Raw genomic sequence first — 57,671 nt, 5'->3', positions numbered from 1 at the left:
CGCAGGCGAAGAACAGGCCATCGGGCCTTTCACCGCTCAGGAGTCTCTCCATCGCAGAACGCCCCTGCGCATCGCGCGTGCGGCCTTCGCCGGTGGCTGCGGGCAAAGCCGTCAAGCCATGTGCCTCCATGGCGCGCCGATAGCCTTCGTATCGCTCCTCGAACTGGCGCTGATGGCCTTCCGTCTCGCCGACGAAAGCGATCCGGCGATGGCCTGCCGCGACGAGGCGCTCCACGGCCAAATGCGCGCCTTCCAGATTGTCGGACCGGACCCACTCCTCGTCCTCCGCTCCGGCGCCCCAGAACGCCATGTTGGGCTGATCGGAGGCGAGGGCACGGAAGTGGTCCCATGCCGGACGGTTGGCAGTGGTGCCGATCACGATGACGGCATCGGCGCGGCGTTCTTCGACGAACCGCCCGAACAGATGGTCCGGCTCGCTCTGGAAGGTGACGAGCGCCTGATAGCCGCGGGCGGCCGCCGCGGCGCAGGTGCTGCCGAGCAGGGTATAGTGGAAAGGATTGACCGCCCGCGCATCGCCGCCCTCGCGCGCGATCACGACCACTGCGACAGTGCGGGTCTCTCCGCTGCGCAGGCGCGCCGCGCGGGAATCGACGAAATAGCCAAGTTCGCGCGCCGCCTCTTCCACGCGGCGGCGGGTGGCTTCGGTAATGGTTTCCAGGCCGGCCAGAGCGCGGCTGACGGTCGACTGGCTGACACCGGCACGCTCCGCCACGTCGAAGGAGGTTACCCGCCTGCGTTCCCCGCTCTCGCCACTTTCCCGATCGCTCTGCCGTGCCATGTCTGCTGGCTAGCGCGCCACATCGCAAGCGACAAGCGCGCTGCATTCGCTTGGAGCGGCTTCGCATCGCGGTTAGACCTGCCGACCATGCAGGATTGCCAGGCAGAAACCGTCCCCCCGCCGATGCAGGCGCGCCGCTATCTGCTGCTGTATGCTCTGGCCGTGGCGGGCGGATCGGCCGCCTACGCGCCTTTCCTGACCCTGTTCCTGCCACTGCGCGCATCTGTCGTGTGGGGCGATGAGGCGATCGTGGTCCTGTCCTATGCCGCCTTCGTCGGCGCGATCGCGGCGAGCCTTTCGAACATCGCATTCGGATGGCTGAGCGATATCACCCGGACGCGCCAGCCGTGGATTTTTGCCGGGACGATCCTCTCGGGCCTGCTGCTGACGGGTCTGTTCCGCATCGAGAGCGTGGGCCTGTTCCTGGTGGCGATTGCCGCATGGCAGATTGCGCTCAACATGATGCTGGGCCCTCTGATGGCCTGGGCGGGCGATTGCGTGCCGGATGGACAGAAGGGGACGCTGGGCGGCCTGATGGCGATCTCGCCTGCGGCAGGGGCGCTGGTCGGTATGCTGCTGACCCTGCCGGGATTGGCCGATGCCGAGACCCGGCTGGTGCTGAACGCTCTGGTGGTGGCGGCGATGGTTTTGCCGGTGCTGGTCTTCGGCAGGCCGCGCCCGATGCCGCATCTCGTCGAGGCAACGATCGACCGCGAGCGAGGTACCCCGAACGGGAACGACGATCCCGCCTTTCCCCGCCGCAGCGAGCCGGTCGTAAGGATGTGGCTGGCGCGCCTTCTGGTCCAGATCGCCGAAGCAGCGCTGTTCGCATTCCTGCTGCTCTGGCTGCGCTCGCTCGATCCGGCTGTGAGCGACAATCGCGCGGCCCGGCTCATCACTCTGATCGCGGTGGTCTGCATTCCTCTGGCGCTGCTGGCGGGGCGCTGGTCGGATCGGGCGCGACGCCCGCGTCTGCCGCTGACCCTGGCGGCGGGCGGCGCATCTTTAGGCCTCGCATTCATGGCGTTTTCGCAGGATCTACAAACGGGGACGGTCGGTTATATTCTGTTCGGCTTGATGGCGGGCGTGTTCCTCGCGCTCCATTCCAGCCAGACCCTGCGCGTGCTTCCGCGAACCCGCACAAGAGGGCGCGATCTCGGCATATTCAACCTGACCAATACCGTGCCGTCTCTCATCATGCCGTGGCTGGTGCTGCTGCTGATACCGCTGTTCGGTTTTTCCGCTTTTTTCGCCCTTCTTGCCGGTTTGGCCGCACTGGCATGTCTGTTGCTAGCGACCATGCGCGAAAGCTGAGAATTTCGCTGTTCTCAGACTTGGCGGTTCGGGCATTCGGCGATAGATCAAGCTGGTGGGTGGGTCGATAACGATCAGACAAGTGGCAAAGGCCGCCGGAGTTTCGGTGGCGACGGCTTCGCGTGCGCTGAACGGATTGAGCAGTGTGACGGCGAAGACCCGCGCCAAGATTGAAGCGGCGGCGGCCGAGCTGAATTACGTTCCCCACAGCGGCGCGCGCAGCCTGACCCGGCAGCGGACCGACACGATCGGCGTGATCCTTCCCGACCTGTTCGGTGAATTCTTCTCCGAAATCGTGCGCGGGATCGATCAGGCGGTCCAGGGGGCGGGCAAGAACCTGCTGCTCGGCAACATGCATGGCAGCGTGGAGGAAACGGGCCAAGCGATCCGGGCGATGCGCGGACGTGTCGATGGCTTGCTGGTGATGCCGCCCAATTCCAGCGCCGAGATGCTGGATCGGGCTTTGACACAAGGAATCCCGGCGGTTTTGCTGAACGCGCAGGCCGCCGATGGCTCAACGCCATTCGTGGCGGTCGACAATTACGCCGGGGCGCGGATGGTTACCGAACATCTGATCGATCGGGGCGCGAAGCGGATCGTCCACATCGCCGGGCCGACCAACAATCGCGATGCCAGCGAGCGTGAGCGGGGCTTTCGCGATGCGCTGAAAGACGGGCTCGGAATTGCCGATCCCCTGATCCTGCCCGGCGATTTCCGCGAGGATGCGGGGCGCGATGCCGCGCGACATCTGATCGCCAGCGGCACGCGCTTCGATGCCGTTTTCGCAGGGAACGACATGATGGCGGTGGATTGCATGGCCGAGCTGAGCGAAGCGGGATTTGCGATCGGCAGCGAAATTCTCGTCGCGGGGTTCGACGATATTCCGCTGGCGCGTTACGTCACGCCGCAGCTTACCACCGTGCATTCGGACATCACCCGGCTGGGTTCCGCGGCGGCGCAGATGCTCCTTCGCATGCTGGCGGGCGGCGAGCCAAGCGGGGAGGCTTCGCTTGTGATACCCCCGACCCTGGCCGTGCGCGGATCGACGACGGGCTGAACGAAGTCTCGCTTTCGTTAGATATGCAGGTGTGGCGACGGACGATGTAACCGTATACATTGCGGATGATTCCGGAGCCGAAGACTTCGGATCGGGAGAACCGCATCATGTCATTCGCCGTCACTCGCTCCTTGCGTCCGCTCGCCGCGCTTTTGCTGTTGTCGGGCTGCGCATCCATGGGGCCGCTCGAAGCGGCGCCTCCTTCGCAGGCGGGCCAGCACGCGCAGCCCGCGCTCATGGCGGGCGGCTACGAATATCAGCTCTTCGTCCCCCAGGGTGCGCCGATTGCGAGCCTTGAGAAAGACGGCGCGAAATTCCCGCTCCTGCTGTTCCTTCACGGATCGGGAGAGCGGGGCAGCGATGTCGCGCGGGTCAAGGCGCACGGTCCGCCGAAGATCGCCGATCGCGATCCCGACTTCCCCTTCATCCTGATTTCGCCATTGCTCCCGGAGGAAGAGGATTGGGACATCGACAAGCTCGACGCGATCCTCGACCATGCGATGGCCACGCTGCCGGTCGATCCGGCACGCGTCTATCTCACCGGGCTCAGCCGGGGTGGGCATGCCGCCTGGCGCTGGGCCGCGCAGGAGCCGACGCGATTTGCAGCCGTTGCGCCGGTGGCGGGGCGGGGCGATCCCGCGACGGCATGCGCGCTCAAGGACTTGCCCGTCTGGGCGCTTCACGGCGATCGCGACGATGTGGTGGTGCCGGAAGGCAGCTTCGCCATGGCGCGGGCGATCCGGGCATGCGGGGGGCGCAAGAGCCGCCTGACAATCTATCCCGATCTCGGCCACAATGCCTGGGACCCGGCCTATGCCGATCCGGCGCTGTATCTCTGGCTGCTGAGCCATCGCCGCGGGATCGAGGACTAAGCGCATGAGGTTCCGCTCCCTGATCGCAGGCCTTGGCCTTCTCGCCTTGCTTCCCGCTTGTGCCCATGTACCCACCCCGAAGACGGAGCCGTCGACCATGCGGGCGATGACATTCAATATCCGGCTCGACACGGCATCGGATGGGGAAAATGCCTGGCCGTATCGCAAGGATCTGGTGAGCCAGACGATCACCTATCTCGCGCCCGACGTGCTCGGTATGCAGGAGGTTTTGCTTGGCCAGAAACGCGATCTGGAAGCGGACCTCCCCGGTTATGCCTTTGCGGGCGTCGCGCGAGACGATGGGGCAAGCAAGGGGGAATTCTCGCCGCTGGCGTGGAAGCGTGCGCGCTGGACGGCCTTGGAAAGCGGTACGTTCTGGCTATCCCCCACGCCCGGAGTGCCGAGCAAGGGATGGGACGCCGCCCTGCCGCGCATCGCGACCTGGGCTCTCCTTCAGGATAGGGGCACCGGGGAATTGGTGCGCGTGCTCAACACCCATTTCGACCATGTGGGCGAGGAAGCGCGGCAAGAGAGCGCGGCGCAGATTGCCGCCTGGGCCGAGCGGCATCGCGGGGCGGGCGAGGCCGTCATCGTCATGGGCGATTTCAACGCCGCCCCGTCGAGCGCACCGATGCGGATCCTCGCCGATCGAAGACGCAGCGGGCTCGCCGATACGCGCACGATCGCACAGGCTCCCCCTTTCGGACCAACCGGAACCTTTACCGGGTTCGATATCGCCCGAAACGCCGCCGAACCGATCGACCACATCCTCGTCTCCGATCGCTTCGCGGTCCTGCGCCATGCGACGATCACGCAGCATTGGGGCGGGCGCCTGCCGTCCGATCATTATCCGGTGGTCGTGGACCTCAAATTGCGAGTGCGTTAGCGCGCGATCGGCCAGCGCGCTCGACGTTCACGGATCCGTGCGGTCGAGCCATCCCCCCGTGAAGCCCATCCGTTCGAGGCCGCGACGGATGTGCGGGTTCTTGCGCATGGTGCGCCAGACGAGGCCGCTGCGGTGGTTCTCCATCATCGCCAGGATCGGCCCCTGATCGATACCGAGATGATCGCGCGCGATCCAGCCGGTTTGCGCATCCACGGTGCCGCTGCGGCTGCCCGCATCGGTGAAGGTGTAGCTGGGATTGAACGCATCCTTGAATCCATAGCGGGTATAAAGCCTGTCTCCATAGGCATCGCGCATCGCCATGAGGGCGGGGATCGTGACTTCCGGCGCGAAGGCGACCGATCCGCCTGCCGCCGTGGGCACGATCGTGCCATCATCCACGACGCGTTCGGCGCTGACGCCGCGTGCGGAATAGGCCTGGAACTGTCGCGGTTCTCCGTTGACGAGGCGGCCATTGGCGGCGCCGGTCGGCCCGTCGGACGCGGTCCAGCCCCACAGATCGCCCGAATAACCGATCCAATCGTTCGGATTGTCGATGCCGTAGGCGCGCTGGCTCAAAGTCGCGCGGCGGCTGTTCTCGAAATAGTCGATCCCCTTGGACGCCATATAGGCATCCCGAATGTCGCGGAAATCGACCCAGACATGGCTGTATTGATGGCCGAAGAGCGGCTCGAACTGGAGGTGCTCGTAGCCGTAATACGTCCCCCAGTCCTTATCCAGATTGGCGGCCCAGCCAGTGTCCCATGCTTCCTTGGTGATCGCATGCGTCGGCGATCCCGCAGCGAGGATATAGACCAGCATTCCCTCGTTATAGCCGACCCAGTCATGCGTACCGAAATCGCCGCCATTGCCTCTTTCGGGATACCAGCCCATCGCGATGGCCTTGCCGCTGCCGCCATTGGCCGAAGGAATCGCGCTGTTTTCGCGCTGGGCGAAGGTCCAGTCGACGCGGGCATAGATCTTTTCCGCAAGATCGCGGATCGCGGCTTCGGTCGGATCCGCGCGATCGAAATAGCTCTGGGCGAACAGCACACCGCCGAGCAATAGCGCGGTGTCGACTGTCGAGAGTTCGGTATTGCCGAAGCGTGTCCCATCCTCGTTCTTCAGGAAATGGTAGAAGAAGCCCTTATGGCCCGACACGCCCGATACGGCGTGGCCTTGCGGCGCATTCCAGTAGAATTCGAGGCAGTCGCGCGTGCGCTGCGCTGCATCTTCACGGCTGACATAGCCGCGCTCCGCGCCGATGCCGTACGCAGTCAACGCGAAGCCGGTCGCCGCGATGGACGAGAAGGGATTGGACGGCCACCGATCGGGCGCAAGGCAGCGCTCGGTATCGGTGGTTTCCCAGAAATAGGCGAAGGTGCGTTTCGTCAGGTCTTCCGAGAAGGCGGCCTGAGCCGAAGCGGGCGGCGCCTCTGGCGCGGCCTGCGGCAAGGTGCCGGGGACGCTGGCGCATCCGGTGAGCATCAGGGCGGCTGAGGAGGCGAACGGGGCGGAGCGGAGTAGGATGGCAGTCACCTGCGGATAAAGGATGATCGCCGCCGCTTCCGGGAAGAAGCGACGGCGATAAAAGGATAGCTCAGAATTCGAACCCTGCGGAAACCTTCAGGGTCCGGGGCGGGCCGTCGGTACTGAAGGACCGCAGATTGCGCTCACCCGTCGTGCCGAGGAAGCTGTTGTAATTACGATCGTTCAGGGCGTTGATGATGTCGGCGCGCACATAGATGCGGCTGCGATCGCTCAGGAAACCGAGATCGATATTCTGCGTGATGGCAAGGTCGAGCTGGCGGAAGCCCCACCGATCGCCATTGCCCGCAGTCTTGATCGTATCGATAACCAGGGGCTCATCGCCGCCGATCGTGCGCACGAAATTGTTGAGATAGCGTGGGGAGGCGATCTGGAACTTGCCGGAGATCACCGTATTCGTCGGCAGATCGACCGATCCGGCCATCACCAGACGATGCTTGCGCAGGCCGCTGGAAGTCTTGACCGTGTAATCCTCAAGCGTCGGGAAATCGAACGAGAAATATTCGCCGAAAGCCCGGTTCTCGGTCGCATCGGTGTAGGTGTAGGTCGCGGTCAGGTTCCAGGGCGAGGCCTGGGTGTAGCGCTTCGCGATCTTGATGTGCGCCGCATCCTCGTTGGTCTTCAGGCCGTTCGTTCCGATGATGATCGAACCGAAGCCGCGAGGCGCAAAGCCGAACGGGGAACCCGGAACGGCAGGCGGAGGCGTGAAGAATGTCCCGTCGGGGCGACGGTTGCCGAGCAGATAGGCGAACCCGTCGCGGCTTTCGATATGGCGGAACCCGACTTCGACATTCAGCGTGCTGGTCAGGTCGCTACGCAGGCCAAGGCTGAACTGGTCGGAATAGGGCACCTTCAGATCGTTGTTGACCAGGCGGATACCCCGGCCACCGCCGAAACCGGCACCGGCGATCAATTGCTGGCGACCCTCTTCCGTCAGATAGATCGGATCGAAGCGCACGCAAGTCGGGCTCGGATTGCAGTCGTCGTTGTTCGGATCGCCAGTGAGGAAGTTGAAGGTCCGCGTGCTGTAGGCATTGATGCTGACTTCCTGGGCGATAAAATCGAACTGGTTGCGGTCATAGGACCGCCCGTAACCACCGAACAGCACCAGACGCCCGCGATCCAGGAACTGGTAGGTGAAACCGAGGCGAGGCTGGAAAGCGCCCTTGAACGCTTCGCGTTGCGTTCCGTCGGTGATGTAATCGTTGATGTCGTACTCGACGCCCGGCTTATAGATATTGGGATAGTTCGCTTCTGATACAGCACCGACGATTTCCGGTGGCGTGACGAAATCGAGATAGGACGGCGTCTCCTCGTAATCCCAGCGGATGCCGAGATTCAACGTCAGACGATCGTTCACGTCCCAATCGTCCTGGATATAGATGCCGAATTGCCAGTTCTTCGAAATGACAGTCGGAGTCCCCTGGCCTGTCGCGGCACCGAACTGGACACGATAGGGGATGGTGGTGTTGAAGCCGTTTGGCGTCAGATTGACGTTATACGAATATTGCGGATTGAAAAAATTCTGCTCGTCCCGCGTCAGCTTGACCCACTTCGATTTCACGCCTGCCTTGATCGTATGCCGTTCGAAGCCAATCCACGTGAAGTCGTTCTGGACGCTGTAGCCTTCCTGGCCCTTGTCCTGGAAGTTGGCGCTTCCGCCCAGCCGCAGGATCTGCGCATTGTCCAGAATATTGCCCGTGACGGGGCTTACGCCGCTATATGTGTAGAGCGCGCCGGGAACGAAGTTTTGCGGGCGGGGCGACCAGAAAGCTTCTTCATAAGTGAGCTTGAAATCGTTGATGAAATTATCGGCGCTGTGTTCCCAGCGAAGCAGACCGCGCTTTTCGTCCACATCCTGCGACGCGGCCGATTCCGCAGCGGTGCTGCCGCTGCTCAGGAAGATGCCGGTCTCTTTACGGTACTTGCCCGAAACCTCGATCAGGTCGCGGCTGGTCGGCTGAAAGCTCAGCTTGCCGAAATACAGGTCTTCGTTGAACTCGCGCTGCGTCGGCCCGAACAGGCCCTGAAGATCCGACGGGAAGAAGCTGACCGGGAAATTGGCGCCCGGCTCGATGGTGACGGGCAGGCGGCGGCGCTTACCTTCGTATGTCACGAAGAAATGCGCCACGTCCCTGACGATCGGCCCGCCGAGAGCGCCGCCGAACTGGATATCCTTGGTCTCCGCCTTTTCGCGCCCGCCGAACAGTTCCAGCGGGGTTTCCTGGCGCATGTCGGTATCGGTGTAATCGACGAAGGCGGTGCCGTGGAATTCATTGGTGCCCGACTTCGTGCCCGCGGTGATCGCGACCGAGCTGACCTGATCGAACTCCGCCTTGTAGTTGGAGCTGATGACGCGATATTCGCCGACTGCGAGCTGGGGGAAGGGGTTGCCTTCCGAGCTGTCCTGGCCGGTCACGCCGTTCTTGAGAACGTAGTCCTTCTGGCCGATCCCGTCGATATAGACGTTCACTGTGCGGCTGTTCTGCGCGCCGCCCTGAATGCGCGACTGGCCATCGGGATTTTCGAATACCACCCCCGGCGCCAGATCGGCGAAGGCGAGGAAGTTGCGATTGTTCTGGGGCAGCGTCTCGATCTCACGCTGCGAAATGTTCGCGCCGACCTCGCCGCCTTCGAGCGTGACGATCCGCCCGCCGGTCACGATGATGAGATTGTCTTCGGCTCCCGGCGTGGCGGAGGCATCCGCCACGGTCGGTTCCTGCGCGATGTCGTCGAAGTCCAGAACCGCGTCCTGCGCGATCTGGAGCGTAAATTCATCGGTACGGCGAACCGTGCCGTCCACGCCGGTGATTTCCAGATAATAGGTCGCCGGGCGAAGTTGCGGGAAATTGTAGCGACCGTCCTGCGTGACATCGATCGTGCGGCGGAAACCCGTCGCCACGTCGACGGCCGTGATCTGCGTCGCGCCGGTCACACTGCCGCGCAGGGACGCGTTCGATTCCTGCGCAAGAGCTGGCGCGGCGAGCGCGATGGCGAGGGCGCCGGTCGCGCTGGTGATGGCGAGGGCACCGGCCAGGCGGCCGGCAACGGACGTGCGCTTCGCATGCGAAAAGATCATGGCAATTCTCCTCCCCATTTTCCGCCCCTTTTCCAGAGGCTTGAATATCCGCCGCAGCATTCTCTGCAGATCGAATCATTGAATATGGAACGGGCTTGTAACCGGTTTCATTCCGGTTGTATAGAACCCCTGCACCGGACGAATCCGAAAAAATGATCAAGGACGGCAGAGACCCGCTAGGAAGGGTCAGCCGTCAGGGAGCGGGAGATTACGATGAAGGGCCCTGTAGCTCGCACAAGCACTTTGGCCGCCATGCTTCTGGCGACGACGGCCTGCGCCACCGCGCAGACCGCACCAGTGGAGCGGGCTCCTGCCGCCCAAGCCACGACTGCCACCGTCGGCACCGTGCCGATCCAGCCGGCGCAGCCCGAATGGGCGGCGCGCGATGCCGAGATGGATCGGTTTCTCGACGAGCTGATCGGCAAGATGACGCTGGAGGAAAAGGTCGGCCAGCTCACGCTGCTCACCAGCGACTGGGAATCCACCGGCCCCACCATGCGCGACAGCTATCAGGAGGATATTCGCGCGGGCAAGGTCGGCAATATCTTCAATGCCTATACGGCCGATTATACGCGCGAATTGCAGCGCCTCGCGGTCGAGAACACGCGGCTGAAAATCCCGCTGATGTTCGGATACGATGTGATCCACGGCCATCGAACGATCTTCCCGATCTCTCTGGGCGAGGCGGCGAGCTGGGACATGGATGCGGTGGAGAAATCCGCCCGCGTCTCCGCCGAGGAAGCGAGCGCGGAAGGGATCCACTGGACCTTTTCGCCCATGGTGGACATCGCCCGCGATGCGCGCTGGGGCCGCATATCGGAAGGGGCGGGCGAGGATGTCTATCTCGGCAGCCGCGTGGCGAAGGCTCGTGTAGAAGGCTATCAGGGCGACGATCTGGGGGCCACCGACACCGTGCTCGCTACGGTCAAGCATTTCGCCGGTTATGGCGCGGCGCAGGCCGGGCGGGACTATCACACGGTCGACATTTCGGAACGCACGCTACGCGACGTGTACCTGCCGCCCTTCAAGGCCGCCATCGATGCGGGCGTGGGCAGCATCATGACATCGTTCAACGAATATGACGGCGTGCCCGCCAGCGGCAGCAAATATCTCCTCACCGATGTGCTGCGCGATCAATGGGGCTTCGATGGTTTCGTCGTCACCGACTATACCTCGATCAACGAGATGGTGGCGCACGGCTATTCGAAGGATCTCGAACAGGCGGGCGAACAGGCGCTCGACGTTGGCGTCGATATGGACCTGCAGGGCGCGGTCTTCCTCGAAAACCTCGCCGGTTCGATCGCCGCGGGACGGGTAAGCATGGATCAGGTCGACACCGCCACGCGCCGTGTGCTCGAAATGAAATATCGCCTCGGCCTGTTCGAGGATCCCTATCGCTATGCCGATAACGCACGGCAGGAAGCCACGCTCTACAAGCCCGAATTCCTCGAAGCTGCGCGCGATGTCGCCCGCAAGTCCATGGTTCTGTTGAAGAACGAAGGTGACACCCTGCCGCTCGCCGCCGGGGCGCAGAGCATCGCGCTGATCGGTCCGCTCGCCGACAGCAAGCCCGACATGATCGGCAGCTGGGCCGCTGCGGGCGACCGCCAGACCCGCCCGGTCACCGTGCTCGAAGGTTTCAAGGCGCGTGCCGGACGCGGCGTGCGCGTCGAATACGCCAAGGGCGCAAGCTACGAATTCGACGCCGAAGGCAAAACCGACGGCTTCGCCGAAGCGCTCGCAGTGGCTGACCGATCCGACGTGATCGTGGCGGTCATGGGCGAGAAATGGGACATGACGGGCGAAGCGGCGAGCCGCACCTCGCTCGACCTGCCGGGCAACCAGCAGGCCCTCCTCGAACGGCTCGTCGCGACCGGCAAGCCGGTGGTGCTAGTGGTGATGAGCGGGCGGCCCAATTCCATCGGCTGGGCGGACGAAAACGTGCCCGCGATCCTCCACGCCTGGTATCCCGGAACGCAGGGCGGCCATGCGGTGGCCGATGTGGTGTTCGGCGATTACAATCCGTCGGGCAAACTGCCTGTCACTTTCCCGCGCAATGTCGGACAGGCGCCGATCCATTACGACATGAAGAACACCGGCCGCCCGATCGAACTGGGCGAGCCGGGGGCGAAATACGTCTCGCGTTATCTCAACACGCCCAATAGCCCGCTTTATCGGTTCGGTTACGGGCTGAGCTATACCGACTTCGCCTATTCGCCGGTCACGCTGAGTGCCCCGAGGATGGGGGCGGGCGGATCGATCACGACCAGCGCCACCATCACCAATGCCGGCAGCCGCGCGGGCGAAGAGGTGGTGCAGCTCTACGTTCGCGACCTCGTCGGATCGGTGACGCGGCCGGTTCAGGAACTGAAGGGTTTCGAGAAGGTGATGCTGCAGCCGGGCGAAAGCCGCACGGTGAGCTTCACTCTCGAACCGGAGGACCTGGCCTTCACGCGCGGCGACATGTCGCATGGCTGGGAGCCGGGCGAGTTCCGCCTCTGGATCGCGCCCAGCTCGGGTGCGGAAGCGAGCACGCCGGTCACTTTCACGCTGACGGAGTGAGCGGGATGACGGGACGCAGCGCTTTCGCGGCTCTTGCCCTGGCCTTCGTCCTGCCGGGCTGCGCCACAGTTCCCGCCGCAACCGAGAGTGCGGGGGCGGTGGCGCAGACGAAGCCCGCACACGTCGAACAACGCCGCCCGAACATCATATTCATCATGTCGGACGATCACGCCCAGACCGCGATCTCCGCGTACGGAACCGAGATCGGCCGCCTGGCACCGACCCCCAATATCGATCGGATAGCTGCGAACGGCGCTCTGTTCGAAAACAGCTACGTCACCAATTCGCTGTGCGGACCGGCCCGCGCAACCATGCTCACGGGCCAGTTCAGCCACATGCACGGCTTCACCAGGAACGGGCAGAAATTCGACAATTCCCAGTGGAATTGGGTGCGCGAACTGGGCGCGTCGGGATATGACACGGCCCTGTTCGGCAAATGGCATCTGAATTACTCGCCCGAAGGTGCGGGGATCGACGATTGGGCCGTGCTCGACGATCAGGGCAAATACTATAATCCCGATATCATCACGCCCGACGGGCGAGAAGTGGTGGAAGGCTATGCCACCGATCTCGTCACCGATCGCAGCCTTGCATGGCTCGATGCGCGCGCGGGCAGCGACAAGCCGTTCGCGTTGCTGATCCACCACAAAGCGCCGCATCGCAATTTCATGCCCGCGCTGCGCCATGTGCAGAAATATATCGGCACCGAGTTTCCCGTGCCCACCAATTATTTCGACCATTACGACGGTCGCCCTGCGGCAGAGGCGCAGGAAATGAACATCTACCGCGACATGTATGAGGGCCACGACCTCAAGATGACGGTGGAGGAGGGGAGCCGCGAACTGCGCTTCAATCCGTGGACCGACGATTTCGCGCGCATGACGCCTGAACAGCGCGAGGCTTATTTCGGGGCGCTGCAGCCCGGCAACGACGCGATGAACGCGGCCGCCATGACCGATCGCGAGATGGCGATCTGGAAATACCAGCGCTACATGCACGAATATCTCGGCACCGTGGCAGCGGTGGACGACAGCGTGGGCCGAGTGCTCGACTGGCTGGAGGCAAGCGGCGAGGCCGATAACACTATCCTCGTCTACACCTCCGATCAGGGCTTCTATCTCGGCGAGCATGGCTGGTTCGACAAACGCTTCATGTACGAAGAAAGCCTGCGCACCCCGCTGGTGATGCAGTATCCCGGCCATATCGCGCCCGGCACCAGGATCGCGGCCCCCGTGCAGAACGTCGATTACGCGCCGACCTTCCTCGACTATGCGGGACTGCCGGGGCGCGAGGCGATCCAGGGCCGTTCCCTGCGCGAGGTGGTCGATGGCACGCCGCCCGGCGACTGGCGCGATGCGGTCTATTACCATTATTACGAATATCCCGGCTTCCACGCGGTCCGCGCGCATTATGGGGTGAAGCAGGGTCGCTACAAACTGATGCGCTTCTACGGCGATATCGATGCGTGGGAGTTCTACGATCTCGAAACCGATCCGAACGAGATGCACAATCGCATCGATGACCCCAGGGTTCAGGACGAGGTCGCGCGATTGAAGGTCAAGCTGGAAGCGCTGCGCCGCCAATATCGCGACAGCGACGGTCCGGCGGTGGACGCGCCCCTTTCGGATGGTCGGGCGAGGGCCAAGGGACTGCGGGATGCGACGAGCGCGGCGGGGGCGGGGCACCACGCCCATCATTGAGGGATGAACGGCGACTTCTTTGCGTTTTAGAGGGGCCACTCCGCCGGTAAATCGATCCGGTTCTGCATAGGCCGGCACCACACGTGCCAAAGCTCTGGCGCGCGGGGCTTGCGCTGCTAAAAGCGCGCGCATGACCGCGAACGATGCAGGAAAACCCGCCTTCATCCTTACCCTGTCCTGCGAGGACCGGGTGGGCATCGTCGCCGCGGTCAGCAGCCATCTGGCCGCGATTGAGGGCTTCATCCTCGACAGCCAGCAATATGCCGATCTCGATGCAGGGCGCTTCTTTCTCAGGATCGAATTTCGTGCTGAGGGCGCATCCTTCCCCAAATCGGTGGACGATCTGCGGACGGGCTTCGCGCCCATCGCCAGCCGATACGCAATGGACTGGGATCTGCTGCCCGCCGATCACCGGCCCCGTCTCCTGATCGCGGTGTCGCGGGGCAGCCATTGCCTCAACGATCTGCTGCATCGCTGGCAGACCGGCAATCTGCCGGTGGAGATCGTCGGTGTGGTTTCCAACCATGAAGGCCTGCGCGACCTGACCGAATGGCACGGCGTTCCCTATCACTACCTTCCCGTCGATGCGGAGCGGCGGCACGAGCAGGAAGCGCGCATTCTTGGCGTGTTCGAAGAAACGCGTGCCGATACGCTGGTGCTGGCGCGCTACATGCAGGTGCTATCGTCCGACATGGCGCAGCGGCTCGCCGGGCGCTGCATCAATATCCATCACAGCTTTCTGCCCAGCTTCAAGGGCGCGCGCCCCTATGGCAAGGCGCATGAGCGCGGCGTCAAGCTGATTGGGGCGACCGCGCATTTCGTCACCGGCGATCTCGACGAAGGGCCGATCATCGAACAGGATATCGAGCGCGTGGACCACCGCGCGACCGAACAGGATCTGGTCCGCATCGGGCGCGATATCGAGGCGCGGGTGCTGGCCCGCGCTGTGCGCTGGACGGCCGAGCGGCGCGTTTTCCTGAACGGTATCCGCACCGTCGTCTTTCGCTGAAGCTTCGGATCAGCACCCCGCAACGCCCACGCACGCTGCCGGAATAGCGCCTTTCCCCGCAGGCTTGAGTGCGATAGGAGCCGGACCATGGCGAAATCGATTTCCCACGCCTTCGCCGTTTGCTGTCTGATGTGGGCGGCTGCCTGTGCCGAAGCGGAACCCGAACGTGAACGCGATCCCGTTCCTGTGGTTGCCGAGGACATTCGCGTCCTTCCCGAAACGCTCGAGGTCGAGGCGATCGGATCGGCGCGCGCGGCGACTTCAGCGGAAATCTATCCCGAAACCGCAGGCCGCGTGACGCGCGTGCTTTTCGAAGCGGGCGATTTCGTGCGCGATGGCGCCCCGCTGCTTCAGCTCGATGCGCGGGCCGAGCGGCTGGCGGTCGAAGCCGCGCGGGTCCAGGTGCGCGAGGCGGACCAGCTCCTTTCGCGCTATCGCCGGATCGAGGATACCGGCGCCCTGTCCGCCAGCCAGATCGAGGCGGGCGAAACCGCACTCGCCAGCGCGCGGGTGGCGCTGCAACAGGCACAGACCGATCTTGCCGACCGCACCGTGCGCGCGCCGTTCTCCGGCCATGTCGGCCTGACCGAGATCGATCCGGGGGATCGTGTCAACGATGCGACCCCGATCGCGCAGATCGACCAGCGCGGCACGCTCTATGTCGATTTTCCCGCGCCCGAAGCGGTCTTCAACGCTCTCAGCCCCGGACAGGTCGTGCAGGTGACGCCCTTTTCCGACGGATCGCGCACGATCGATGCGCGCGTCGTCACCACCGACAGCAGGATTTCGCAGGACAGCCGCGACTTCATCGTGCGCGCCGCCATTCCCAATGAGGGCGACCGCCTGCGTCCCGGCATGAGCTTTCGCGTCGTGTTCGAACGGCAGGGAGAGCCGCGACCGGTCGTGCCCGAACAGGCGATCGTCTGGGGCGGGGAGGGCTCGCACGTCTTCGTCGTCAGGGATCGCAAGGCGGTGCGCGTGCCCATTACCATCACCGCCCGGCGCGAAGGGCTGGTGTTCGTCGACGGCGCGATCCGGCGCGGCGATCGGGTGATCGTCGAAGGGGTTCAGAAGGTGCGCGACGGGCAGGACATCCGCCTCGTCAGCGGCGGCGGCGCGGGTAGCCGGACGGTCCAGGTCCGCCCAACCGGATCGGCCACGTCCGCTTCAGCCCCGGCGGAGCAGTGAAGGACCGCAACGATCTTCCCATGCTGGCGGTCAAACGGCCGCTGCTGATCGGCGTGCTCAACCTGCTGATCGTGATCGCCGGGATCGCCGCGCTGATGGGCGTGGAGGTGCGAGAACTCCCCAATGTCGATCGCCCGATCGTGTCCGTTACGGCAAGCCTCCCCGGTGCCGCGCCCGAAACGATGGATTCCGAAGTCACCAGCCGGCTCGAAAACGCGGTCGCACGGGTATCGGGCGTGCGCGAAATCCGATCTTCGAGCGAGGAGAACAATTCGCGGATCCGGGTGGAATTCAATCCCGGCGTGGATCTCGACACCGCCGCTTCCGACGTGCGCGAAGCGGTCAGCCGCACCTCGCGCGACCTTCCCGACCGGGTCGAGCAGGTCACCGTAGTCAAGGCCGATCAGGACGCACAGCCGATCATGACGCTGGCGGTCCAGTCGACGCGCTACGATCAGGCGGAGCTGACCCGGATCGTCGAAAACGACATCGTGCCCGAATTGCTCGCGGCGGAGGGCGTCGCCAGTATCGAGGAGTTTGGCACGCGCGCGCGCCAGATGCGGGTCTCGGTCGATCCGGCGCGCCTCAATCGCTTCGGCCTGACGCTCGCCGATGTGGCCGCAGCGCTCGAAAGCGCCCCATACGACGTGCCGGTCGGCTCGTTCCGGTCCAATGCGCAGGAACTGATCGTGCGCGCCGAGGCGAGCGCGACCGATCCCGCGCGTATCGAAAACGTCGTGATCTCGGGGACGACCCGGATCGGCGATGTCGCGCAGGCCGATTTCGCGCCAGCCAATGCGACCAATTTCGTCCGGCTCGACGGCCGACCGATCGTCGGCCTAGGGGTCGTGCGGCAGGCGAGTTCGAACACGATCGAGATTTCGGATTCGATCCGCAACGGGGTCGATCGCCTCAACGAGCGGTTCGACGATCTCAGCATCGAAATCGTGTCGGACGATGCGGAATTCATCCGAATATCGGTGCGCGAGGTCTTGATAACGCTCGGTTTCACAGTGCTTGTGGTGGTCGGCACGATGCTGCTGTTCTTCCGCGCCTGGCGACCCACGATCGTGCCCAGCGCGACGATCCCGGTGGCGCTGGTCGGCGTGGTCGCGGGCATCTGGATGATGGGCTTTTCCATCAATCTGTTGACCCTGCTGGCACTGGTGCTGGCGACGGGCCTGATCGTGGACGATGCGATCGTCGTGCTCGAAAACGCGCAGCGCTTGCAGAACAAGGGGCTGGGCCGCCGGGCCGCCGCCGTCATCGGCACGCGGCAGGTGTTCTTTGCGGTGGTCGCGACCACGGCCGTCCTCGTCAGCGTGTTCGTCCCGATCAGCTTTCTGCCGTCCGAGGTCGGACGCGTTTTCCGCGAATTCGGGTTCGTGCTCGCGGTGGCGGTGATCCTGTCGAGCTTCGTCGCGCTCTCGCTGGTGCCCGCGCTCGCCGCCCGCTTCGATCTTACGAGCGAGGAACAGTCACGCGGACGCCTCGCCCGGTGGGGCGGACAGGTGACCGAAGGGTACTCGAAGCTGCTGACCAAATGCCTCGATCGTCCCCGGCTTGCCGGGATCGTCTCGGTCCTGCTCGCCGTGGCCGCGGGGCTTCTCTATACGCAGCTCGACAACGAATTGGTGCCCGACGAGGATCGCGGCGTCGTCACCGTGGATGCGACCGGGCCCGACGGGGTGGGCATCGATTTCATGGATGGCGAGCTGGACGAGGTCGAACGGGTGCTCCAGCCCTATCTCGACAGCGGCGAGATCGAGAGCACCTTCTCCATCGTCGGTCGCTACGATCCCAACCGCGTGCGGGTGACCGCCCAGCTCGCCGACTGGGACGATCGCGACCGATCGCAGACCGAGATTGTGGAGGAACTGAACGAACCGCTGCAGGAAATTCCCGGCTCTCGTACCAATGCGCGTGGGCGCGGCACGCTGAGTTTCGGGGGCGGGGGCGACGGGCTCGAGGTGGCGCTGACGGGCCCCGAATATGCAATGATCTTCGAATCCGCGACCGCGCTGGCGACGGCGATCGACACCGGCTCGGACATCCTTTCGAACCCCGACATCTCCTATCAGCCGACCCAGCCGCAACTCTCGATCCGGATCGACCGGCAGCGTGCCGCCGATCTCGGCGTTGATCTGGACGATCTGGCGCAGACCCTGCGCGCAATGGTCGGCGGCGAGGATCTGGTCGATCTCAATGTCGGCGATCAGGCGGTCCCGATCTTCCTGACCGCACAGGCTGTCACCGTCACCAATCCGCAGGATCTGCGCAATCTCTACGTGAGGGGAACGGACGACACGCTGGTGCCGCTGTCGAGCGTGACCGAAATCGAGGAGCAGGGCATCGCCGCCGAGCTCGACCGCACTGAGCAGCGCCGCGCGATCGAGGTCAGCGCGGATATCGCCCCCGGAACGCCCCTGCGCGATGCGGTTCAGGAAATCGAGCGACTGGCCGACGAAGCCGTCGAACCGGGGATCGACATGATCCTTCAGGGCGAGGCGGAGAGCCTGGAGGAAACTTCGAACGATCTCTTGCTGACATACGCTTTCGCGCTGGTGATCGTCTTCCTCGTCCTTGTCGCGCAATTCGAGAGCCTGACGAGCGCGGCGGTGGTGATCCTGACGGTGCCCTTCGCGCTGGCGGCGGCGGTGTTCGCGCTGTTTCTGTCGGGCGTCTCGCTCAACATCTATTCGCAGATCGGCCTCGTCATGCTGATCGGGCTGATGGCGAAGAACGGGATCCTGATCGTCGAATTCGCGGACCAGTTGCGCCATCAGGGCCGCAGCGTGCGCGAAGCGGTGGAGGAAGCTGCCGCCATCCGCCTGCGCCCGATCGCGATGACATTGATCTCGACCGTGGTCGGCGCATTGCCGCTGATCCTGGCGAGCGGAGCCGGATCGGAAGCGCGCCAGTCTATCGGGTGGGTGATCTTCGGCGGGCTGGGTCTTGCCGGACTGTTCACTCTGTTCCTGACGCCGGTTATCTATCTCGGGGTCGCCAGGCTTGGAAAGCCGCGCAAGCTGGACCTCGAGCGTCTGCGTGAAGAGATCGACGAGACCGATGAGGATATGACGATGGCGCCGGCATGATGCAGGGGCGTTGCAGAGGCATTGCACTGGCAGGTGCCGCAATGCTGGCAGGGTGCGCCACAGGGCCTGAGCCCGAGCTGGTCGCGGTGGTCGTTCCGCCTCCTGTCTATGCCACCGATCTGCCACCCGCAGGCCTCGACGAGGCGTGGTGGCGAGGGTTCGGGGATCCGGCGCTGAACGATCTCGTCGCGCGCGGACTTGCGGCCAATCTCGATATCGACGCGGCAACGGACCGGCTCGATGCCGCCGCCGCACTGCTCGCCGCAGAACGGTCGGATCGGCTGCCCACGCTCGATGCGGCTGGCGAAGCGGGCGTCGATCTTGGCAGCGACAATCGCGTGCGGGCGAGTGCGGGCCTGTTCGGCCTGTTCGATCCCGATTTGAACGGAAGGCTCGCTGCCGAAATCCGTGCCGCCGCCGCCGACTACGCCGAGGCCGACTATATCCTCGCCGATCAACGCCGCCTCGTCGCCGCAGCGATCGCCAGCCAGTATATCGAATACCGCCGTACCGGCGCGCAGCTCGACCTGCTCCAACAGTCGACCGACTTGCAGGAACGCACGCTGCGCATCGTGACTCTGCGCTTCGAAGCGGGGCTGGCCGCCAATCTCGACGTCCGCCGCGCCGCCGCCGATCTGGCGCAGACGCGCGCCCGGCGCGGCCTCGTCGCAATCGCGCGCGCTTCGGCGGCCAATGCGCTCGCCATATTGATCGCCGAGCCGCCCGGCACCTTCGCGCCTCCGCCCGCACAAGATGCGAGTGCCATTCCCGACTATAGTCGCGGCCCGGCGGCAGGACCGCCTGCCGATCTGCTGCGCCGCCGTACCGACCTTCTCGCCGCCGAAGCGCGGCTGGCGCAGGCGGCGGCGCGGATCGGGATCGAGCAGGCCGATCTGAGACCTTCTCTCACGATACCCGGTACGATCGGCCTCGGCGACGGGACGCTGGGTGGACTGTTCACGAACTTTCTGGCGGGCGTCGGAGCCGCGCTCGACCTGCCCCTGTTCGATGGGGGCAGGCGGCGCGCGGAAGTGGAGGCGGCTCAGGCCGAGGGCCGCGCAAGGCTCGCCGAATACCGCGCGACGTTTCTCGACGCGCTGGGCGAGGTCGAGAACGCGCTGGTCGCCATCGAGGCGTATGGACAGCGCAACGATGACCTCGCCGAAGCGATCGAGCAGAGCGAAACCGCGCTCGGTCAGTCGGATGCGCTCTACCGCGAAGGGCTCGCTTCGCTGTTCGACGTCCTCGATGCGCAGCGCCAATTGATCGCGAGCCGGCAATCGCTGATCGACAGCGAAGCCGCTCTGGCATCCTCCCATGTGGCCTTCCATGCGGCGGTCGGCTCGCAAGGATATTGAGCGCTCGGTTTTCGCGGATTCAGTCCGGCCGCTTCATCCTGAACAGCGCATCCTGCGTGATCGCGAAATAGTCCGCCGGGCCGCCGCCGCGCGTGATCGGGACGGGGCGGGCCGTCTGGTAGACCCCGTCTTCAAGCATGGCGGGATCGATATGGATGCCGACCGCTTCGCCGATCACCAGCCATTGGTCGAGCGCGTCCCCCTGCCTGTTTTCGAGGCGCACGAGCTGCGTGAGCTTGCATTCGAAATGCACCGGGCTGCCCGCGACGCGCGGCGGTTTCACCACTTTGGAAGGCAGCGTTGCCAGATTGGCCAACTCGAACTCGTCGACTCCTGCGTCGACATTGGCCGAACTCGCATTCATCGCCTCCGCCTGCGCCCGGGTCGCCAGATTCCAGACGAACTCGCCGGTGGCGTCGATATTGGCCACCGAATCCTTCCACCCAGCCGATGCGAAAGCGATCAGGGGCGGGCGGTAATTGATGAGATTGAAGAAACTGTAAGGCGCCAGATTGCGAGTGCCGCTGGCGCTCTGCGACGAGATCCAGCCGATCGGGCGCGGCGCGACGATGGCGTTCAACGGATCGTGCGGCAGGCGGTGGCCCTCTTCGGGTTCGTAGAAATGATAATCGGTCATCGGGTCGCTATGCCGCCACCTCACGTCGCATCAAAGTTAATTTCTTGTCCATGTTTCGGACCTTTAGCGCGGCTTACCTGTTGAGTGGGCAAGGAGACCGTCTTGCCCGATACCATCACCATCAACGGAACCGATCACACGCTGCCGAGCGATCCGCGCGTCAGCCTGCTCGATTTCCTTCGCCACGATCTTGGCCTGTCCGGCACGAAGAAAGGCTGCGATCACGGCCAGTGCGGGGCCTGCACGGTTATCGTCAACGGCATGCGCATCAACAGCTGCCTGACGCTCGCCGCGCTCCACGATGGCGACGACGTGACGACGATCGAAGGTCTGGGGACGCCCGAAAATCCCTCGGCTCTGCAAGCCGCCTTCGTCGAACACGATGGCTATCAATGCGGCTATTGCACGCCGGGTCAGATCTGTTCGGCGACTGCCATGCTGGACGAGATCAAGGCCGGCTTCGCCAGCGATGCGAGCGAGAGCCTCGACGGCGAGATGGAGGCCAGCGCCGATGAAATCCGCGAACGGATGAGCGGCAATCTGTGCCGCTGCGGCGCCTATGCCAATATCGTCGCCGCTATCCGCGATGTGGCGAGCCAGGGGGAGACGGCATGAGACCTTTCGACCTCCAGCGCCCCGACAGCCTCGAACATGCGCGCAATCTTTCGACCGGCGAGACTGCCACGCTGATTGCGGGTGGAACGAACCTGCTCGACCTGATGAAGCTTCAGGTCGAAGTGCCCGAACGCGTGGTGGCGATCGATCGGCTCGGCATGAACGAAATTCAGGCCACCGAGGATGGTGGCCTTCGCATCGGGGCGCTCGTCACCAATACGGCGACGGCCAATGATGCGCGCATTCGCAGCGATTATCCGGTTCTGGCCCGAGCCATCCTGGCAGGCGCGACCCAGCAATTGCGTAATCGTGCGACGACCGGCGGCAATCTGTGCCAGCGCACGCGCTGCTATTACTTCACCAATATCGACCAGCCCTGCAACAAGCGCGAGCCAGGTTCGGGCTGCGGCGCGATCGAAGGCATCGCGCGCCTCCATGGGGTCCTTGGTACCAGTTCGAGCTGCATCGCGACCTATCCCGGCGACATGGCGGTGGCGATGAGCGCGCTTGACGCGACGGTCGAGATCGTGAGCGCGGACGGGTCCGAACGTAGCGTTCCGGTGCGCGACTTCCACCTTCTGCCGGGCGACACGCCTTGGCGCGACAATGTGCTGGAGACAGGCGAGATTATTACGGCGGTCACGCTGCCCGCGCTGGTCGAAGGCAAGCAGCTTTACCGCAAGGTGCGCGAACGTTCGTCCTACGCCTTCGCTCTGGTTTCGGTTGCGGCGATCATCGCGATGGAGGGCGATACGATCGCTCGCGCCGATCTCGCTTTCGGCGGGCTGGCGCACAAGCCGTGGTACGATCCGCGCCTGTCCGACTTGCTCGTGGGCAAGGCGCCCGACGCCGCCCTGTTCGATTCCGCCGCCGATCTGCTGCTCGAAAACGCGCAAGGCTATGGCGAGAACGATTTCAAGATACCGCTCGCCCGGCGCACCCTCGCTGCTGTGCTGGCTGAAGCGACGGAGACCGAATTATGACCGCCCATCTCAAGCAGGACGAGCCCGACACGGCCAACTTCCTCGACACCATGAAGCAGGGCGTGCTCGGCAAGCCCGTCTCCCGGATCGAAGGGCTTGCCAAGGTCACCGGGACTGCGCCCTATGCAGCCGAATATCCGGTCGAAAATCTGGCTGAAGGTGTGCTCGTCACCGCCACGATCGTGCGCGGCGAAGTCGTCTCGATCGACAAGGACGCCGCGCTCGCAATGCCGGGCGTGCTGGCGGTGATCGACGACAAGTGCCTGACCACGCGTGCGGCGCAAGGCACCGCCAACGAGGCCCCGCAGCAGAACCCCAGGAAGGTCGATTATTGGGGCCAGCCCATCGCCGTGATCGTCGCCGAAAGTTTCGAGCAGGCGCGCGATGCGGCCAAGCACCTCTCCGTCGAATATCGCGAGGAGGAAGGGGCTCCGCTCGATCCTTCTGCCGTCGAACCCGAAGAGCAGGAGGACGAGACCGTCGATCAGGGCGATCTCGCGCATGCGATGGCGAGGGCCGATCATGCGGCCGATCTCGAGATTTCGACCGAAGGGCATGCGTCCGCTGCGATGGAGCCGCATGCCGCCATTGCCGAATGGGATGGCGACAAGGTCACCGTCTACGCCTCGCTCCAGATGCTGAACTACAACATCACCGAACTGGCCGACAGCCTCGGCGTGGACGAGGACAGGGTACGGCTCGTCTCGCGCTATGTCGGCGGCGGGTTCGGCTCGAAGCTGGGCGTCAGTGAAGAAGTCGTAGCTGCTGCGATTGCTGCGAGAGCGGTCGGGCGTCCGGTGCGCGTCGTCATGAGCCGCCAGCAGGTGTTCCAATGTGTCATGCGGCGCAGTGAAACGAAGCAGCGCCTGCGGCTCGCCAGCGATGGCGAGGGCAGGCTCGACGGGTTCGGCCACGAGGCTCTGGTCTCCAACCTTCCCGAAGAAGACTTCGCCGAGCCGGTGCTGCAATCCTCGCATTTCCTTTACGGCGGAAAGAACCGCGCGCTGAAGCTCGAAGTCGCGCGCATCCATCGCATGACCGCCGGATCGGTCCGTGCGCCTGGCGAGGCTGTCGGCATGCCGGCGCTGGAAGTCGCGATGGACGTGCTGGCGGAAAAGACCGGCGTCGATCCGGTCGAACTGCGTATCCGCAATATTCCCGACTGCAATCCCGAAGAGGATTTGCCGTTCTCCTCGCACAAGCTGGCCGAGTGCCTGCAACAGGGCGCGGAGAAATTCGGCTGGGATGCCGGTGCTCGTAAGCCGCGCCAGACGCGCGATGGCGAATGGTGGGTCGGCACCGGCATGGCGAGCGCCGCGCGCGTTCACAATGTCGGCGAGGCGCGGGCGAGAGTCACGCTGCGGCCCGACGGCACCGCCGAAGTGCGCACCGACATGACCGATATCGGCACCGGCACCTACACCATCGTCGCGCAGATGGTTGGAGAGATGCTGGGCCTCGGAGTGGACGATGTGCTCGTTCAGCTGGGTGACACCGATTTCCCGCGCGGGTCGGGTTCTGGCGGTAGCTGGGGTGGGGCCTCGATCGGATCGGCGGTCTATCTGGCCTGCCGCGCCCTGCGCGAGAAACTGGCGAAGAAGGCAGGAACCGAGGAGTCGGATCTGGCGCTGCGCAACGGCGCTGTCGAAGGCGGTAAATCGCTGGCCGATCTGCTCGATGGACAGGAATTGTCGGAAGAGGGGCATTACGAGCCCGGCGAGATCGCCGATACGCACACCGCATCGGGTTTCGGAGCTTTCTTCGCTCAGGTCAGGGTCAATCGCTTTACCGGCGAGACGCGGGTGGATCGCATGCTCGGCGCGTTCGGTTTCGGCCGCGTGCTGAACGCCAAGACCGCGCGCTCGCAATGCCTCGGTGGCATTACCTGGAGTATCGGTGCCGCGCTGACCGAAGCGCTGCATTTCGATCCCAGGGATGGCCATCTCGTCAATTGCGATCTTGCCGAATACCACGTCCCGGTAAACCGCGACGTACCCGAGGTAGAGGTGCTGATGGTGGAGGAACGCGACCCGGTCGCCAGCCCGATCCAGGCCAAGGGGATCGGCGAACTCGGCATGTGCGGCGGAGCCGGTGCGATCGCGAACGCGATCTACAACGCATGCGGCGCGCGGGTTCTGGACTTTCCGATGACGCCCGACCGGGTGCTGGCGGCGATGCCCGATTAGGCGATTGAAACCAGTTGGATTGGGTGCAGGGATCAGCCTTTCGGTTGATCCCTGACCGTACTTAGTCGCCGCGCAGCTTGAACGTCGTGTACCCCGACGTGCTTGCGCACCAGGACCCGCTCCCCTTTATGGTGCGGCAAGCAATGCGCTCGCAGGACGTTTATCGGCGCGTCATTCCGACAATATACGCTGTGCGATCTCGCGAACGCTGTCGGCCAGATCCTCGCGCTGCAGCGCCAGCGCCAGTGTCGCCTCCACGAAACCGAGCTTGCTGCCGCAATCGTAACGTTTGCCGTCGAAAGTGACTGCGTGGAACGGCTGGTCGCCGATCATCTTCGCCATCGCGTCGGTCAGCTGGATTTCGCCGCCTGCGCCCTTTTCCTGATCCTTAAGGATGCCCATGACTTCGGGCTGAAGGATGTAGCGACCCGACACGATCTTGTTCGAAGGCGCATCGGCCACAGCGGGTTTCTCCACCAGGCCCTTCACCTCAGTAAGATTGCCATCGACCGTGCCTGGATCGATGACGCCATAGCTCGATACCTCTTCATGCGGCACTTCCAGCACGCTCACCAGATTGCCGCCGGTCTTTTCATAGGCATCGACCATCTGCTTCATGCAACCAGCGCCGCCCGGCTCTCCGATCATCAATTCGTCGGGCAGGAAAATCGCGAAGGGCTCGTCGCCCACGATGGCGCGCGCGCACCATACCGCGTGGCCGAGACCCATCGGAACCTGCTGGCGAACCGTGATGATGCTTCCCGGCGTCGCCCGGGTCGAGTCGAGAACACCGAGATCCTTGCCCCGTTCGCTCATCGTCGTTTCAAGCTCGTAAGCCACGTCGAAATGTTCGACAATCGCGGTCTTGCCCCGGCCGGTGACGAAAATCATCTCCTCGATCCCCGCCTCGCGCGCTTCGTCCACCGCGTACTGGATCAGCGGGCGATCAACGATCGGAAGCAGTTCCTTGGGAACGGCCTTGGTTGCCGGAAGGAACCGCGTGCCCATGCCCGCGACTGGAAAAACGGCTTTCTTGATCGGCTTGAAACTCATGGAAAGGTCTCCGTGCATGTTCAGCTTCGAGGACGTTTAATCGATTGTGGATGCGGCGATGATGTGGAGACGCGCGCATCCCATTTTGGGACAGTCCGGTGCCCGCCCGCGGGCGTCCGGTAAAGGGACTTACGTGATTACGTCAGGTTGCTTGCGCCCGGTTCTCGCGGCGAGATCGGTCAATTCGCCCGCCGCAGCGGCCAGTTCCGCCAGCATGGGCTGCACCTCCGCGTCGAGCTTACCGGTGGGCGGCTCGTACCGTTCGAGATAGATGCGCAGGGTCGCGCCTTCGGTTCCCGTACCGGACAGGCGGAAGACGATCCTTGCCCCGCCTTCGAAGAAGATGCGGACGCCCTGATTGCGGCTGACCGATCCATCGACGGGATCGGTATAGTCGAATTGGTCGGCGGCGCTGATGGTTAGGGTGCCGAAGGTCCGGCCCGAAAGATCGCCTAGCGACGCGACGAGATCGCGCATCATCGATTGCGCGATTTCGGTGTCGATTCCCTCGTAATCGTGGCGCGCGTAATAATTGCGCCCGAATTTCCGCCAATGGTCCTCAGCGATCTTGGCCACGCTCTTGCCCGTCACGGCCAGGATGTTCAGCCACAATAGGACGGCCCATAATCCGTCCTTTTCCCTAACATGGTCGCTGCCCGTGCCGGCGCTTTCCTCGCCGCAGAGCGTCGCCTTGCCGGCATCGAGGAGCGAGCCGAAGAACTTCCATCCGGTGGGCGTTTCCCAGGCCGGGATATCCAGCTCCTCGGCAACCCGGTCGGCTGCGGCGCTGGTCGGCATGGAGCGAGCTATACCGGAAAGCCCCCCGGCATAACCGGGCGCGCGATGGGCTTGGGCCGCGAGCATCGCCAGCGAATCGGACGGCGTTACGAAGATGCCGCGCCCGATGATGAGGTTCCGGTCCCCGTCCCCGTCGCTGGCGGCCCCGAAATCGGGTGCATCGTCCGCCATCATCCTGTCGTAGAGTTCGCGCGCATGGACGAGATTGGGATCGGGGTGATGGCCGCCGAAATCTTCCAGCGGGGTTCCGTTTCGCACCGTGCCGGGAGCAAAGCCGAGCCGTCCTTCGAGGATTTCACCAGCGTAAGGGCCGGTCACCGCATGCATCGCATCGAAGGACATCGTCAGCCCGTTCGACACGGCCTCGCGGATCGCGGCGAAATCGAAGAGCTCTTCCATCAGAATCGCATAGTCTGCGACAGGATCGATCACTTCGACCTGCATTTCTCCCACCTGCGTCGAACCGATGGTGTCGAGATCGATATCCTCCGCTTCCACCGCCAACCAGCGATCGATCGTCTGCGTGCGCGCATGGATGGCTTGGGTCACCGCTTCGGGCGCTGGCCCTCCATTGGCGACATTGTACTTGATTCCGAAATCGCCGTCCGGACCGCCCGGATTGTGGCTCGCAGACAGGATCAGACCACCGCTCGCGCCGTTTTTGCGGATGACATGACTAGCCGCTGGCGTGGAAAGAATGCCGCCGCGCCCGACCAGCGCCCGCCTATAGCCGTTGGCGGCGGCGATTCGCAGCGCTTGCTGGATCACGGTGCGGTTATGAAACCGGCCGTCTCCACCTATCACGATCGTGCTGGCATCGGGACGCTCGACGGTATCGAAGATCGCCTGGATGAAGTTCTCCGAATAACCCGGCTGTGCGAACTCGCGCACCTTCTTTCGCAGGCCGGACGTTCCAGGCTTCTGGTCTGTGAATGGCTGGGAGGAGAAGCTTTTGATCATGGATTTCCTCTGGGTTGGCGGACGGGTATCGACCTCATGGAAGCCGAATGTGTCAATCGGACCTCGTGCTCGTACGATAAGCGAGGTGGCCCAGCGCCTTCGCACGCGAATTCTTCTCCGAATGAACGTGGTCCGGGGATGAAGCTTCATGCCCAGTCCCTGCCTGAAGGCTGAGGCGGAATTTCAGAAATTGTTTTAAGGACCGTATCGAATTCGTCATCTAAATGTCGCCTCCTCTTCCAGGGGACGAACGCATCGTAGCGTTGCGCTGTCAGACCAAAATGATATTCGCCCGACAATCAAGTGTTACGGCAAGAAGGGGCCATTCTATTATGACATCATCCCCTGCGGATAGAACCGTACCGGTTCTTGTCACCGGAGGCGCCGGTTATATCGGCAGCCACGCCGTCCTCGCCCTGCGCGATGCAGGCTGGCCCGTTGCCGTTATAGACAATCTTACGACGGGTTTCGAATTCGCCGTACCGGACGATGTCCCTTTCTATAAAGGCGATATAGAGGACACGAACCTGCTTGCGCGCATTTTTGCCGAGCAGGGCATACGCGCCGTCATGCATTTCGCTGGCTCGATCGTCGTACCCGAAAGCGTCGAGGATCCGCTCAAATATTACGGCAACAACACGGCTAAGAGCCGGTCGCTGCTGCAGGCGTGCATTGCGGCTGGCATTCCCCATTTCCTGTTTTCCAGCACCGCCGCGACCTACGGCGTGCCGGAAAGCTCGCCGGTCCGCGAAGACACGCCGACCGTGCCGATCAATCCTTACGGCTGGTCCAAGCTGATGACCGAACAGATGCTGGCGGACACCGCCGCCGCGCATCCGATCAATTACTGCGCGCTGCGCTATTTCAACGTCGCCGGGGCCGACCCCCAGGCGCGCAGCGGACAATCCACTGCGGGCGCGACGCATCTCATCAAGGTTGCCGTCGAAGCCGCATTGGGTCGGCGCGAGAGCGTCTCGGTGTTCGGTACGGACTACGATACGCCCGATGGCACGGGCGTGCGCGATTATATCCATGTCAGCGATCTCGCCGCCGCGCATGTGCTGGCGCTCATGGAGTTGATTGCGCACCCCCAGAAATCCATGACCATGAATTGCGGCTATGGCCGGGGGTTCTCCGTTCTCGAGGTGCTGGATGCGGTCGATGCAGTCACCGACGGGAAGATCGACCGGATTTTCGCACCTCGCAGGGCGGGCGATCCCGCAGCGCTGGTGTCCGATCCCGGTCGGCTGAAAGCGACGCTTCCCTGGAAGCCTCGCCATGCCGATCTGGAAGAGATCATCGTCCACGCGCTGGCGTGGGAGCGCAAGCTCGCGACAATTCGTGAGATGCCCGCCGATCCGGACAATCGCGGCTAGCGTCTTCGAAAGCCCATTAGGGCGGCGATCGTCGCGGTCCTTACGGCGCGACCGTCTTGGGGAGCCACCGTGGTTTCGACCTATGCCATGGCGGCACGCCCGCGATTTCGCTTAGGCGAGCGGGATCGTGGATCACCATGCGCCGGTTCGCGACCGACACCACGCCCTCGACCCGCAATTGCTTGATCAGGCTGTTGGTGTGGACACTGCTGACACCGATCAGCTCGCCCATTTCGCGTTGAGTGAGCGGCATGAAGAAACCGCGCTCCGGATCCTCCTCGCTCAGGGCATGTCGCTCGTGCAATCGCAGGATCAGCGCGGCCAGGCGCGTCAGGGCATCGGCCTGCCCGGTAAGCGCCAGCCGTTCCATGAGGAGAGAGCGTTCTTCCTGTGATATCAGGAACATGATCGCTGCAATTCGCGGACTTGCCGTGAACAGCTCGCCAATCTGATCCTGCCCGATGCGGATGGTCTCGACCGGCGTAAGCGCCATCACGGCATCGATCGGTTCGCGCATCGCCAGGCCCGGGAGCCCCAGGATATCGCCGGGCAGATTGACCGAGACCAATTGACGCGACCCGTCTGCCAGGATCACCGCGCTCGCCGCCCATCCATCGACGAGAAGGTAGAGGTTATGCTCTGTTTCCGATCGGATGATGTCGCCACGCTCGAAATGGTTTCTCGAACCGCCCAGCTCTACAAGCCGCTGAATTTCCACAGGATCGAGATCTGCGAAACCGGTCAGGCGCGAAATGACTTTTCTATCCTTGACCTCGGCGGAACTTTCTTTCGGTCGAAAACTCATTCCACCCTTTCAATCGCGTCCTCAGACAGCGTCGGCTTCACAGACCTGATGGGCTGCCGTTATCGAGGCCGTGTCTGTCGACGGTATCGCCTGCTTGGCCGCTATGCGCGGCGTTTCGTACGACACCCCGGCATTGCGTTGCAAGCGCGCTCGGTCCGTCAGGCAGATTATCCCGCGACTGCATCGCAGGCACGCTTCACCTTCGAGAACATGCAGCGTGTCGGTCACGCTCGCGCGCCTGACGCCCAATTGCGCGGCCAGGCCCCCGTGGGTCACGCGTAAAAAGTCGCTATCCACCCGGTCATGCAACATCAGCAGCCAGGCGCACAGGCGCTCCTTCAAGCTTCCGCGATCGCGGGCGCGGATCATCGAGGCGAGCTGGCTGGTATAAGATCCCAAAAACCGGAGAAGGGAGAGCGACAATGTCGCGCTGGAAAGGCAGGCTTGCCGCATATCCTCGACCGAAATCGCAAGTGCGGTGCCACCATCCATCAGAACCGTGGCTTCCACCTCGTCCTGCGAATTGTCATCGAGGACGGCGGACCAGCCGAAAAACCCTTCGCGACCGACTAGGCCGAGCCCGCTGCGCTGCCGTGTGAACTGGAGGCAGGCGACAAGGTTCAGCGGGAAAAGTACGTGCGGTCCGTCAAGCGTGTCGTGCGCCAGACAATCGCCGTTCTTGAAGCGAACCGGTGAAAGTCGTGCCGCAAGCAGCTTCCAATCCTCTTCCGGCAGGCTGGCAAGAAAGCTGTTAACCGATCCAAGCGAACCGGTTCGCGATGTATCCTGCTGCATCCATGCCTCCCATACGCTCCGCGCCGAGACATGCTTGGCCCCGTTTTTATCGTAGCGTCAGCAAAGATGTACCGAACAATGTCGCCGCTGGAGATAAACTCTTTTAAGTTTCGCCCGTTTGACGCCACTTTTTTGTACGTTGCCGTACGCAGCGCTGTACGCCCGGCCATCCCGGTTACCTTTCTGCCCGTTCAGCAAGAGCGAGTCTCGAGGAGTATCCGATGGCAGACGATCAGCAGATTATTGAGGCCTTCGAGGCGCGGGAGGGACGCAGGACCAACCGGCGCGACATGTTCCGTGGCTTCGCCGCCGCTTCGGCAGCAGCCGGCGGGTTCGTCCTCGCCAACAAGTCCAGTCCCGTCGCCGCGCAGAGCGTGTCGGACGGCGATATCCTGAATTTCGCGCTCAACCTCGAATATCTCGAAGCGCAGTTCTACGTCTATGCGGCCAGCGGGGCCGGCCTGCCGGAAAGCCTCCTTTCCGGTACCGGAACGCGCGGACAGGCGACCGGCGGACGCCGCGTCAACTTCACCGATCCGGCGGTGGCCGCTTATGCCCGCGAGATCGCGGCGGACGAGCAGGCCCACGTGGCATTCCTTCGCGGTGCGCTCGGCAGCGCAGCCGTCGCTCAGCCGGCGATCGACATCAGCGCCAGTCCGAATGGTGCCTTCTCGACTGCGGCGCGTGCCGCCGGTCTGATCGGCCCGGGCCAGTCGTTCGATCCCTATGCCAGCGACGAGAACTTCCTTCTCGCCGCCTATATCTTCGAAGATGTCGGCGTGACGGCCTACAAGGGCGCATCGCCCCTCATCAGCAACAAGACGTTCCTCGAAGCGGCGGCGGGTATCCTGGCAGTCGAAGCCTACCATGCCAGCCTGGTGCGCACGACGCTCTACGCCAAGGGGATGCAGGCGCCGTCTTTGATCGACGCTTCGATCGCGATTTCCAATGCGCGGGACAGCCTCGACGGGTCGAGCGACCTCGACCAGGGCCTGACGACCAGCCGGACATTCGGCGGCACGGCGAGCAACATCGCGCCGCTCGACGAGAACGGCCTCGCTTACAGCCGTTCCGCCGGACAGGTGCTCAACATCGTCTATCTCAACAATATGGCCGTCACCGGCGGGGGCTTCTTCCCCAACGGCGTCAACGGCACCCTGCGCATGAGCGCGGCGAACTAACGAAACCGAGAGGATAAGAGCATGAAAGATCGCGATATCATCCTTGAGGTTCTGCAGGCCGGAACCGATCGCCGCATCGAGCGCCGCCGCTTCCTGCATTTCGCCGGAGCCAGCACCGCAGCGTTCTCGCTGGCGGCCTGCGGCGGGGACGACAACAACAATCCCATCGGTGGGACGCCGCCCGGGCCGACGCCCACGCCGACACCCACACCGACGCCGCCATCGGCTTTGACCGATGCGGACGTTCTGAACTTCGCGCTGAATCTGGAATATCTGGAAGCCCAGTTCTATTCCTACGCTGCGATCGGGTCCGGATTGGCAAGCAACCTGCTCGACGGAACCGGTACTCGCGGTCAGGTGACCGGTGGGCGCCAGGTGAATTTCACCGACCCGCTGGTGGCACAATACGCTCGAGAAATCGCCTCGGACGAGCGCGCTCACGTCGCGTTCCTGCGCAGTGCGCTGGGTGGAGCGGCCGTGGCACAGCCCGCGATCGACATCGGAAGTTCGCCTAACGGCGCTTTCTCGTCCGCTGCGCGCGCCGCTGGCCTGGTCGGCCCGAACCAGAGCTTCGATCCTTACGCGAACGACAACAACTTCCTGCTCGCGGCGTATATCTTCGAGGATGTCGGGGTGACCGCCTATAAGGGCGCATCGCCGCTGATCAGCAACAAGACCTTCCTCGAAGCGGCTGCGGGCATCCTCGCAGCGGAAGCCTATCATGCTGGTCTCGTGCGCACGGTGCTCTATCGCAAGGGCCTGCAGGCGCCTGCCCTGATCGATGCGAGCGAGGCGATCTCGAACGCTCGCGACAGTCTCGACGGCTCGACCGATCTCGACCAGGGTTTGCGTCCGCGCAGCACGCAATTCGGCGAAGGCACGAACATCGTCCCGACCGATAATAACGCGATCGTCTTCAGCCGGACGACCGGCCAGGTTCTTAACATCGCCTATCTTACGGCCATGTCGACGACCGGCGGCGGGTTCTTCCCGAACGGAGTGAACGGCAACCTCAGGATGAGCGCCGCTTCGAGCTGAGGCACGAGTCAAGGAAACGTAGACCCATGGCCCATTCCCATGCGAGCTGCTTCAGGATCACCTGCTACAAGACCGGCAGCTATGCTCTGATGCACTTCATGGTGGCGATCACGGTCGCGTATCTGCTGACCCGAAGCTGGAAGGCGGCACTGGCCATCGGCATTGTCGAGCCGCTGGTGCAGACCGTCGCCTTCTATTTCCACGATCGGGCGTGGAACGGATCGGGCAGGGGAAAGGTGGCGAACGCCTCCGAATCCGTCGAACTGCGACGCGCCGACTGAGACGAAAACCGATGGCGAGGCTATCCGATCTGCCACCGCAGGTCGGATAGCGCCGTGCGCGGCTTCGGCGTAAATCCAGCCGACAGATGCCGCCGGGCATCACTCTTCATGCGAAAGTTCGAAGCGCCTTCGGTAGTGCGGCCCGCTTTCACAAAGCCCGGCGAGATCGCTCGCGTGATGCCGCGATGATCCGTCCTAGAATTCCGACCGAAGACTCGCTCGCTTCGAGCCATGATGGCCCTTGCACGCTAGCGTTAGTCGGCTGCTGAGGCAGTCAGTTCGGACAAGGGCCGCATCTTCCTGCGGGAGTGGCTGGGGTGGCAGGGATCGAACCTGCGAATGCCGGTACCAAAAACCGGTGCCTTACCACTTGGCTACACCCCAGCAGTGGGCGCTCCTATAGCGGTTCGCGCACGGATGTGAAGGGCCTCTCAGATGGCTTTGCCGTCGAAATCTTCGGCGGAGTGGCGTTCGCGCAATTGCGTGTCGTCATCGCCCCACACCTTGGTGACGATACGGCCGCGGCGCACGGCAGGGCGCTCGGCGATCGTTTTCGCCCAGCGCGCGACGTTTTCGTATTCGTGGATCGAGAGGAAAGTCTTCGCGTCGTTATAGATCGTGCCTTCCACGAAGGGGGCCATCCAGGGAAATGCGGCGATGTCGGCCACGGTGTAGTCGTCGCCGCCAAGATATTCGCTTTCGGCAAGGCGGCGGTCCGCCACGTCGAAGAGGCGCTTGGTCTCCATCGCATAACGGTTGATCGGATATTCGTACTTCTCGGGCGCATAGGCGTAGAAATGTCCGAAGCCGCCGCCGATGAAAGGCGCGCTGCCGATCTGCCAGAACAGCCAGCTCAGAACCTCCGGGCGCGAGCCATCGGTCGGCAGGAAGGCGCCGAACTTTTCCGCCAGATACATCAGGATCGCGCCGCTTTCGAACACGCGAACCGGCTCTGCTCCGCTACGGTCGAGCAGGGCGGGGATCTTGGAGTTCGGATTGACGGCGACGAAGCCAGAGCCGAACTGGGCGCCGCTGGAAATGTCGATGGTCCAGGCATCGTATTCCGCACCTTTATGGCCTGCCTCGAGCAGCTCTTCGAGCATGATCGATGCCTTCACGCCGTTGGGCGTGGCGAGCGAATAGAGCTGAAGATCGTGATTGCCGACCGGCAATTCCCTGTCTTCTCGCGCACCGGCGGTGGGTTTGTTGATGCTGGCGAATTTTCCGCCGTTCTCGGTATCGTTGGTCCATACGGCGGGCGGGGTATAGGTGGGGTCGGCCAAGATCGGTCTCCTGTTGGGGAAGTCCCGGCAAGCTGGGGTGCTGGCGGAGCGAGCGCAAGTGGAACCGCGACACAGCTGGAGCGTCCAGCAGGTGCAACCATCGGGCACGCACCATGACCAAGCTTATCTACGTCGACGACGATCTACCCGGCATAACCCGCAAGGGTGCGGGCAGGGGCTGGGCCTATTACGATCCCGACGGAACGCTGATCCGCGATGCGCAGGAGAAGCGACGGTTGAACGCGATCGCGCTGCCCCCCGCCTATAACGATGCATGGTTCTGTCCCGCATCGAACGGCCATATTCTCGCCACCGGGATTGATGCCAAGGGGCGCAAGCAATATCGCTATCACCCCGAATTCCGCGCCCGGCGCGAAGGGGAGAAGTTCGACAATTGTCTCGTCTTCGGTGGGCTTCTGCCGCTGGTGCGCAAGCGGGTCGAACAAGACTTGCGCGGCCGCAAGATCACGTGGGATCGCTCCGTGGCGAGCGTCGTGCGCTTGCTCGATCTGGGCGCGATCCGCGTGGGTAACGAAGGCTACGCGCAGAACAATAAGAGCTTCGGCGCCACGACGCTGCGCCGCCGCCATGCCGAACTGACGGGCAAGACACTGCGCCTCAGATACAAGGGCAAGGCGGGCAAGCTGCAGGAGGTCGTCCTTTCCGACAGCAGCCTGTCGCGCATGGTCCGCAACATGCAGGATCTGCCCGGCCAGCATATCTTCAAATATGTCGACGACGATGGCGACGTGCAGGCGGTAGGGTCCAGCGACGTCAACGAATACCTTTCCGAAACGATGGGTGAGCGTTTTACGGCCAAGAATTTTCGCACCTGGCATGCCAGCGTCATGGGCTACGAATGCCTTCTGAACGGAGAGGGCCGCGTTCCGATCAAGGAATTGCTGGACTGCGTGGCCAGCAAACTGGGCAATACGCCTGCCGTCACGCGCAAGAGCTATATCCATCCCGCCGTGATCGACCTCGTCGATCGCCAGCAAGAATGGCGCGCCGATCTCAAATTGCCGCGCGCGACAAAATGGTTGACCCGCGAAGAGCGCGGCCTGGCCGAGCTGATCAAGGACAGCCCCGGCGCCCACGAACTGCTCGCCGCTTCGCGCGGCTGACGTAGCTATCTGCCAAAACGATTGAGTTTTCAGACCGATCGGTATATGCTGTCGTAATCGCGGGGTGTGCTATCGCGCGACTGTCGCGGGATTTGGCAGCCTGCGGGATCGGTTTCCGTCCGGGGTGGGGTCATGCAGAGACTAGCGCAATTCGACGTTAGCAGGCAGTTCGTCACCCGACCGGGGCAGATTGCAGCCCAGATCGTGTTCGGCGCAGTATGCGCGGCTGCGATGATCGGTGTCCGCGCTGCGGTCGATCTGTTCGCTCCCGTGTCCGGGCCTTTTGCGCTCATCTATCCGACGGTTCTTCTTGCCACCCTGTATGGGCATTGGCGCGCGGGTGTGATTGCCTTCGTCGTGACGTTCCTGTGGGCTTGGTATTTCGTTCTGCCCGCACAGGGATCGTTTCTTTTTACCGAGGCTTCGGACCCGGCGCGCGTCGTTATCAACGCGATCGCCGCTCTTATCGTGCTGATCTTTGCCGAAGCGTTTCGCCGCGTCGCGCGTAGCACGGTCGAGGAAATCAGGCAGTCAGCGGACCGACGGCTCGCGCAACTCGCCGAACTCGAACATCGCACCAAGAACAATTTCGCGCTCGTCGCCAGCCTGCTGGAAATCCAGAAGCGGCGGGTCAGCGATACGGCTCTGCATCCGATGCTGGACGATGCCGCCGGTCGCGTGCGCACCTTTGCGGACGCCTATTCGAGCCTCTCTATCGAACATTCCGATGGGGAGGATGTCGATATGAGGCCTTATCTCGACCAATTGCTCGATCGGATCGAGCGGGCTGCTGTGCCCGATCACGTTTCGCTTTTTCGCGAAATAGACGCTGTCCAATTGTCGAGAGAGACTGCCGTCGCGATCGGCCTCTATCTCAACGAGGCGATCTCCAACAGTTTGAAATACGCCTTCCCCGACGAACGGCCCGGCAAAATCGGCGTGTTCTTCCAGCACCGGCCCGAAGGCTGGCGGTTGACGATCGATGACAATGGCGTCGGGATCGAAGGCGAACCGTCGAAAGGCGGTGGATTGGGTTCGAATCTTCTTCAGGCCTTTTCGGCACAGGCCGGTGCGCGCCACAGCGCCGGCCCGACGCTGGGTGGATTCCGAACCGAAATGAACGCACTTCGCGAAGCGGTTGCCTAATCGGCCTCTAAGCGGTTACCGCCATCGACAGACGCGGGCCGGACTTTCCCTTCCGAACCGGCGCCGGATTGCGCCGACGCGCTGACCGGCTTCCACCGCACGGAGATGCCGACACACATGGCCGACAGCACCAGCCACGCCTTTTTCGACCTGCACACTCACGGTTTCGTGCGAGTGGCGACCAGCACGCCGCAAGTACGAACGGCGGACGTCGCCTATAATGCGCGCGGTATTCTCGACGAGGCAAAGCGCGCGGCGGCCCGTCATGTCGATGTGTTGCTCTATCCCGAACTGTGCCTGTCTTCCTACGCGCTCGACGATCTTCACCTGCAGAACGCGCTGCTCGACGCGGTCGACGCCGAAATCGCGGCCATAACGAAGGCAAGCCGCGACATTCCGACAGTGCTCGTGATCGGCGCGCCGCTGCGGCGCAATGGCCGCATCTACAATTGTGCGCTCGCGATCTGTCGCGGCAAAGTGCTCGGCGTGGTGCCCAAGAGCTTTCTGCCCAATTACCGGGAATATTACGAGAAGCGCTGGTTCGCGCATGGCCGCGATTGCATCGGCCTCACCATCCGCGCCGGCGGAGAGGAGGTTCCGTTCGGGACCGATCTTCTCTTCGCGCATCCGACCATCCCCGGTTTCGTTTTCGGCATGGAGATCTGCGAGGATTTCTGGTCTCCGACCCAACCCGGAACCATGGCGGCGCTGGCGGGCGCGACGCTCGTCCTCAACCTCTCCGCGTCCAATATCGTCATCGGCAAATCGGACGAGCGCCATTTGCTCAGCCGCGCCAGTTCCGCGCGCTCGGTCTGTGCCTACGCCTATTCGGCGAGCGGGCATGGCGAGAGCACCACGGACCTCGCCTGGGATGGGCAGGGGATGATCTACGAACTCGGCGAACTGATGGTGGAAAGCGTTCGCTTCGACCGCGAGCCGGAATTGTGCGTCGCCGATATCGATTGCCAGCGCATCCTCAACGAACGGATGCGGATGCAGACCTTCAACGACGCCGCCGAAGCCGCCGGCCGGCCCGAAGACTGGTATCGCACCATCGCCTTCGATCACGAACCGGCGGGCGGAGACATCGGCCTCGATCGTCCGATCCGCCGCTTCCCCTTCGTGCCCAACCGGCAGGGCAAGCTGGACGAGGATTGTTACGAGGCGTTCAACATTCAGGTTTCGGCCCTCGTCCGCCGGATCGAAGCGACTAATCCCCAATCGCTGGTCATCGGCATTTCGGGCGGGCTCGACAGCACGCATGCGCTGCTGGTGGCGGCGCGCGCCTGCGACACGCTCAGCCTGCCGCGCAGTACCATCCGCGGCTATACCATGCCCGGTTTCGGCACCTCCGAAGGAACCCGATCGAACGCCTGGAAGCTGATGGAAGCGATCGGCGTCACCGCCGAAGAGATCGATATCAAGCCGACCGCGCGGCTGATGCTGGAAAATATCGGCCATGCCTTCGCCGATGGCGAGCCGGTCTACGACGTCACGTTCGAGAACGTGCAGGCGGGCCTGCGCACGGATTATCTGTTCCGCCTGGCCGGGCAGCATGGGGGCTGGGTGATCGGCACAGGCGACCTGTCCGAACTGGCGCTGGGCTGGTGCACTTACGGCGTCGGCGACCAGATGAGCCATTACAACGTCAATGCGGGCGTCCCCAAGACCTTGATCCAGTATCTGATCCGCTGGACCACCACGACCGGACAGTTCGACGAGGAGACGGACGGCGTGCTCCTCTCCATCCTCGATACCGAGATCTCGCCCGAACTCGTACCTGCGGGCGAGGACGGCGCGATCCAGAGTACCGAGAGCAAGATCGGCCCCTACGAGCTGAACGACTTCTTCCTCCACCACATCCTACGCTGGGGCCAGAAGCCGAGCCATGTGGCGTTTCTGGCCTGGCACGCCTGGCACGATGCGCGTGGCGGCGTGTGGCCTGCCGGTTTCCCCGAAGAGCGCAAGAACGAATACGATTTGGACACGATTGCGGGATGGCTGGAAAAGTTCATCCGCCGTTTCTTCGCGTTCAGCCAGTTCAAGCGCAGCGCGCTGCCCAACGGCCCCAAGGTCAGTTCCGGCGGCGCCTTGAGCCCGCGCGGCGATTGGCGCGCGCCGAGCGATGCGGTGGCCGATGTCTGGCTCGCCGAACTGCACGAGGGACTTCCCGAAGACAAGAGCGACTGACCCGTGCCCGCAAGAACGGTATTTCTTCTGGTCCTCGCCAATCTCGCTTGGGCCCTGAATGTGATCGTCAGCAAGCTGGCGGTCGAGGATCTGGGGCTGCCCCCATTGTTCTATGCCGCGTTGCGCGCGCTGGTCACGATTGTCGTGCTCGCGCCCCTGTTGCGTCCGCTTCCCAAGGATTGGCTACGCACTGCGCTGGTGGGCCTTTCGATCGGTGGCGGCAGTTTCGCCCTGTTCGCTCTCGGTCTCGAAACGGCTAGTCCATCGGAGGCCGGTATCGTCGGTCTGTCGGGCGCGCCGATGACCGTGCTACTGGCTATCGTCCTGTTAGGTGAAAAAGTCCGCTGGCGTCGCGGGATCGGTATCGCTCTCGCCGTGATCGGCGTGGTGATCGCAATCGCCTCCCCATCCGGCTGGGAGAGTTCGGGAGGGGTCGCCTGGATCCTCGTCTCCTGCCTCGTCGGGGCGTTGGGCTCGGTCTTCGTCAAGCGGATAGAAGTTGGCGGCAGGCAATTGCAGGCGTGGTCGGCGCTGGCATCCTTCACAGTGCTGATGCCGCTCGCCTTGGTCACCGAAGACAATTTCGTCGCCCCGATCCTGGCCGATCCCCTCGCCGTGATCGGGTGCCTGATTTTCGCCGGGCTGATCGTTTCGGTCTATGCCCACACGATCTATTTCAGCGCGCTCAAGGCGCATGACGCCAATCTGGTCGTCCCCTTCACGCTGTTGCATCCACTGATGACCGTGGGGCTTGGCGCCTGGCTTACGGGAGACCGCGTGGGCTGGCCGCTGCTGATCGGCGGGGGCATCGCCGTGACCGGAGTGGCCATTCTGGTCATCCGCCCCAGCACCACCTTCACGCGACGCCTGCTGGTGCGTTCGCGGCTCTAGGCGCGGGATCGGTTTGCCCGGGCACACTTTTTGCTTCATCGCGTTGACAGAACACTGCCATTTTCACCCAGGATCCGAATGACCGCCATTAACCGGATCGCCACCGCGGTTCCCGATCTCGATTTCGAAGCCGATTATCGCCGCTGGGCGATGCGCCGGTTGGATGGTACGCGCGAGGCGCGCCTGTACGAACGCATGGCCGACCGATCGGGGATCGAACATCGCTGGTCCGTGCTGACGGCGGAAGACGCCAAGCTTGAAGAAGGCGTCGGCCTTTACGGCGGCGCGCAGGCACCGGGCACGGCAGAGCGCATGGCGATCTATGCCGAAGAAGCGCCGAAGCTGGCGTTGAAGGCGATCGACGGGCTGGGCGAGCTTGGCGACATCACGCATCTCGTGGTCGCCAGTTGCACCGGTTTCGTCGCGCCGGGGATCGACCAGATCATCGCGCGTCGCTTGGGGCTGGCCGACGATATCGAGCGCGTCCTGATCGGTTTTATGGGGTGCTATGCCGCCGTCACCGCGCTGCGCACCGCGCGGCACATCACGCGCTCGCAGGAAAGCGCGCGGGTGCTTGTCGTCACGGTGGAATTGTCGACGCTGCATCACCAGGAGCGGATGGATATCGAGCCGCTGCTGATGGGCGCCCAATTCGGCGATGGAGCCGCCGCAGCAATTGTCAGCTCGCAAGGAGAAGGGCTTCGGCTCAGCGAGGGCATCTCCGCCGCGCTTCCCGACAGCGAAGACCTCATCACCTGGCATATCGGCGATACCGGGTTCAACATGTGTCTATCGGGCGAGGTTCCAGGCCGCATCGTCGCCGCGCTGGCCGACCCGGACGTTCGAGACCGCGTGCTGGGCGGGGCTGAAATGGAGGCGTTCGACGCGTGGGCCGTCCATGCCGGGGGGCGAAGCATCCTCGATGCGGTGGAAAAGGGCTTTTCTCTTGCGCCCGGCGCGCTCGACGCATCGCGCGAGGTGTTGCGCAATTGCGGGAACATGTCTTCGTCGACCCTGATGTTCGTGCTCGCCCGGCTGATCCGCGAAAAGCCGAAAAAGGGCGTGGCGCTCGCCTTCGGGCCGGGCCTTGCGATGGAGGGCTTCCGCTTCGGCTGGTCCGATGCTTGAGGCCCGCGCCACGCAGGACGAGCTGATGGACGATCCTGCGTTGGATGCGGCGACCTATACGGAAGTTCTCCACGATCTGGCGCAGGTCAATACGATCACGCTGGCGCGGCGGCCGACGCTGAATTTTCTGGAGCGGGCTGTCGGTAAAAGAGACCGCTTTCGCCTGCTCGATGTCGGCTTCGGGGATGGCGACATGCTGCGCGCGATCGCGAAATGGGCCGACAGGCGCGGGATCATGGCCGAACTCGTCGGCATCGATCTCAATGCCCGCAGCGTGGCTGCGGCGCGGGAGCGTACGCCCGGAACCATCCCGATCGAGTACCGCACCGGCGATTACGCCGATCTGGCGGGCGAGGGATGGGATTGCGTCGTCTCCAGCCTCGTGGCCCATCACATGACGCGCGAGCAGCTCGTCGCATTCCTGCGCTTCATGGACCACGAAGCGCGGGCGGGCTGGTTCGTCAACGATCTCAGGCGCAGCCGCTTCGCCTGGCTCGGCTATCCGCTTCTTGCGCGGCTGATGAACTGGCATCGGATCGTGCGACACGACGGACGCCTCTCGATCGCGCGGTCTTACCGAAAAGAGGAGTGGATGCCGCTGCTGGCTTCGGCTGGGGTGAAGGGCGCTGAGGTCGAACCAGTCTTTCCCTTTCGCCTCTGTGTCGGGAAGATCCGCTGAGCCCCCCGCTGATCCTCGGCGCGGGTCCGGCGGGCTGTGCGGCAGCGATCGTGCTTGCCGAGGCGGGACGCGCGCCGATTCTGATCGACCGCGATGCGAGCGTCGGCGATGCGCTGTGCGGCGGTTTCATGAGCTGGCAGACAGTCGCCAATCTGCGTGCGCTGGGTGTCGATGCGGAAGGGCTGGGCGCGCATCGGGTCGAACGGCTGGCCCTGTTCGCGGGCGATCGCAGCGCGCAGGCCCGCTTGCCCGATGCGGCGTGGGGCCTTTCACGCCACGCTCTCGACACGGGATTGCGCGCCCGGGCGCTTGCCGTCGGCGCGCGGCTCGAAATCGACCGTGCCCGCTCGCTCGTGCCCGGCATGATCGAAGGCGAGCGACGGGAATGGCAGTCGGACGCGATCTTCCTTGCCACCGGCAAGCATGATGTGCGCGGTGAGAGCCGGCCGCGAGAGGCGGCGGACCCCGCGCTCGGCCTCCGTGTGCGCCTGCCCGGCCATCCGGACTTTGCGAGCCTGATCGGCGATGCGATCGAACTGCATCTTTTCGATGGCGCTTATGCCGGGATCGTCTTGCAGGAGGACGGATCGGCGAATGTCTGTCTGGCGTTGCGCAAATCGCGTCTGGCGCGCGAAGGCGGCCCTCTGGACCTCCTGAACGCTTTGGCGGAGCGGCATCCCGCCTTTGCGGAACGCTGGCGGTATGCACCGGACAACCCCGTCATCGATACGATCGGATCGGTCCCCTATGGCTGGATCGCGGACGGCACCGATCCGGGCCTCTATCGCCTCGGCGATCAGGCGGCAGTGATTCCTTCGCTCGCGGGCGAGGGGATGGGGATCGCCATCGCCAGCGGGCAGTCGGCGGCCCAAGCCTATCTTGAAGGGAAAGGCGCCACCGATTGGCAGCGCGAATTTTCGCGCCGCGCGGCTCGCCCGGTTACGATTGCCGAAGCGATCTGGAAGGCGGCGGAAACGCCTGCGTTGGCGAAATTCGGTCTGAGTGCTGCCGCCATGCTGCCCGCGCTCGCCACGATGGCGATGCGCGCCAGCCGGATCTAGAGCTTCACCACCCAATTGTTGGGATCGGCCACCGCGCCGGTCTGGATGCCGACGAGCTTTTCGCGCAGCTTGTGCGTGATCTGGCCGGTGCCGCCCGAGCCGATCGAGAATTCGCCATCCGGGCCGACGACGGAGCCGACCGGGGTCACCACCGCCGCGGTCCCGCAGGCCATGGTCTCGATCAGATTGCCCTTCACCGCATCGGCGCGCCATTGGTCGATACTGTAAGGCTCTTCGCGCACGTTGAGCCCTTCCTCGCGCAGCAAGTGTACCAGGCTGTCGCGGGTGATGCCGGGCAGGATGGTGCCGGTCAGCGGAGGCGTTATCACCGTCCCGTCGTCGAAGACGAAGAACAGGTTCATGCCGCCCAGCTCCTCGATCCACTTCTTTTCGACCGCGTCGAGGAAGACGACCTGATCGCAGCCGTTCTCGATGCCTTCGGACTGCGGGACCAAGCTGGCGGCGTAATTGCCGCCCGTTTTGGCGGCACCGGTGCCGCCCGGCGCGGCGCGGGTATAGTTGCGGCTGACCCAGATCTTGACCGGCTTGGCCCCGCCCTTGAAATAGCCGCCCACGGGCGAGGCGATGAGAATATATTTGTACTGCCGCGCAGGCCGCACGCCGAGGAAAGCCTCGCTCGCGAACATGAAGGGGCGCAGATAGAGGGCGCCGCCATCGATCGTGGGAGTCCAACCGCCATCCACGCCGACAAGGCGCTTTATGCTGTCGAGGAACAGCTCTTCGGGCAGTTCGGGCATCGCCATGCGGCGGGCGCTGGCGTTGAAGCGCCGGGCGTTCTGCTCGGGCCGGAACAGGCCGAGCGATCCATCGGGATGGTGATAGGCCTTCATCCCTTCGAAGATTTCCTGGGCGTAGTGAAGCACCGCCGCCGCCGGATCGAGCGCGATCGGCTCGCGCGCGCACAGCTTCGCGCTGTGCCAACCGCCTTTGTCGGCGTCGTAATCGATCACCACCATGTGATCGGTGAAGATCTTGCCGAAACCGGGATCGGCGATCGCCTCGGCACGGGTTTCGCCGGGGACCGGAGCGGGGTGGGGAATGTGCTTGAAATCCATGTCCGGCGGGTAATCCGCGCGCCGAAAAAGGGCAAGAGCGTGGGCGGGAAACGGTAGAGATGTTCCGGCTGGGAGAGTTTCCCTCTCCTACGGTCACCGGGCCGGAACAGCCGCAAGGATAGCAGAAATGTGAAGGGCGGCCCTCGCCCGTAGGAGGTACCGCCCTTCGCATGGTCAGCGGCCGGAAGTGCCGCTCACGTCGCCTTACTTGGCAAGTGTCTTACCGAGTATGCTCCGTAGGGATCTTCACCGACCTCGCTACTGAACCATGAGACATCGGATCACCTCCTTTCGCGCTAGTGAGCTAGAAGCCCGTTTCACGGGGCCACCGGATCTGCGTTCGCCGCCGATCCTGCCCCCTTTGTCATGCGTAGGAGGAACCAATTCAAGGCTTGAATTAAACTTTTCCCACGTCAGTATCGGCGGTTCCCGCTGGTTCAGCGGCAATCCTCGATCACGCGCGTGACTTCGGCCCAGGCGGGCAAATAGAGCGTGGGGTGGCCGGTCGTCTCGACTGCAAAACGTCCCTTGGTGAGCGCCATGGCATCGAGCAGCGGATCGTTCGCGTTCAGGAACACCGCGGCACCGGAGGTCGGCCCGAATTTGAATGCGCGAGCGGGCAAAGATCTTGAGGTCGTTTCCGTCGCGATCCGAAACTGGGTCGCCTCGGAGAAGTTGCCGGGGCGGCCAATGGCAATGCGCTTCGTCTCAGAAGCGGGGTCGTCGACCAGACACTGCATGACAAGCTTCATGGTCGGGCCGTCTGAAAAAAGCGCCTGCGTGCCGAAGCCGAGATCGTTGTAAGCCCAATCCCCCTGCGTCTGCGGCGCATCCATCCAATTGTCGTAGGTGGGCGCCGGCGCCGGCGCAGGTGCGGGTGCAGGCGCGCGCGAAACGGGAGTCGGCGTCGGCGTGGGAGCGGGCGTCGAATCGGGAGCGGGCACGCAGGCCGCGATCCCGAAAGTTAGAGCGAGCGCCGCGCCCGCATAGGCGAGCGACGAGGCGAAGGGAGGGCGGCTGTTGTGGCGAGCGATCGGTTCCATCCCTACTCAATGCGCGCTAGGCGGCATGTTTCCAAGCAGGACCGGAGAATATGAGCAGGAAACAGCGCCTCGATCAGATGCTCGTCGATCGCGGCCTCGTCGAAAGCCGCTCGCGGGCGCAGGCGCTGGTGATGGCGGGGCTGGTGTTTTCGGGCGAGCGCAAGCTGGAGAAACCCGGCCAGCAGATCGCCGCCGACACCCCGCTCGACGTGCGCGGGCGCGACCATCCCTGGGTCTCGCGCGGCGGCATCAAGCTGGCGCACGCAATCGACCATTTCGGGCTCGATCCGGCGGGCGTGACCGCGATGGATATCGGCAGTTCGACCGGCGGCTTTACCGACGTGCTGTTACAGAAGGGCGCGGCGCATGTCTTCGCGGTGGATAGCGGGACCAATCAACTCGCCTGGAAATTGCGGCAGGACGATCGCGTCACCGTGCTCGAACAGACCAGCGCGCGCATCCTGACGCCCGAAATGATCGATCGCCCCTGCGATTGGGTGGTCTGCGATGCGAGCTTCATCGGCCTTGCCAAGGTGCTGGAACGCCCGCTCGAACTGGCGGCACCCGATTGCCAGCTCGTCGCGCTGATCAAGCCGCAATTCGAGGTCGGGCGCGAGGAAGTGGGCAAGAAAGGCGTCGTCAGCGATCCGGCCCTTCACGCCCGCGTCTGTAGCGAGGTGCGCGCATGGGTCGAAGGGCTGGGCTTCGCGGTTGACGGGATCGTGGAAAGCCCGATCACCGGCCCCGAAGGCAATGTCGAATTCCTGATCGCCGCCGCAAGAAACGACAGCGGCAATTGACGCTGCGGCGCTCTGCGCTCTAGGCGCTTGGGCAAGAAGATTTCACGGGAAGAGAGCATGTCCGCCAACATCGCCGAAATGAAACGTCGCCGCGCCGCCGCCTATATGGGTGGCGGGCAGAAGCGCATCGACGCGCAGCATGCCAAGGGCAAGCTGACCGCGCGCGAGCGGTTGGACGTGCTGCTGGATGAAGGCAGCTTCGAAGAGCTCGACACCTATGTCGAACACGATTGCATCGATTTCGGCATGGAGGAGCAGCGCATTCCGGGCGACGGGGTGGTCACCGGATCGGGCACGATCAACGGGCGGCTGGTGTTCGTGTTCAGCCAGGATTTCACCGTGTTCGGCGGATCGCTGTCGAAACGCCATGCGGAAAAGATCTGCAAGGTGATGGATATGGCGCTGAAGGTCGGCGCGCCCGTGATCGGCCTCAATGATTCGGGCGGCGCGCGCATTCAGGAAGGCGTCGCATCGCTGGGCGGTTATGCCGAAGTGTTTCAGCGCAACGTGCTGGCGAGCGGCGTGGTGCCGCAGATCAGCCTCATCATGGGGCCGTGCGCGGGCGGGGCGGTCTATTCGCCAGCGATGACCGACTTCATCTTCATGGTGAAGGATTCCAGCTACATGTTCGTGACCGGCCCGGACGTGGTGAAGACGGTGACGAACGAGGTCGTGACGCAGGAGGAACTGGGTGGCGCGGTGACGCACACGACCAAGACCAGCGTGGCCGACGTGGCGTTCGAGAACGACATCGAGACTCTGCTCGCGACGCGCAATTTCGTCGATTTCCTGCCGCTGTCCAACCGCGAGGACGTGCCCGAGCGCCCGACCAGCGATCCGTGGGACCGTGAGGAGCCCAGCCTCGACACCATCATCCCCGACAATGCCAATCAGCCTTACGACATGCACGAAGTCATCCGTAAGACGCTGGACGAAGGCGAATTCTTCGAAATCCAGCCTGCCCATGCGGCGAATATCCTGTGCGGATTCGGCCGGGTGGAAGGGCGCACGGTGGGCGTGGTCGCGAACCAGCCGATGGTGCTGGCGGGTGTTCTCGACATCAATTCATCGAAGAAGGCCGCGCGTTTCGTGCGCTTCTGCGATGCCTTCGACATTCCGATCCTGACCTTCGTGGACGTGCCCGGCTTCCTGCCCGGTACTTCACAGGAGCATAACGGCATCATCAAGCACGGCGCGAAGCTGCTTTTCGCCTATGCCGAGGCGACCGTGCCCAAGATCACCGTGATCACGCGCAAGGCCTATGGCGGCGCGTACGACGTGATGAGTTCAAAGCATTTGCGCGGCGACCTCAATTACGCCTGGCCCACCGCCGAAATCGCCGTGATGGGCGCCAAGGGCGCGGTGGAGATCATCTTCCGCCAGGACCGCGACAATCCCGAAAAGATCGCCGAGAAAACGAAGGAATACGAAGACCGCTTCGCCAATCCCTTCGTGGCCGCCTCGCGCGGGTATATCGATGAGGTGATCCACCCCCACGCAACCCGCCGCCGGATCGCGCTGGGGCTGCGCAAGCTGCGCGGCAAGCAGCTCGAAAACCCCTGGAAGAAGCACGATAACATTCCGCTGTGACGCCTTCGCACATCTTTTTCGACGTCAACGAAACGCTGATCGATATCGCGCCCCTGCGCTCTGCCGTGGCCGAGCGACTCGGTGGCGGTGAAGGGCAGGCGGATCGCTGGTTCAACGGCCTGATCGAGTATTCGCTGGCCGAAACTCTGGCGGGTGAAGCGTCTGAATTCGCCGATATAGCGGCGGCGGTGCTTGCGATGCAGGTGGCCGAAAACGGCGGTTCGATCGCTTTGGACGACGCGAAGGCGATCGTTTCGGACGGGCTCGGACAGTCCGAAGCGTATCGCGATGTTCCGGCGGGATTGTCGCGTCTCAAGGACGCAGGATTTTCTTTGGTCGCTCTGACCAATTCCGGCGGCGACGGTCTGCAGGAACGGCTGGAAAAAGCGGGCATCGGAGAATTTTTCGATCACGCGCTGAGCGTCCAACCGTCAGGTGGCTACAAGCCCGACCGGCGCTGTTACGAGTATGGTCTGTCCGAGACGGGAGCCTCTGCCGATCGCGCGCTAATGGTCGCCTGTCACCCTTGGGACCTGATCGGTGCACAAGCAGCAGGTTGGCAGACCGCCTTCGTCGCCCGGCCCGGCAAGGCGTGGTATCCGCTGGCCGACGAAGCGGAGTTCGTGGTGGACGATATCGAAGATCTGGCGCGGCATATTCTCGAAGCGAGGCAAAGCGTATGAAACTGGGCCGTCTCAATCACATCGGCGTCGCCACGCCTTCGATCGCGGACAGCGTCGCCTATTACCGCGACACGATGGGCGCGACCCGTATCGGCGAGCCTTTCGATCTGCCCGAGCAGGGCGTGAAGGTCTGCTTCGTCGACACGCCCGGCCATGACGGGACCGAAGGCACGCAGATCGAGCTGATCGAGCCGCTGGGCGAACAATCGACGCTCAGGACCTTCATGGAGAAGAACCCGCTCGGTGGTCAGCATCACGTCTGCTACGAAGTGCCCGATATCGCAGCGGCGCGGGAATGGTTCGAAGGGAAGGGCAAGCGTATCCTCGGCCCGACGCGGATCGGCGCGCATGGGACGCCGATCTTCTTCCTCCACCCCAAGGACATGATGGGCCAGCTGACCGAAATCATGGAAACGCCGAAAGAGGCGCATTGAGATGACCGACAAACCCACTTTTTCCGACTGGAAAGCCCTCGCCGACAAGGAAGTGAAGGGCCGCGATCTGACCTGGCACACTGCCGAGGGGATCGACGTCAAACCGCTCTACACGAGTGAGGATACGCAGAATCTCGCCCCCGGCGTGCCCGGCATCGCGCCGTTCACGCGCGGCCCCTATGCCTCGATGTATACCGGGCGTCCGTGGACGATCCGGCAATATGCGGGCTTCTCCACTGCCGAGGAATCCAACGCTTTCTATCGCCGCAATCTCGCCGCCGGGCAGAAGGGCCTGTCGGTCGCCTTCGATCTCGCGACCCATCGCGGATACGACAGCGATCACCCGCGCGTGGTCGGCGATGTCGGCAAGGCGGGCGTCGCGATCGACACCGTGCGCGACATGGAAATCCTGTTCGACCAGATCCCGCTCGAAAGCATGAGCGTGTCGATGACCATGAACGGCGCGGTGATCCCCGTGCTGGCGTTCTATATCGTCGCGGCGGAGCGGCAGGGCGTCAGCCAGGACAAGCTGGCCGGGACCATCCAGAACGACATCCTCAAGGAGTTCATGGTCCGCAACACCTATATCTATCCGCCCGAGCCGAGCATGCGGATCGTTTCGGACATTATCGCCTATACCTCGGCCAACATGCCGAAATTCAACAGCATCTCGATTTCGGGCTATCACATGCACGAGGCCGGGGCGACGGCGGTGCAGGAACTCGCCTTCACCATCGCGGATGGCAAGGAATACGCCAAGCGCGCGATGGAAGCGGGCCTCGATATCGATGCCTTCGCGCCGCGCCTGTCCTTCTTCTGGGGCATCGGCATGAATTTCTTCATGGAGATCGCCAAGATGCGCGCGGGCCGCCAATTGTGGCACGACGTGATGTCGGATCTGGGCGCGAAGAGCGACAAGTCGAAGATGCTGCGAACGCATTGCCAGACCAGTGGCGTTTCCTTGCAGGAGCAAGACCCTTACAACAACGTCATCCGCACCACGATCGAGGCGATGGCGGCGGTGCTGGGCGGCACGCAATCGCTCCACACCAATGCGCTGGACGAAGCGATCGCGCTGCCGACCGATTTCAGCGCCCGGATCGCGCGCAACACGCAGCTGGTGCTGCAGCACGAAGCGGGCCTGACCAATGTCGCCGATCCGCTCGGCGGATCGTATTATATCGAAAGCCTAACCGCCGAATTGGTCGAAAAGGCCAAGGCCATGCTCGACGAGGTCGAGGCGGCGGGCGGCATGACCAAATACGTCGCCAGCGGCGAGCCCAAGGCGCAGATCGAACGCGCCGCCGCCGCCAAGCAAGCGAGCGTCGATCGCGGCGAGACGGTGATCGTGGGCGTCAACAAGTACCGGCGCGACGAGGAAGACGAGATCGACACGCTCGATGTCGACAACCACGCCGTGCGCCGCAGCCAGATCGCCCGGCTCGAGGATGTGCGCGCAGCCCGCGACGATTTTGCCTGCAAGGCCGCGCTCGATGCGCTGGCGCGGGGCGCCGCGCAGAAAGAGGGCAATCTCCTCGCCCTCGCCGTGGAAGCGGCCCGGCACGATGCGACGCTTGGTGAAATCAGCGAGGCGATGGAGGATGCTTTCGGGCGTTACGACACGCTGCCGACGCCGGTGAAGGGGGTCTATGCCGAAGCCTATGCGGACGACGATCGCTATGCCCAGGTGGTCGAGGGTGTGAAGGCGGTGGAGCGCAGGCTAGGCCACAAGCCCAAGCTGATGGTCGCCAAGATGGGGCAGGACGGCCACGATCGCGGGGCGAACGTAATCGCCAGCGCTTTTGCGGATATGGGCTTCGAAGTGCTCAGCGGCCCGCTTTTCCAGACGCCGCAGGAAACCCGCGACATGGCGCTTGCCGAAAACGTCGATGCCATCGGCGCGAGCAGCCTTGCGGCAGGCCACAAGACGCTCATTCCAGAACTGATCGGGCTGCTGAAGGAGGCCGGACGCCCCGACATCAAGGTGATTGCCGGTGGCGTGATCCCGCAGAAGGATTACGACTTCCTGCGCGATGCCGGAGTGCAGGGCATTTACGGGCCGGGCAGCAATGTGGTCGAATGCGCGGCGGATGTGCTGCGCCTGCTCGGCCACAACATGCCGCCGGCCGGTGAAGATCTGGACGAGGCGGCGGAGTGAGTTTTAGCGATCAGCGACTGACCGTCGCTCAGAAGTTGGGGTGTGCACTTTATGCCGTAATCGCTTTCGTCGTATCTGCTGGCTTTGCAATTGCTGGGGCCATAGGCGATTGTCCCGAAGGCAATGATTGTCCCTCGGAATTCGCCAGAGCAGTGATGGTCTTCGGCGTGCCGATCGGCTTCTTTCTGGGTGGCCTTCTTCTGACCAGATTCTTTATGCGAGACAAAGATTGACCCAAACCCGCACCGACTGGACCCGCGAGGAAATCGCGGACCTCTTCGACCTTCCCTTCACCGAGCTGCTGTTTCGTGCGGCCACGGTCCACCGCGAGTTTCATCCGCCCGAACAGGTGCAGCTCTGCACGCTGCTCTCGATCAAGACCGGCGGGTGCCCGGAAGATTGCGGCTATTGCTCGCAGTCGGTGAAGGCTGACAGCGGCGTCGAAGCGACAAAGTTGATGGATGTGCAGCGCGTGCTGCAATCCGCCGCGCAGGCGAAGGATGCGGGCAGTCAGCGCTTCTGTATGGGCGCGGCATGGCGCAATCCCAAGGACCGCGACATGCCCGCGATCGTCGAGATCGTGAAGGGCGTGCGCGCCATGGGGCTGGAGACCTGCATGACGCTCGGCATGCTGACGCCGAAACAGGCGGATATGCTGAAGGATGCGGGCCTCGATTACTACAACCACAATGTCGACACCGGGCCGGAATATTACGAGCGCGTGATCTCGACTCGCAAGTATCAGGACCGGCTCGACACCCTCCAGAACGTGCGCGATGCGGGCATCAATGTGTGCAGCGGCGGGATCGTCGGCATGGGCGAAACCCGCGAGGATCGCGTCGGCTTCGTCCACACGCTCGCCACCCTGGAGCGGCATCCCGAAAGCGTGCCAGTCAATGCGCTGGTCCCGGTCAAGGGCACGGTGCTGGGCGATATGCTGGCCGACACCCCGCTCGCCAAGATCGACGATATCGAATTCGTCCGCACCGTCGCGGTCGCGCGCATCGCCATGCCGATGAGCATGGTGCGGCTCTCCGCCGGGCGCGAGAGCATGTCCGAAGCGACGCAGGCGCTATGCTTTCTAGCGGGCGCGAACTCGATCTTCACCGGCGACAAGCTGCTGACCGCACCCAATGCGGGCGACGACAGCGACGGCGCGCTGTTCGCAAAGCTGGGGCTGACGCCGCTGGTGCAGGACGAACCAATGCGATCCTGCAAGCGCACCGGCGAAACCATGGAACCGGCGGAGTAATCATGTTCAAAAAAATCCTCATCGCCAATCGCGGCGAGATCGCTTGCCGGGTCATCAAGACTGCGCGCCGCATGGGCATCCAGACCGTCGCGGTCTATTCCGATGCCGATGCGCGTGCGCCGTTCGTGGAAATGGCCGACGAGGCGGTTCACATCGGCCCGGCACCTGCCGCCGAGAGCTATCTGCTGGCCGACAAGATCATCGCCGCCTGCAAACAGACCGGGGCCGAGGCGGTGCATCCGGGCTACGGATTCCTGTCCGAGCGAGCGAGCTTCGTGGAAGCCTTGGCGAAGGAGAGCATCGCCTTCATCGGTCCGCCCGCCAATGCCATCGCGGCGATGGGCGACAAGATCGAATCGAAGAAGCTGGCGCGCGATGCGGGCGTGAACACCGTGCCCGGCTCCGAAGGCGCAATCGAAAGCACCGAGGATGCGCTAACATGGGCCAACAAGATCGGGTATCCGGTCATGATGAAGGCCAGCGCTGGCGGCGGCGGCAAGGGCATGCGACTCGCCTGGAATGATCAGGACGTGAAGGACGGCTTCGAAGCGACACAGCGCGAGGGCCTGAACAGCTTTGGCGACGATCGCGTCTTCATCGAGAAATTCATCGAAGACCCGCGCCATATCGAGATCCAGATTTTGGGCGATAAGCACGGCACCATTCTCTACCTCAACGAGCGCGAATGCTCGATCCAGCGCCGCCACCAGAAGGTGGTCGAAGAAGCGCCGTCCCCCTTCGTCACGCCCAAGATGCGCAAGGCGATGGGCGAGCAGTGTGTGGCTCTGGCCCGCGCGGTGGATTACCATTCGGCGGGCACGGTCGAACTTATCGTGAGCGGCGCGGACGAGACGGGAGAGAGCTTCTACTTCCTCGAAATGAACACCCGCCTCCAGGTCGAACATCCCGTGACCGAAGCGATCACCGGCATCGACCTCGTCGAGCAGATGATCCGCGTCGCGGCGGGCGAAAAGCTCGAAATGACGCAGGACGATATCGGGATCGACGGCTGGTCGATCGAGAACCGCGTCTATGCCGAAGATCCCTATCGCGGCTTCCTGCCCAGTATCGGTCGCTTGGTGCGCTACGATCCGCCGCTTAAGGGCTGGACCGACGATGGAAGCGCGAACGGCAGGCGCGGTGTGGATGGCGTGCGTGTGGACGACGGCGTCTATGAAGGCGGCGAGGTTTCTATGTTCTACGATCCCATGATCGCCAAGCTGGTGACCTGGGGGGAAACGCGTGACGAGGCGGCGGATTTGCAGGTCCAGGCGCTCGATGCGTTTCGGATCGAAGGCCTCGGCCACAATGTCGATTTCCTCAGCGCCATCATGCAGCATCCGCGCTTCCGCTCGGGCGAACTGACCACCGGCTTCATCGCCGAGGAATATCCCGAAGGGTTCGAAGGCGCTGCCGTGTCGGACGATCTGAAGCGCGGCCTCGCCGCCGTGGCGGGCGTGATCGCCACCGCCGATGCCGATCGCGCACGCCGGATCGAAGGCCAGCTTTCGGACGATCTCTATGCGCCGGGCGACTGGACCGTGCGCTTGGGCGATACCGATTATCGCGTCACGCTGGAGGAAGAAGCGATCACCGTCGACGATGCGCCGGTCGCGCTCCAGATGGAGTACACGCCGGGCGAGCGGATGGTGGAAGTCGAACTGGACGATCAGGCTCTGACGCTCCAGCTCGAACCGACGCGCACCGGCTATGCCATCACCACGCGGGGGGCGAAGCATACGGTGCGGATCCTTCAGACCCGGATCGCGCATCTGGCCGATCATATGATCGAGAAGATCCCGCCGGACCTTTCGAAGATGCTGATCTGTCCGATGCCCGGCCTGTTGGTGAAGCTGCATGTCGAGGAAGGCGAGGAGGTCCAGCCGGGCCAGCCGCTGGCCACCGTCGAGGCGATGAAGATGGAGAACATCCTGCGCGCCGAGAAGGAAGGCACCATCGCCAAGATCAACGCCGAAGAGGGCGAAAGCCTAGCGGTCGACGCGGTGATTCTGGAGCTGGAATAAATGCATCTGGCGCATGACCCTGCGGCCCCCGCAGCGGAGGAAACCCGATTCGAAGAGTTTCTGAAGACCGATATCCGCGTGGGGACCGTGGTGGCCGCGCACGATTTTCCCGAAGCGCGCAAGCCAGCCTACAGGCTCGAAATCGATTTCGGGCCGACGATCGGGATCAGGAAAACGAGCGCACAGATCGTCGCCAATTACACGCGCGAGGAACTGGTCGGGCGGCAGGTCGCGGCGGTTGTCAATTTCCCGCCGCGCCAGATCGGCCCGGCAATGTCGGAAGTGCTGACGCTCGGGTTTGCGGACGAGCGGGGCGAGGTCGTCCTGTTTTCGCCCGACACGCCCGTGCCCAATGGATCGCGGCTTTTCTAGAAGCGAACGCCGATCAAGACGCGCGGATTAATGCGCCTGCAATTCTTCGTCGAGGAAAAGCGCCACATCGTCGAGCGCGACATCCTTGGTCAAAAATGCTGCACCTATGCTGCGCAGCAAAAGGAAGGGCAGGGTGCCCGCATCCATCTTCTTGTCGTGCAGCATGTGGTCGGCCAGATCGCGGCCCGAACAGGCAATCCCCAAAGCGGCGATCTCGGACGGCAGCCCGGCGGCGTCCGCCGCGCGGGTTAGTCGCTGGGCCGCGTCCTCGCTCAAAAGTCCGCGCCGGGCCGAATAGCGTGCGGCCAGGATCATTCCCAGGGCCACCGCTTCGCCATGCAGCAAGCGGTCGGAGAATCCCGTTTCTGCTTCGAGTGCATGCCCGAATGTGTGGCCGAGATTGAGAAGCGCGCGCGCGCCCGTCGTCTCGCGCTCGTCTTCGGCCACGATCCGGGCCTTGGCGGAGACGCTGGTCGCGACTGCCTGTTCCAGCGCCGCAGGATCGCGCGCCAGCACCGCACTGCCATTGTCTTCCAGCCAAGCAAAGAATTCCGCATCGCCGAGGACGCCGTATTTCAGAACCTCGGCGTAACCGGCGCGCATTTCGCGATCGGGCAGCGTGTCGAGTGTCGCCAGATCGGCGAGGACCAGCGAGGGTTGGTGAAAGGCACCGATGAGATTCTTACCCGCCGCGCTGTTGATTGCGGTCTTACCGCCTACCGAACTGTCCACCTGAGCCAGCAGGGTGGTCGGCACCTGGATGAAGCCGCATCCGCGTTTCAGGATGGCGCAGGCAAAGCCGGTGAGATCGCCCACGACGCCGCCACCCAGCGCCACCACGTGATCGCCGCGCTCGACACCCTGTTCGAGCAGCCAGTCGGTCAGCCGCTCCAGTTCGCGCCAGCTCTTGGAACCTTCGCCCGGCGCAACATCGTACCAGCGCGCAGTCTTGCCCCCCACGCCGAGCGCCTTTTCCACGCTCGCGCCCCAAAATTCGCGGGCATTGCGGTCGGCCACCACGGGTATGTCCGTCTTGCGCAGGAAGGGTGCCGCATGTTCCGACAGGTCGTGCACCAGGCCGTGCCCGACGCGGACCTCGTAGCTGCGGCCTGCCAGTTCGACCGGGATTACAGCCATGCGTCGATCGCCTCGAGAATGCGACCCACGGTCCGGTGATGCGGCCCGTCATCGGTCACGATGTGGATATGCGCCTGTGCGTAGCTGTCGCTGCGCTGCTCTTTCAGTTCGGCCAAAATCGTATGCGGATCGCCGCCACGCAGAAGGGGCCGCGTGTTGCGCCGTGCGGTGCGCTCCACCAGCGTTTCGAGGTCGCAATCCAGCCAGACCGCAACGCCTTTTTCGAGGATCAGCGCGCGGGTATCCGCATCGATGAAAGCGCCGCCCCCGGTCGCGATCACGCCGGGCGCCTCGCCCATCAGGCGCGCGACCACGCGGCGCTCCCCCTCGCGGAAATACGCCTCGCCATGGCTGGCGAATATTTCGGACACCGAGCGGTCGGCAGCGCGCTCGATCTCGTGGTCGACATCGACGAAGGACCGACCGAGCGCATCGGCGAGCCGTCGCCCCACCGTCGTTTTACCGACGCCCATCAGCCCGACCAGCACCACCGGACGATCGAGCCGTGCGGCGATCCGGGCAGGGGAAGCGGGAGAAGAAGGCGATGATTGCGACTGGGTCATTGAAGCGTGGCTTAGATATGGGCTATCGGGCAGGCAAGCATGGCAAGTCTTGCATGGGTCAAAGCATAGATAATGAAGGGACAGCGGATCGGAATGGTCGCCGCGCTCATTCTCCTGGCGGTTCTCGTCCTCGCATGGTTCGATGGCGGGGAAGAACCGCTGCGCCCGATCGAGACGGCAGTGCCCGTGCCCGATTTCGCGCCGCCCGCACGCTCCGCGCCCACAGCATCGGACACGGCGCGATGACGCGCGGCTGGTGGGCCGCTGGCTCTGCGCTGGCGGCGCTCGCGCTCGGATCGACGCTGGCGCTGGCACAGGGTCAGCCGGAGGATTTGCTTCCGCCCGGCTTCGAGCAACCGACGCCCGGCCCAACGCCTGCGCCAAGTCCGGCACCCGCGCCGCGTCCGGCGCCGAGTTCCTCTGCGACCCAATCGGGCGAGATCGTTCAGCCGATCCCGCAAGCGAGGCCGGCCCCCGCGCCGAGCGCGAGCGAGCTCGATCGGCTCCCTACCTTGCGCGAGCTCGAAAACCTCTCGACCGACGAGCTTGACCAATTGCTCGGCCTGCGGCCCAGCGTCGATATTCCCGCCGCCGCGCAGCGCTCGACAGAGCGGGTCGGCGTGTTGTCCTCCCAAGAGGGGGGCATACCGTCGGGCTCGTTCGCTCGCCAGCCCGCCGGACTGGTCCGCGCGGCGCTTGCTGCGATGGACGGGCCAGTGGTGTCGCGCTGGGGCCATATTCTGCTGCGCCGTGTGCTCGCGAGCCGACTGGCCGCGCCCGATGGGATGGAGCCGGTCGAATTTGCGGCGCTTCGTGCGCAGGCGCTTAATGCTCTGGGAGAACACGCGGCGGCGCGCGCTTTGGTGCAGGACGTCGACACCGCCAATTACACTGCCGGACTGACCGATGCCGCGCTCGCCTCCTATATCGGCACGGCGGACATCGTCGGCGCCTGCCCGGTCGTAAGGATCGGACGATTCGACCGCGACGATCCGCAATGGCGGATGCTGGCGGGTATCTGCAACGCCTATGCAGGCGAAAGCACGCGCGCCGGCAACGATCTGCGTCGCCTGCTCAATAGCGGGGCGGCCGCGCGCATCGATGCCCTGTTGGCGCAGCGTTTCGCCGGCGCGGCGGGCAATGGCAGGCGCGGCGTCACCATCGAATGGGACGGGGTGGAGGAGTTGACGCCGCTGCGCTTCGCTCTGGCGAATGCGGTGGGCGAGGAGATTCCCGAAACTCTGAGCGACGCGATGGGCCCGTATTACCGCTTGTCGGCGGCAACTGCGCCGATGATCCCGCTGCCGCAACGCGCACAAAGCGCCGGGTTTGCGGCCAGCCAGGGCGTGCTGTCCTCGCGCGCGATTATCGATCTTTATTCCCAGATCTACGCGATCGAAGGCCTCGAAGGCGAACCCGCTGCCAGAGCCGCGCGCCTGCGCCAGGCCTATGTCGACAACGATCCCGCCGCCCGTCTCGCCGCGATCCGCGATATCTGGAGCGGATCGCCCGAGGGCGATGCCTATGGCAGCTATGTCCTCACGGCCTATGCCGCGGCCCGCATGCCTTCCGACGAAGCCTTTGCCGACGACGCGGCTGGCCTGGTGACGGCCATGCTGACCGCCGGGCTCGACCGCGACGCCCAACGCTGGCTCGGAGCGGTGGATGGCGGCTCGCTCGCCTGGGGTATTCTGGCTGCCGGTGTCCCCCAATTCGAAGGGACGGTGAGCGGAGGCGACCTGTCCGACTTCTTCGATGGAGACGGCAGCACACGGCAGGCGAAATCGCGCCTGCTGGTGGCCGGGCTCGCCGGGCTGGGCCGGATCGATGCGGGCGATACTGCGGATTACAGCGAGGAGTTT

Annotated in this window: 48 protein-coding genes and 1 tRNA gene (1 of these 49 running past the window's edge); 35 read left to right on the top strand and 14 right to left on the bottom strand. The window is 63.8% G+C overall.

Going from position 1 to position 57,671, the window contains the following annotated elements:
* Positions 1–799 carry the 5' portion of a LacI family DNA-binding transcriptional regulator gene (locus A3736_RS11835; protein ID WP_197465594.1) on the bottom strand. 248 nt of this gene lie to the left of the window's left edge, so 799 of the gene's 1,047 nt are visible here — the first part of the coding sequence; its start codon is at positions 797–799; its stop codon lies beyond the left edge, outside the window.
* A gap of 87 nt (positions 800–886) precedes the next feature.
* Between A3736_RS11835 and A3736_RS11830 the strand changes: the two genes are divergently transcribed.
* The 4 genes from A3736_RS11830 to A3736_RS11815 all read left to right on the top strand — a co-directional run bounded on the left by A3736_RS11830 (position 887) and on the right by A3736_RS11815 (position 4,928).
* Entirely contained in the window at positions 887–2,113 is a 1,227-nt protein-coding gene (locus tag A3736_RS11830; RefSeq protein WP_067683232.1) for an MFS transporter, read from the top strand.
* Between the two features lie 82 nt (positions 2,114–2,195).
* Positions 2,196–3,170, top strand: a complete 975-nt coding sequence (locus A3736_RS11825) for a LacI family DNA-binding transcriptional regulator (protein WP_233999366.1) — start codon at positions 2,196–2,198, stop codon at positions 3,168–3,170.
* 107 nt (positions 3,171–3,277) lie between these two features.
* Positions 3,278–4,042, top strand: a complete 765-nt coding sequence (locus A3736_RS11820; protein WP_197465593.1) for an alpha/beta hydrolase-fold protein — start codon at positions 3,278–3,280, stop codon at positions 4,040–4,042.
* 4 nt (positions 4,043–4,046) lie between these two features.
* Positions 4,047–4,928: an endonuclease/exonuclease/phosphatase family protein gene (locus tag A3736_RS11815; protein ID WP_067683229.1), complete on the top strand. Its 882-nt coding sequence runs from the start codon at positions 4,047–4,049 to the stop codon at positions 4,926–4,928.
* Positions 4,929–4,955: 27 nt separating this feature from the next.
* Here the strand turns inward: A3736_RS11815 and A3736_RS11810 are convergent, their stop codons facing one another.
* Together A3736_RS11810 and A3736_RS11805 are read right to left on the bottom strand one after the other, a co-directional pair.
* On the bottom strand, positions 4,956–6,413 hold the full coding sequence (locus A3736_RS11810) for a glucoamylase family protein (RefSeq protein ID WP_067683228.1): 1,458 nt from the start codon (positions 6,411–6,413) through the stop codon (positions 4,956–4,958).
* Between the two features lie 112 nt (positions 6,414–6,525).
* A complete protein-coding gene (locus tag A3736_RS11805; RefSeq protein ID WP_067683226.1) occupies positions 6,526–9,552 on the bottom strand; it encodes a TonB-dependent receptor in 3,027 nt (1,008 codons plus the stop codon).
* A gap of 213 nt (positions 9,553–9,765) precedes the next feature.
* Here A3736_RS11805 and bglX point away from each other — a divergent pair, with 213 nt between their 5' ends.
* From bglX to A3736_RS11775, 6 genes are all read left to right on the top strand, one after another.
* Complete coding sequence (gene bglX, locus A3736_RS11800; protein WP_067683224.1) at positions 9,766–12,114, top strand: beta-glucosidase BglX; 2,349 nt, start codon at positions 9,766–9,768, stop codon at positions 12,112–12,114.
* A 5-nt stretch (positions 12,115–12,119) separates the two neighbouring features.
* The gene (locus A3736_RS11795; protein ID WP_067683222.1) at positions 12,120–13,814 is read left to right on the top strand and encodes a sulfatase; all 1,695 of its coding nucleotides are present in this window, start codon (positions 12,120–12,122) and stop codon (positions 13,812–13,814) included.
* A 130-nt stretch (positions 13,815–13,944) separates the two neighbouring features.
* Complete coding sequence (purU, locus tag A3736_RS11790; RefSeq protein ID WP_067683220.1) at positions 13,945–14,823, top strand: formyltetrahydrofolate deformylase; 879 nt, start codon at positions 13,945–13,947, stop codon at positions 14,821–14,823.
* A gap of 87 nt (positions 14,824–14,910) precedes the next feature.
* Positions 14,911–16,011, top strand: coding sequence for an efflux RND transporter periplasmic adaptor subunit (locus A3736_RS11785; RefSeq protein WP_233999365.1), 1,101 nt, complete (start codon positions 14,911–14,913; stop codon positions 16,009–16,011).
* Positions 16,008–19,109, top strand: coding sequence for an efflux RND transporter permease subunit (locus A3736_RS11780; protein ID WP_197465592.1), 3,102 nt, complete (start codon positions 16,008–16,010; stop codon positions 19,107–19,109). The genes A3736_RS11785 and A3736_RS11780 overlap by 4 nt, the downstream gene beginning before the upstream one ends.
* Entirely contained in the window at positions 19,106–20,467 is a 1,362-nt protein-coding gene (locus A3736_RS11775; RefSeq protein WP_067683217.1) for an efflux transporter outer membrane subunit, read from the top strand. Before A3736_RS11780 ends, A3736_RS11775 begins: the two co-directional genes overlap by 4 nt.
* A 19-nt stretch (positions 20,468–20,486) precedes the next feature.
* On the opposite strand, the gene A3736_RS11770 is transcribed toward A3736_RS11775, so the two are convergent.
* Positions 20,487–21,104: a flavin reductase family protein gene (locus A3736_RS11770; protein ID WP_067683213.1), complete on the bottom strand. Its 618-nt coding sequence runs from the start codon at positions 21,102–21,104 to the stop codon at positions 20,487–20,489.
* Positions 21,105–21,206: 102 nt separating this feature from the next.
* Here A3736_RS11770 and A3736_RS11765 point away from each other — a divergent pair, with 102 nt between their 5' ends.
* Genes A3736_RS11765 through A3736_RS11755 form a run of 3 tightly spaced genes read left to right on the top strand, consistent with a single transcriptional unit; the run spans position 21,207 to position 24,888 of the window.
* The gene (locus tag A3736_RS11765; RefSeq protein ID WP_082851461.1) at positions 21,207–21,719 is read left to right on the top strand and encodes a 2Fe-2S iron-sulfur cluster-binding protein; all 513 of its coding nucleotides are present in this window, start codon (positions 21,207–21,209) and stop codon (positions 21,717–21,719) included.
* Positions 21,716–22,702, top strand: coding sequence for a xanthine dehydrogenase family protein subunit M (locus tag A3736_RS11760; protein WP_067683207.1), 987 nt, complete (start codon positions 21,716–21,718; stop codon positions 22,700–22,702). Before A3736_RS11765 ends, A3736_RS11760 begins: the two co-directional genes overlap by 4 nt.
* Positions 22,699–24,888, top strand: a complete 2,190-nt coding sequence (locus A3736_RS11755) for a xanthine dehydrogenase family protein molybdopterin-binding subunit (protein ID WP_067683205.1) — start codon at positions 22,699–22,701, stop codon at positions 24,886–24,888. Before A3736_RS11760 ends, A3736_RS11755 begins: the two co-directional genes overlap by 4 nt.
* Positions 24,889–25,059: 171 nt before the next feature.
* Here A3736_RS11755 and galU read toward each other — a convergent pair whose 3' ends face one another.
* Positions 25,060–25,941, bottom strand: coding sequence for a UTP--glucose-1-phosphate uridylyltransferase GalU (gene galU, locus A3736_RS11750; RefSeq protein WP_067683204.1), 882 nt, complete (start codon positions 25,939–25,941; stop codon positions 25,060–25,062).
* 129 nt (positions 25,942–26,070) lie between these two features.
* Complete coding sequence (locus tag A3736_RS11745; protein ID WP_067683203.1) at positions 26,071–27,699, bottom strand: alpha-D-glucose phosphate-specific phosphoglucomutase; 1,629 nt, start codon at positions 27,697–27,699, stop codon at positions 26,071–26,073.
* A 332-nt stretch (positions 27,700–28,031) separates the two neighbouring features.
* Here A3736_RS11745 and galE point away from each other — a divergent pair, with 332 nt between their 5' ends.
* Complete coding sequence (gene galE, locus A3736_RS11740) at positions 28,032–29,075, top strand: UDP-glucose 4-epimerase GalE (protein WP_067683202.1); 1,044 nt, start codon at positions 28,032–28,034, stop codon at positions 29,073–29,075.
* A 40-nt stretch (positions 29,076–29,115) separates the two neighbouring features.
* Here galE and A3736_RS11735 read toward each other — a convergent pair whose 3' ends face one another.
* Entirely contained in the window at positions 29,116–29,880 is a 765-nt protein-coding gene (locus A3736_RS11735) for a Crp/Fnr family transcriptional regulator (RefSeq protein ID WP_067683201.1), read from the bottom strand.
* Positions 29,881–29,901: 21 nt separating this feature from the next.
* On the bottom strand, positions 29,902–30,675 hold the full coding sequence (locus A3736_RS11730) for a Crp/Fnr family transcriptional regulator (RefSeq protein ID WP_067683199.1): 774 nt from the start codon (positions 30,673–30,675) through the stop codon (positions 29,902–29,904).
* 221 nt (positions 30,676–30,896) lie between these two features.
* Between A3736_RS11730 and A3736_RS11725 the strand changes: the two genes are divergently transcribed.
* The 3 genes from A3736_RS11725 to A3736_RS11715 are packed head-to-tail and all read left to right on the top strand — an operon-like array spanning position 30,897 to position 33,175.
* Entirely contained in the window at positions 30,897–31,856 is a 960-nt protein-coding gene (locus tag A3736_RS11725; protein ID WP_067683198.1) for a ferritin-like domain-containing protein, read from the top strand.
* Positions 31,857–31,877: 21 nt separating this feature from the next.
* The gene (locus A3736_RS11720) at positions 31,878–32,894 is read left to right on the top strand and encodes a ferritin-like domain-containing protein (RefSeq protein WP_067683195.1); all 1,017 of its coding nucleotides are present in this window, start codon (positions 31,878–31,880) and stop codon (positions 32,892–32,894) included.
* A gap of 26 nt (positions 32,895–32,920) precedes the next feature.
* Positions 32,921–33,175 (top strand): DUF2061 domain-containing protein, encoded by a 255-nt coding sequence (locus A3736_RS11715; protein WP_067683194.1) that lies wholly within the window; start codon positions 32,921–32,923, stop codon positions 33,173–33,175.
* Between the two features lie 309 nt (positions 33,176–33,484).
* On the opposite strand, the gene A3736_RS11710 is transcribed toward A3736_RS11715, so the two are convergent.
* Positions 33,485–33,559, bottom strand: a tRNA-Gln gene (locus A3736_RS11710).
* A 47-nt stretch (positions 33,560–33,606) separates the two neighbouring features.
* Positions 33,607–34,458, bottom strand: a complete 852-nt coding sequence (gene yghU / locus A3736_RS11705) for a glutathione-dependent disulfide-bond oxidoreductase (protein WP_067683192.1) — start codon at positions 34,456–34,458, stop codon at positions 33,607–33,609.
* 113 nt (positions 34,459–34,571) lie between these two features.
* On the opposite strand from yghU, the gene A3736_RS11700 reads away from it, so the two are divergent.
* The 7 genes from A3736_RS11700 to A3736_RS11670 all read left to right on the top strand — a co-directional run bounded on the left by A3736_RS11700 (position 34,572) and on the right by A3736_RS11670 (position 42,677).
* The gene (locus A3736_RS11700) at positions 34,572–35,582 is read left to right on the top strand and encodes a DNA topoisomerase IB (RefSeq protein WP_067683190.1); all 1,011 of its coding nucleotides are present in this window, start codon (positions 34,572–34,574) and stop codon (positions 35,580–35,582) included.
* Between the two features lie 132 nt (positions 35,583–35,714).
* Positions 35,715–36,728, top strand: coding sequence for a sensor histidine kinase (locus A3736_RS11695; protein WP_067683188.1), 1,014 nt, complete (start codon positions 35,715–35,717; stop codon positions 36,726–36,728).
* Positions 36,729–36,845: 117 nt separating this feature from the next.
* Positions 36,846–38,918 carry an NAD(+) synthase gene (locus A3736_RS11690; protein ID WP_067683187.1) on the top strand — a complete coding sequence of 691 codons (2,073 nt, stop codon included), beginning with the start codon at positions 36,846–36,848 and terminating at the stop codon, positions 38,916–38,918.
* Between the two features lie 3 nt (positions 38,919–38,921).
* Positions 38,922–39,809 (top strand): DMT family transporter, encoded by an 888-nt coding sequence (locus A3736_RS11685; protein ID WP_067683186.1) that lies wholly within the window; start codon positions 38,922–38,924, stop codon positions 39,807–39,809.
* A gap of 78 nt (positions 39,810–39,887) precedes the next feature.
* Positions 39,888–40,937, top strand: a complete 1,050-nt coding sequence (locus A3736_RS11680) for a type III polyketide synthase (protein WP_067683184.1) — start codon at positions 39,888–39,890, stop codon at positions 40,935–40,937.
* Positions 40,930–41,616, top strand: coding sequence for a methyltransferase domain-containing protein (locus A3736_RS11675; protein WP_067683183.1), 687 nt, complete (start codon positions 40,930–40,932; stop codon positions 41,614–41,616). Before A3736_RS11680 ends, A3736_RS11675 begins: the two co-directional genes overlap by 8 nt.
* Positions 41,595–42,677 carry an NAD(P)/FAD-dependent oxidoreductase gene (locus A3736_RS11670; protein ID WP_369815446.1) on the top strand — a complete coding sequence of 361 codons (1,083 nt, stop codon included), beginning with the start codon at positions 41,595–41,597 and terminating at the stop codon, positions 42,675–42,677. The genes A3736_RS11675 and A3736_RS11670 overlap by 22 nt, the downstream gene beginning before the upstream one ends.
* On the opposite strand, the gene A3736_RS11665 is transcribed toward A3736_RS11670, so the two are convergent.
* Together A3736_RS11665 and A3736_RS17690 are read right to left on the bottom strand one after the other, a co-directional pair.
* On the bottom strand, positions 42,674–43,753 hold the full coding sequence (locus A3736_RS11665) for a branched-chain amino acid aminotransferase (RefSeq protein ID WP_067683180.1): 1,080 nt from the start codon (positions 43,751–43,753) through the stop codon (positions 42,674–42,676). The two genes, A3736_RS11670 and A3736_RS11665, sit on opposite strands and share 4 nt — an antisense overlap.
* Before the next feature lie 437 nt (positions 43,754–44,190).
* Positions 44,191–44,796 carry a hypothetical protein gene (locus A3736_RS17690; protein WP_067683178.1) on the bottom strand — a complete coding sequence of 202 codons (606 nt, stop codon included), beginning with the start codon at positions 44,794–44,796 and terminating at the stop codon, positions 44,191–44,193.
* Between the two features lie 50 nt (positions 44,797–44,846).
* Here A3736_RS17690 and A3736_RS11655 point away from each other — a divergent pair, with 50 nt between their 5' ends.
* From A3736_RS11655 to A3736_RS11620, 9 genes are read left to right on the top strand one after another with little or no spacing between them, the layout of a single operon-like run.
* Positions 44,847–45,596, top strand: a complete 750-nt coding sequence (locus A3736_RS11655; RefSeq protein ID WP_067683175.1) for a TlyA family RNA methyltransferase — start codon at positions 44,847–44,849, stop codon at positions 45,594–45,596.
* A 57-nt stretch (positions 45,597–45,653) separates the two neighbouring features.
* The gene (locus tag A3736_RS11650; protein ID WP_067683173.1) at positions 45,654–47,186 is read left to right on the top strand and encodes an acyl-CoA carboxylase subunit beta; all 1,533 of its coding nucleotides are present in this window, start codon (positions 45,654–45,656) and stop codon (positions 47,184–47,186) included.
* On the top strand, positions 47,183–47,869 hold the full coding sequence (locus A3736_RS11645) for a haloacid dehalogenase type II (RefSeq protein WP_067683171.1): 687 nt from the start codon (positions 47,183–47,185) through the stop codon (positions 47,867–47,869). Before A3736_RS11650 ends, A3736_RS11645 begins: the two co-directional genes overlap by 4 nt.
* On the top strand, positions 47,866–48,303 hold the full coding sequence (gene mce, locus A3736_RS11640; RefSeq protein WP_067683169.1) for a methylmalonyl-CoA epimerase: 438 nt from the start codon (positions 47,866–47,868) through the stop codon (positions 48,301–48,303). The genes A3736_RS11645 and mce overlap by 4 nt, the downstream gene beginning before the upstream one ends.
* A gap of 1 nt (position 48,304) precedes the next feature.
* A complete protein-coding gene (gene scpA, locus A3736_RS11635; RefSeq protein WP_067683167.1) occupies positions 48,305–50,461 on the top strand; it encodes a methylmalonyl-CoA mutase in 2,157 nt (718 codons plus the stop codon).
* Complete coding sequence (locus tag A3736_RS17155) at positions 50,458–50,694, top strand: hypothetical protein (RefSeq protein WP_156502105.1); 237 nt, start codon at positions 50,458–50,460, stop codon at positions 50,692–50,694. The genes scpA and A3736_RS17155 overlap by 4 nt, the downstream gene beginning before the upstream one ends.
* Positions 50,691–51,713, top strand: coding sequence for a biotin synthase BioB (gene bioB, locus A3736_RS11630; protein WP_067683166.1), 1,023 nt, complete (start codon positions 50,691–50,693; stop codon positions 51,711–51,713). Before A3736_RS17155 ends, bioB begins: the two co-directional genes overlap by 4 nt.
* Positions 51,714–51,715: 2 nt before the next feature.
* On the top strand, positions 51,716–53,737 hold the full coding sequence (locus A3736_RS11625) for an acetyl/propionyl/methylcrotonyl-CoA carboxylase subunit alpha (RefSeq protein WP_067683165.1): 2,022 nt from the start codon (positions 51,716–51,718) through the stop codon (positions 53,735–53,737).
* Positions 53,738–54,109: a tRNA-binding protein gene (locus A3736_RS11620; protein WP_067683161.1), complete on the top strand. Its 372-nt coding sequence runs from the start codon at positions 53,738–53,740 to the stop codon at positions 54,107–54,109.
* Positions 54,110–54,136: 27 nt separating this feature from the next.
* Here the strand turns inward: A3736_RS11620 and aroB are convergent, their stop codons facing one another.
* Both aroB and A3736_RS11610 read right to left on the bottom strand, forming a co-directional pair.
* Positions 54,137–55,246 (bottom strand): 3-dehydroquinate synthase, encoded by a 1,110-nt coding sequence (aroB, locus tag A3736_RS11615; RefSeq protein WP_067683158.1) that lies wholly within the window; start codon positions 55,244–55,246, stop codon positions 54,137–54,139.
* A complete protein-coding gene (locus tag A3736_RS11610; protein WP_067683155.1) occupies positions 55,237–55,809 on the bottom strand; it encodes a shikimate kinase in 573 nt (190 codons plus the stop codon). Before A3736_RS11610 ends, aroB begins: the two co-directional genes overlap by 10 nt.
* 72 nt (positions 55,810–55,881) lie before the next feature.
* Here A3736_RS11610 and A3736_RS17685 point away from each other — a divergent pair, with 72 nt between their 5' ends.
* Positions 55,882–56,055, top strand: coding sequence for a hypothetical protein (locus tag A3736_RS17685; protein ID WP_197465590.1), 174 nt, complete (start codon positions 55,882–55,884; stop codon positions 56,053–56,055).
* Positions 56,052–57,671 (top strand): hypothetical protein (locus A3736_RS11605; RefSeq protein WP_067683153.1); only part of this gene is annotated, 1,620 nt, incomplete at its 3' end. The genes A3736_RS17685 and A3736_RS11605, both read left to right, overlap by 4 nt.

The sequence above is a fragment of the Erythrobacter sp. HI0063 genome (genome assembly GCF_001635685.1).
Lineage (GTDB): Bacteria > Pseudomonadota > Alphaproteobacteria > Sphingomonadales > Sphingomonadaceae > Qipengyuania.
The sequence above is the reverse complement of the archived record's forward strand: the minus strand, read 5'-3'. Positions and strand labels throughout refer to the sequence as shown.

What these genes read in the sequence shown, in the direction of transcription:
- A3736_RS11830 (WP_067683232.1), top strand. Translation starts at nt 887, where the DNA reads ATGCAGGATTGCCAGGCAGAAACCGTCCCCCCGCCGATGCAGGCGCGC.
- A3736_RS11820 (WP_197465593.1), top strand. Translation starts at nt 3,278, where the DNA reads ATGTCATTCGCCGTCACTCGCTCCTTGCGTCCGCTCGCCGCGCTTTTG.
- A3736_RS11815 (WP_067683229.1), top strand. Translation starts at nt 4,047, where the DNA reads ATGAGGTTCCGCTCCCTGATCGCAGGCCTTGGCCTTCTCGCCTTGCTT.
- A3736_RS11810 (WP_067683228.1), bottom strand. Translation starts at nt 6,413, where the DNA reads ATGCTCACCGGATGCGCCAGCGTCCCCGGCACCTTGCCGCAGGCCGCG.
- A3736_RS11805 (WP_067683226.1), bottom strand. Translation starts at nt 9,552, where the DNA reads ATGATCTTTTCGCATGCGAAGCGCACGTCCGTTGCCGGCCGCCTGGCC.
- bglX (WP_067683224.1), top strand. Translation starts at nt 9,766, where the DNA reads ATGAAGGGCCCTGTAGCTCGCACAAGCACTTTGGCCGCCATGCTTCTG.
- A3736_RS11795 (WP_067683222.1), top strand. Translation starts at nt 12,120, where the DNA reads ATGACGGGACGCAGCGCTTTCGCGGCTCTTGCCCTGGCCTTCGTCCTG.
- purU (WP_067683220.1), top strand. Translation starts at nt 13,945, where the DNA reads ATGACCGCGAACGATGCAGGAAAACCCGCCTTCATCCTTACCCTGTCC.
- A3736_RS11785 (WP_233999365.1), top strand. Translation starts at nt 14,911, where the DNA reads ATGGCGAAATCGATTTCCCACGCCTTCGCCGTTTGCTGTCTGATGTGG.
- A3736_RS11775 (WP_067683217.1), top strand. Translation starts at nt 19,106, where the DNA reads ATGATGCAGGGGCGTTGCAGAGGCATTGCACTGGCAGGTGCCGCAATG.
- A3736_RS11770 (WP_067683213.1), bottom strand. Translation starts at nt 21,104, where the DNA reads ATGACCGATTATCATTTCTACGAACCCGAAGAGGGCCACCGCCTGCCG.
- A3736_RS11760 (WP_067683207.1), top strand. Translation starts at nt 21,716, where the DNA reads ATGAGACCTTTCGACCTCCAGCGCCCCGACAGCCTCGAACATGCGCGC.
- A3736_RS11755 (WP_067683205.1), top strand. Translation starts at nt 22,699, where the DNA reads ATGACCGCCCATCTCAAGCAGGACGAGCCCGACACGGCCAACTTCCTC.
- galU (WP_067683204.1), bottom strand. Translation starts at nt 25,941, where the DNA reads ATGAGTTTCAAGCCGATCAAGAAAGCCGTTTTTCCAGTCGCGGGCATG.
- A3736_RS11745 (WP_067683203.1), bottom strand. Translation starts at nt 27,699, where the DNA reads ATGATCAAAAGCTTCTCCTCCCAGCCATTCACAGACCAGAAGCCTGGA.
- galE (WP_067683202.1), top strand. Translation starts at nt 28,032, where the DNA reads ATGACATCATCCCCTGCGGATAGAACCGTACCGGTTCTTGTCACCGGA.
- A3736_RS11735 (WP_067683201.1), bottom strand. Translation starts at nt 29,880, where the DNA reads ATGAGTTTTCGACCGAAAGAAAGTTCCGCCGAGGTCAAGGATAGAAAA.
- A3736_RS11730 (WP_067683199.1), bottom strand. Translation starts at nt 30,675, where the DNA reads ATGCAGCAGGATACATCGCGAACCGGTTCGCTTGGATCGGTTAACAGC.
- A3736_RS11725 (WP_067683198.1), top strand. Translation starts at nt 30,897, where the DNA reads ATGGCAGACGATCAGCAGATTATTGAGGCCTTCGAGGCGCGGGAGGGA.
- A3736_RS11720 (WP_067683195.1), top strand. Translation starts at nt 31,878, where the DNA reads ATGAAAGATCGCGATATCATCCTTGAGGTTCTGCAGGCCGGAACCGAT.
- A3736_RS11715 (WP_067683194.1), top strand. Translation starts at nt 32,921, where the DNA reads ATGGCCCATTCCCATGCGAGCTGCTTCAGGATCACCTGCTACAAGACC.
- A3736_RS11700 (WP_067683190.1), top strand. Translation starts at nt 34,572, where the DNA reads ATGACCAAGCTTATCTACGTCGACGACGATCTACCCGGCATAACCCGC.
- A3736_RS11695 (WP_067683188.1), top strand. Translation starts at nt 35,715, where the DNA reads ATGCAGAGACTAGCGCAATTCGACGTTAGCAGGCAGTTCGTCACCCGA.
- A3736_RS11690 (WP_067683187.1), top strand. Translation starts at nt 36,846, where the DNA reads ATGGCCGACAGCACCAGCCACGCCTTTTTCGACCTGCACACTCACGGT.
- A3736_RS11680 (WP_067683184.1), top strand. Translation starts at nt 39,888, where the DNA reads ATGACCGCCATTAACCGGATCGCCACCGCGGTTCCCGATCTCGATTTC.
- A3736_RS11675 (WP_067683183.1), top strand. Translation starts at nt 40,930, where the DNA reads ATGCTTGAGGCCCGCGCCACGCAGGACGAGCTGATGGACGATCCTGCG.
- A3736_RS11665 (WP_067683180.1), bottom strand. Translation starts at nt 43,753, where the DNA reads ATGGATTTCAAGCACATTCCCCACCCCGCTCCGGTCCCCGGCGAAACC.
- A3736_RS17690 (WP_067683178.1), bottom strand. Translation starts at nt 44,796, where the DNA reads ATGGAACCGATCGCTCGCCACAACAGCCGCCCTCCCTTCGCCTCGTCG.
- A3736_RS11655 (WP_067683175.1), top strand. Translation starts at nt 44,847, where the DNA reads ATGAGCAGGAAACAGCGCCTCGATCAGATGCTCGTCGATCGCGGCCTC.
- A3736_RS11650 (WP_067683173.1), top strand. Translation starts at nt 45,654, where the DNA reads ATGTCCGCCAACATCGCCGAAATGAAACGTCGCCGCGCCGCCGCCTAT.
- mce (WP_067683169.1), top strand. Translation starts at nt 47,866, where the DNA reads ATGAAACTGGGCCGTCTCAATCACATCGGCGTCGCCACGCCTTCGATC.
- scpA (WP_067683167.1), top strand. Translation starts at nt 48,305, where the DNA reads ATGACCGACAAACCCACTTTTTCCGACTGGAAAGCCCTCGCCGACAAG.
- A3736_RS11625 (WP_067683165.1), top strand. Translation starts at nt 51,716, where the DNA reads ATGTTCAAAAAAATCCTCATCGCCAATCGCGGCGAGATCGCTTGCCGG.
- A3736_RS11620 (WP_067683161.1), top strand. Translation starts at nt 53,738, where the DNA reads ATGCATCTGGCGCATGACCCTGCGGCCCCCGCAGCGGAGGAAACCCGA.
- aroB (WP_067683158.1), bottom strand. Translation starts at nt 55,246, where the DNA reads ATGGCTGTAATCCCGGTCGAACTGGCAGGCCGCAGCTACGAGGTCCGC.
- A3736_RS11610 (WP_067683155.1), bottom strand. Translation starts at nt 55,809, where the DNA reads ATGACCCAGTCGCAATCATCGCCTTCTTCTCCCGCTTCCCCTGCCCGG.
- A3736_RS17685 (WP_197465590.1), top strand. Translation starts at nt 55,882, where the DNA reads ATGAAGGGACAGCGGATCGGAATGGTCGCCGCGCTCATTCTCCTGGCG.